We start from the raw sequence: 46,857 nt of genomic DNA, 5'->3' as shown, positions 1-46,857 counted from the left end.
GTCTACTGGAGTAGACATCGTATCGCCCGAATCGACTTGAACTTGCAGATCGTGACGGCAGGTAAGAAGATCTAAAACCGTCCACCATGTCTCCGGTACATACAGGGAGAGGGTTAGGGTGAGGGGCTCTGGCAAGCCAGTTCCCACAGTGAGCGGGGTGATCACAAGATCCATGTTCAACACAGTTTTGTGTCTGACTTAAATCTGGTGAGTAGGCGCTTCAATCCCGAACATCTTCCGCGCCTCGGCGAAACACTTCTCGGCAATCGCCGAGCGCGGTTCGGTCTTGCGCATCACCAGCCCCAACGGCGCAAGCACGCTGGCATCCGGCAAGTTCATGAACGACAGATGCTCGATCGGCTCTTCCAGGCCACTGTCCAGCGGCATGATCGAGCAGCAGAAACCCTGGTGAATCGCCTGCAACAGCTGATAGGTCGAATCGCTTTCCAGGATCGGCTGCGGATTGAGGCCGCGACTGCGGAAGCTCATGTCGATGGATTTGCGGTAATGCATGCCGGTGGTGATCATCCCCAGCGGCAATTCGGCGGCGTCTTCCCAGCTCATTTCCGAGCCTTCGAAATGGAAGTGGCGGTTGTCGTAGAGCAGGCCGACGCGGGTTTCGCCGATTTCGAAAAACTCGAAATAGCCAGGATTGATGTGGTCGAGGTAGCACACACCGAGGTCGAGCTGATTGTTGCTCAGGCCCGCAATGATTTCGTCGGAACTGAGCGACGACAGATTGAATTTCAGTTCCGGGTATGTGCCCGATAACCCCTGAATGTAATTGACCGGATTGAAGTTGCTCAGCGGCACCAGACCCAGACGCAGACTGCCGACCAATTGCCCGCGACAGGCCGCTGCCTCGGCAAACAAACCGTCGTGTGCCGCCAGCAGCGTGCGGGCCCAGGCCAGCACGCGCTCGCCGGCCTGAGTGAAACCTTCAAAGCGCTGACCGCGATTGACCAGCACCAGATCCAGCTCGTCTTCGAGATTGCGCAGGCGCATCGACAGGGTCGGCTGAGTGATGTGGCAGCGCGCGGCGGCCTGGCCGAAGTGACGGGTTTCGTCCAGCGCGATCAGGAACTTGAGTTGTTTGATGTCCACGACAGCACCTGCTCGATGGGAAGTTTTTGATTGAGTGTTGACGCAGATGCGCATCGCGCACGAAAAGCGCGAGGTGCGACGATCTCACTTGAGTGTTCATTCGTCCAATCGGAAGGCTCTAAAACCTTAACGATCCGCTCTATCGCCGTCGTTTTCATGGGCTTCAGCCAAGGTCGAAGGGACCGATAGAGCTGCTCGATAGAGTGGTCGGCCAGAGTGATTAGACAGTCCTCATAAGTGCCACTTAGGCTGCTCGGCAATCTGATTGATCACTGCCGGAGAGCCCCATGAGCGCCAAAGCGGATGCCCTGTTTGTCCCCCTGAACATTGCCGTGCTGACGGTCAGCGATACCCGCGATTATGCCAGCGATACGTCGGGCCAGTTATTGATCAGCCGTCTGCTGGAGGCTGGCCACACCTTGAGCGAGCGCAACCTGCTCAAGGATGACCTGTACAAGATCCGCGCCCAGGTCGCGAACTGGATTGCCGACGAGGGTATTCAGGTGGTGCTGATCACCGGCGGCACGGGTTTCACTGGCCGCGACAGCACGCCGGAGGCGGTGGCCTGTCTGCTCGACAAGCAGATTGATGGCTTTGGCGAGCTGTTCCGCGCAATTTCAATTCTCGACATCGGCACTTCCACCGTGCAGAGCCGTGCTCTGGCCGGGCTGTCCAACGGTACGCTGGTGTGCTGCCTGCCGGGCTCGACCGGTGCTTGCCGCACCGCGTGGGAAGGCATCCTCGCCGAGCAACTCGACAACCGTCACCGCCCGTGCAATTTCGTCCCGCACCTGAAACCGCTGCAAGCCTGTGGACCCCGCGGATGAGCCGCACACCTTTGATGCCGGTCGAGGAGGCGCTCGATCAATTGCTGGCCATGGCCAATGAACAGCTTCTGGCGGACAGCGCAGTGCTGGCGCTGGATGACGCGTGTGGGCGTGTGCTGGCCAGTGATCTGGTGGCGACACTGGATCTGCCGCCGTGGCCGAACAGCGCCATGGACGGTTATGCGCTGAACCTCGCGGATCTGCACCGGCAGCCGCTAAAGGTGTCGCAAAAGGTCTATGCCGGACTTGCACCGGATGCTCTGTTGCCGGGGACTTGCGCACGAATCTTTACCGGCGCGCCGCTGCCGCTCGGCGCCAATTGCGTGGAGATGCAGGAAAACACCGAAGTGCTGGAGGACGGCAGCGTGCGGTTTTTGCAGCCGCTGAAGGTGGGGCAGAACATTCGTGCCCAGGGTCAGGAGAATCGCGTCGGCGATATTCTGTTGCGCGCAGGCAAACGCCTGGGGCCGTTCGAACTGGCGGTGGCGGCGGGGCAGGGCTTGGCGCAGCTGCATGTTGTGCGTCGGCCTCGGGTGGCGCTGCTGTCCACCGGGGACGAACTGGTGGAACCGGGTCAGCCGCTGCGTCCCGGCAGCATCTACAACAGTAATCGCGTATTGCTCAAGCATTGGCTCGGTGAGTTGGGCTGCGAGGTGATCGACGCCGGGATTCTGCCGGATCGTCCGGCGCAGACGCGGCTCAAGCTTGAGCAACTGCAAGTCAGCGCAGACCTGATTCTGACCACGGGCGGCGTGTCGGCCGGCGATGCCGATTGCCTGGGCCAGGTGCTGCGGGACAATGGCAAACCACTGCTGTGGAAACTCGCGATCAAACCCGGCAAGCCGTTGACCGTCGGCCATTTCGGCGCGGTGCCGGTGATTGGTTTGCCGGGTAATCCGACCTCGGCACTGGTGACGTTCGGGTTGCTGGCGCGACCGTATCTGTTGCGTATTCAAGGCGTGGAAGACGTCATGCCGCTGAGTTTTTCGGTGAATGCCGGGTTCGATTGGCCCAAACCGGGCAGCCGTCGTGAATACCTGCGGATGCGATTGGAAGCGGGCCGTGCGGCGCTGTATCCGAACCAGAGCTCCGGCGTCTTGCTGGGGGCGACCTGGGCCGATGGCCTGGTGGAAATCCCCGAGAACAGCACCCACAGCGTTGGCGATCCGCTGCGCTTCATTCCTTTCAGCGAACTCTTCTGACTCCAACACAAATCAAACTTGTGGGAGCGAGCCTGCTCGCGAAGGCGGCCTGTCATACGACATCGATGTTGACTGACAGGCACTCTTCGCGAGCAGGCTCGCTCCCACAGTTGGATCTCCAATTCTGCAGGTGTACCTCAAACCTGTGGGAGCTGGCTTGCCAGCGATGGCGGTGAGTCAGTCAACACCATTTCTGGATGTGCCGGCCTCATCGCTGGCAAGCCAGCTCCCACAGGGGGTTATGGTGTTTGGGGGATTGAGCTCAGCTCAGGACGTAGTCCACCGGCAGCAGCATCGGTGGCAGTTCTTTCTCGCCCAGTTCGCTGAGGATGTCGCGCTCGATGGTGCGCACCAGCGAATCGGTTGCCAGGTCGTTTTCATCGCGGCCGAACGGATCTTCCAGCTCATCGGCAATCGCGTCCAGGCCAAAAAAGGTGTAGCTGACAATCGCCGTGAACAGCGGCGTCAGCCAGCCCAAGGGTTCGGCCATGGCGAATGGCAGCAGGATGCAAAACAGGTAAATCGTGCGGTGCAGCAGCAAGGTGTAAGGGAAGGGCAGCGGCGTATTCTTGATGCGCTCGCACACGGCTTGCGCCTGGGTCAGGCTGGTCAGGTGATTGGCCAGCAGCATGTAACGCCACTCGCTCAGTTCACCGCTTTCATGCAAGTCGGAGCATTGCTGGCCGACCTGCTGCAGGATCCGCCCGCTGTAGTCCGGCACCTGTGCATCGTGTTGCGGGGTGATCCACGCGCTGCTCGCGGCCGCTTCGTTTTCCCGGCGTAACCGCGCATTCAGCGAATGCGCAAACCCACACAGATTGAGCAGCAACGGTTTGCGCTGCACTGAGTTACGGATGACGTGGGTCTCGCGAATCACCGAACGAATGTGCACGATCACTTCGCCCCACGCCTTGCGCGCCTCATACCAGCGGTCATAGCAGGCGTTGTTGCGAAAACTCATGAAGATCGACAGCGACAATCCGAGCAAGGTGAACGGCGTGGCGTTGACCTTGGTGAAGTTGCTTGGATGGAGGATTTCCACCAGCACAATGGCCGAGGCCAGCAGCGTGACCATCAACGTGCGCATGGCGATGCGTTTGGCGATCGAACCCTTGAGGGTGAAGAGAATGGTGAACTGGTTGACCTTGGGTCTGACGATCATGCTGTGCGATCCCGGTTAAGCATGGAGGGCGGATCAGCCGCCGGTCATGTTCATGAAGCGCACGACCTGGACATCGTCGTTCACCTCGAAATTGTGCCGATACGGCTTGAGTTTCATCGCTTCAATGATGGCGTTCTCCAGCCTTTGCGGTTGTCCCGGATGGGCGCGAAGTACCGCTTTCAAGTCCACCGAGTGTTCGTTCCCCAGACACAGTAGCAAACGCCCCTCGACGGTCAGCCGCACCCGATTGCAGGTGCCGCAAAAGTTGTGGCTGTGCGGCGAGATAAAGCCCAGCCGAATCTGCGGCGCTTCGGCCAGCCGCCAGTAGCGCGACGGACCTTGCGTCGACTCCGCCGAGTCGATCAGCGTATAGCGTTCGGCAATCTTCTCGCGCACCTGGGTGCTGGAGAAAAACGACTCTGCGCGGCTGTGCTCGCTGATGATGCCCAGCGGCATTTCCTCGATGAAGGAGATGTCGAGCTGACGGTCGATGGCGAAACGCACCAGATCATTGATCTCGTGATCGTTGCGGCCCTGCATCACCACGCAGTTGAGTTTAGTGCGGGTAAAACCGGCCTCGCGTGCGGCATCGATGCCGTTGATCACTTGCGCCAGATCACCGGTGCGGGTCAGTTGTTTGAAGCGCTCGGGGTCGAGGCTGTCGAGGCTGATGTTCAGCCGCTTGACCCCGGCGTCGAACAACGGCGCGGCGAGTTTGCCGAGCTGCGAGCCATTCGTGGTCAGGCACAGTTCGCGCAGGCCGGGCAGGGCGGCGATCTGCTCGCAGAGCTTGACCACGCCAGGACGAATCAACGGCTCGCCACCAGTCAGACGGATCTTGCGCGTGCCAAGAGCGACGAAGCTCTGCGCCAGTTGATAGAGCTCTTCCAGCGTCAGCACCTGTTGGCGCGGCAGAAACTGCATGTCTTCCGCCATGCAATACACGCAACGGAAGTCGCAGCGGTCGGTCACCGACAGGCGCAGATAGTCGACGCGGCGGTTGTAACCATCGATCAAGACGCGCTCTGACATGACAGCCTCGCAGGAGTGAAAACCACTGTGAAGGGTTTGGGTCAGCGCAGGTTATGGGCGACTTTTACTCGAGTCCAATCACTGTTAGTGAACGGCTGATTGATGCCGTCGATGACCAACTGTTTTTCCCTGAAAATTGCCGCGTTTGTTGCGTAAGGCTCAGTAAATAAAGGGTTTTTGTGCTTCGATTTCGAAAGCCCCAGAGAACCCTGTGGGAGCTGGCTTGCCAGCGATTAGGCCGGCACATCCAATATTGATGTGCCTGACCCACCGCCATCGCTGGCAAGCCAGCTCCCACAGGTCGCGTGTTTTCTTGAGATTTATTGGGCACCAAACATCGCGGTCCAATAGATCCCCGCACTGCTTTTCGGGTCAGTCGCGTAAGCGGCGCCGAATTCCTTGTACTGCGGGTTCATCAGGTTGGCGCAATGGCCGGGGCTGGCGAGCCAGCCTTCGACGACTTTGTGTACGGTGTCTTGCCCGGCGGCGATGTTTTCGCCCACCAGTTGGCCGCTGTAGCCGGCGAGTTCAGCGCGATCGCCGGGGGTGCGGCCGTCGCGGTCCTTGTGGTCGAAGTAATTGTTGTTGGCCATGTCGCGGCTGTGATCCTGGGAGATGGTGCCCAGACTCGCGTTCCAGGCCAGCGGTGCAGCGGCGGCGAAGGCCTGGCTGCCACATTGACGCGGTTGGCTGCGGGCGACATTGAGTTCACTCAGCAGCTTCTGTCCTTCACTTTGCGCATCGCCAAGTTTCGCCGACAGCAACGGCCGCGCCAGTACAATGCGCCAGTCACGGTCGTCACGGCTGACACCGACATCGACGAACTGCGGATCAAGCACCACCTGACAGAAACTTTCCTGAATCGCTTTCATGGCCGACGTCGCATCACGCGGGCCGTTGAGGGTGATCGCCTGGACATTGACCATCGGGTAACTGGCGCTGGCCATGGCTTGTTGCAGATCGACAGCGCCAGTGGCAGGCAATCGCAGCCGTGGATCGGCCGACAGCGGCGGCAGTTCATTCGACGCCTGAGTGCCGCAGCGCTGCGGTTGGCTGCGGTAGCTGTTAATCGACTCGATCAGTTGCGACTCATCGCCGGCCATGGCCGACGCCGCAAACATGACGCCTGCGGACAACGCGGCAAATCGCAAAACAGATGGCATGAAGCGCATGGAAATCTCCCTTGAGCTGAGTGCGCCCATGATGCGCGAAAGGCCCCCCGTGGGTGCAATGTCTTTTTCTTCATTCGGCGGTTTTTTCCGCGGAACGTTGCCAGCGAAATTGCCGTCTACACTCTGCGAAGACCCCGGGAGCCGGGCGTCTCAACCACGAAACACGTTGCCCGTCTCGGGCGCTGCCGGAAGAATCGACGATGCGATTGAACGGGTTGCTTTGCTGTCTTGTGTTAACCCTGCTGACCGGCGTGGCATCGGCCACCGATCAAGCTCCGATCAAGGAAAAGGCTGAAGAAAAAGCCCAGGTGCTGGAAGAAAAAGCCGCCGATAAACCCAACGCGCCGCCAGCGCCTAAATCCGAAGCGATTACCCCGACCGAAGCTCAAGCGGTGGACCCGGCCGGTGCCGCGCCGCTGGACGATCCGATTACCTGTCTGGCGCGCAGTATCTACTGGGAAGCCAAGGGCAAGGACACGGCGGACATGGAAGGTGTGGCCAGCGTGGTGATGAACCGGCTCGGGCATGACGGCTTTCCCGGCACCGTCTGCGAAGTGGTCAAGCAGGGTTCGGAAACCAAGAGTTGCCAGTTTTCCTGGTGGTGCGATGGCAAGCCGGACCAGGTCAAGGAAGATGCCGAATATGCCTTGGCCAAGGAAATCGCCGGCAAGGCGCTCAACCGTCAACTCACCGATCGCACCCACGGTGCCTTGTATTTCCACGACCGCAATGTTCATCCGAGTTGGGCCAAGGAGTACCGCAAAACCGCTGAGACGAAAAAATTCCTCTTCTATAAACCTGCCGGCGGCGACGCGCGCTAGGCGCAGACTTCCCGCACGCAATTACGTAACCAGCGATGCGCGGGATCGGCGTCCATGCGCGGATGCCAGAGCATCGACACGCTGATCTCCGGCATCTCAAAAGGCAGGGCGAAACTGTGCAAGCCCGTGCGCAGCTTGCTCGTATGACGTTGCGGAACGGTCGCGATCAGGTCGGATTCACGCACCAGCGTCAGCGCCGCCGAAAACCCGCCGAATGAAGTGACGATGTCCCGCGTCAGCCCCGCGGCGAGTAATGCGTCGTCGACCGGGCCGCTGCTGCGCCCGCGCCTTGAGATGAGAATGTGCTGGCCGCCGGCAAAGCGTTTGGCGCTGATCTTGCCCATGCTCAATGGATGCCCCTCACGCACCACGCCAATCCACTGATCCTGAAACAGGATGCGGCTGTGCAGCGTCGGGTCAGTGCTGTCGTCGACCACCCCGGTCTCCAGATCCACGCGGCCTTCGCGCAGTGGTGTGCTGTCCTTGTCGGCTTTTTGCACGAAGCGCAGGCGCACATCGGGCGCCTCTTCAGCGATCCGCGCGAGCAGGGCGGCGGCGAAGGTTTCGACAAAACCGTCGGTGTTACGCAGGGTGAACGTGCGCTGCAACTGGCCAGGATCGAGCACGTCGGCGGGACGCAAAACCGCCTCGGCTTCCTGCACCAGATGAGCGACCCGATCGCGCAGTTCCAGCGCTCGCGGCGTCGGCACCAGACCACGACCGGCCCGAACCAGCAACGGATCCCCGGTGGTTTCGCGCAGACGGGCCAGAGCACGACTCATGGCCGAAGGGCTCAAGCGCAGAGATTTGGCGGCGCGGGCAACGCTGCCCTCGCGCAGCAACACGTCGAGGGTGATCAGCAGGTTCAGATCCGGTACAGACATGACATGGCGTTCCGTGCAGGTATCGAGTGCAAAGCATGCGTCTTGCGCCTGGTGTTGTCGAGACTCAAGCTATGGCGCATGACCTTGCACCGTGAGCGCCCCATGTCCGGAGATTCCTTGAGCACCACCGCCCGCTGGGCGTTGACCAGTCTGGCGCTGTCGATGTTGATGCCGTCGCTGGACACCAGTATTGCCAACGCCGGGTTGCCCGTTCTGGCGGCAGCGTTTGAGGCGACGTTTCAGCAGGCACAGTGGATTGTGCTGGCCTATCTGCTGGCAATCACCACGCTGATTGTCAGCGTCGGGCGTTTGGGGGACGGCTTCGGTCGGCGTCGCCTGCTGTTGATCGGGATCGGCATTTTCACCGCAGCTTCATTGGCCTGCGCGCTGGCACCTGGACTGGCCTGGCTGATCGGTGCACGGGCGGTGCAAGGCGTGGGAGCGGCAATCATGTTCGCGTTGACCGTCGCGCTGGTGGCCGATGCGGTACCCAAGACACGAGCGGGCAGTGCGATGGGGTTGCTGGCAACGATGTCAGCCACCGGCACGACCCTCGGGCCGTCGCTGGGTGGGCTGCTGCTGACGCATGCCGGCTGGCAGTCGATATTTCTGCTCAACGTGCCATTGGGCTTGCTCAATGCGTGGCTGGTTTATCGCTTTCTGCCGGTAGATCGAACGGCGCGCACGGGGGTTGCGTTTGATTATCTCGGTTCCGGGGTGCTGGTGTTGACGCTGGCTGCCTACGCGCTGGCGATGACGCTTGAAGGTTTCACGCTGGCGTTGCTGCTGTTGAGTCTGTGCGGTGTGAGCGTGTTCGTGATCGTCGAGATGAGGGCCAAGTCGCCGCTGATTCGCCTGTCCTTGTTCGCCGATTTGCGCCTGAGCGGCAGTCTGCTGCTGACGTTGCTGGTGACGACCGTGATGATGACCACGTTGGTGGTCGGGCCGTTTTATCTGAGTCGCGGATTGGGTCTGAGCAGCGCCATGGTCGGGGTGGCGTTGTCGGTGGGACCTCTGTTGTCGGCGTTCAGCGGAGTGCCCGCGGGTCGTCTGGTGGATCGCTTTGGCGCGCGGCGGGTGGTGCCTGGTGCCTTGCTCGGGTTGGTATGCGGCTGCGGATTGCTGGCGTTATTGCCGATGAGTCTCGGACTGCCTGCTTATTTATTGCCAGTGGCGGTGGTCGCCGTCAGTTACGCGCTGTTCCAGGCCGCCAACAACACCGGGTTGATGGCCGGTGTCAGTCAGGATCAGCGCGGCGTGGTGTCGGCGCTGCTCGGGCTGGCGCGTAATCTGGGCCTGATCACCGGCGCTGCGGCGATGGGCGCGGTATTTGCTGTGGCCACCGGGGATCCGACTCAGGCACCTGCTGCAGTTGTCGCCAGCGGATTGCACATCACATTCGGCGTCGCGGCAGCATTGATGGGCATGGCCCTGATCATCAGCCAAATACAGATTAAATGTAGGAGTGAGCCTGCTCGCGATAGCGTCGGCACCGCCAAAACCTCAATTGACTGACCCATTCCCTGTAGGCGCTGCGGCACGCTGCAATCTTTTGATTCTGTTTTCAAAGCCAGGATCAAAAGATCGCAGCCTCGTTTCACTCGACAGCTCCTACAGGGTATTGCGCTGGATATCAGTTCCGGGCGGGGAAGAACAATTCGAAGCAGGTTTGGCCGTTGTCGCTGCTGACGCGGTAGCGGCCGTGGTGCAGTTGCATGATGGTCGCGACAATCGACAGCCCCAAACCGTTGGATTGTGCCGAGCGTTCGCGGGACTGATCGACCCGATAGAAGCGCTCGAACAATCGCGACAAGTGTTCTGCCGGGATCGTCGCGCCCTGATTACGCACCCGCAAATAACTGCCGTCCGCTTCGGCAAACGCTTCAACCTGCACCGTCGAGTCCGCCGCGCCGTACTTGATCGCGTTGGCACACAGGTTGGCCAGTGCCCGGCGCAGCAGCATCGGTTCGGCCCAGATCACCCCGCGACCACGGGCCTCGATGCACATGCCGACGTCTGCCGCCAAACCTTCGAAATAGTCGGCGATCCGTTGCATCTCATCGGCGGCATCCAGTTCCTGGCGTTGACTCAAGGCACTGGCCGGGTCGGTGCGCGCGAGAAACAGCATGTTGTCGAGCATCCGCGTCAGCCGCTCCAGCTCCTCGACATTGGAGGCGAGTAGCTGTTGATAGGCGTCGATGCTGCGCGGCTGTTGCAGGGCGACCTGGGTTTCGCCGAGCAGGTTGTTGATCGGCGTGCGCAATTCGTGAGCCATGTCGGTGGAGACCTGACTCAACTGCGCAAAACCCCTGGCAAGGCGATCGAGCATGGCGTTGAACGCTTCGATCATCGGCTGCAATTCTCGTGGTGCACCTGCACTGGCGAGGCGCTCATTGAGGTTGCCGACGCCGATCCCGTGGGCGTGTTTCGCCAACCGGCGCAACGGCAGCAAACCGCGATAGACCAGCAGGCAACCGACCAGCGCAAGGACAATCGCTGCCAGTGATGCGAGGCCGTACACGCTGAGCCGATAGTTGGCGAGCATCGCCGTGCGTTCGCTCATCAGCTTGCCGATGAGCACTTGCAGGTTGCCCAGATCGCCGGAGTCGATGCTCGCCGCCACGGCCGAAAACGGCACGCCGTTGATGCTTGGCAGATGCTGCACGTCGTTGAGGGCCATCACATGCTCGACCGGCACCGCGGGCACGCTCGGCAGGGCCAGATTACCGGGGTTGACCACCAGCAGCGGCGGCTGGCCCGGCGCGCCAATGGTCAGCAGCGCTTCGCGGGTACCGAGCATGTTCTGGAACAGCGCCGGTTTGTTCTTGATCAACTCCAGCGTGTTGCTGTCGTTGAGGATGGTGCGCAACTGATCGATGCGGCTGACCAGTTGAATGTCGTCACGACGGGTCAGTTGTTCTTCCAGTTCTTGGTAAAGCGCCACGCCAAGGCCAGCCAGCGAAACGAAGGCGAGCACGGCGAAGACCAGCGCCAGGCGCAATGTCAGCGAATAACTGCCGGCGATTTTCATGATTGCGTATCGAAGCGGTAGCCGATGCCGCGCACGCTGTGGATCAGCTTGAGCTGGAACGGATCATCGACTTTCGCCCGCAAGCGCCGTACGGCGACATCGACGACGTTGGTGTCGCTGTCGAAATTCATGTCCCAGACCCGTGAGGCGATCAATGAGCGCGACAGCACTTGCCCGGTGTGGCTGGCGAACAGTTGCAGCAAGGCGAATTCCTTGTTGGTCAGGGTGATTCGCACACCGGCACGGGTCACGCGGCGCTTGAGCACGTCGATCTGCAGGTCGGCGACTTGCAGTTGTTCGTCTTCGTGGATCGGCCCGCGCCGGGTCAGGGTTCGCAGGCGCGCCACCAGTTCGGCGAAAGAGAACGGCTTGATCAGGTAATCGTCGGCGCCCAGTTCGAGGCCTTTGACGCGGTCGGCGATGTCATCGCGCGCGGTCAGGAACAGCACCGGCGTGTCGGCCTCCTTGCGCAGCCGGCGCAGGACTTCCCAGCCATCCATTTTCGGCATCATCACATCCAGCACGATCACGTCGAAGCTGTGCTCCAGCGCCAGGTGCAGACCATCGGCGCCGTCGCGGGCCAGACTCACGCTGTAGCCCAGTTCCTGCAGGCCGTTGAGCAAGTAGTTGCCTGCCTTGGGTTCGTCTTCGACAACCAGAATATTCATCGGCGATCATTCTCAATGGTCATTGATGCAGCCGCTGCCCTGTACCTGATAGTCCAGCACATGTTCACGGCCCTGATGGTCGAGGTAGTTGAGTTTCGCCGGGACCACACCGCACGCCTGGGAAATATCAGTGCTGGACAGCACTTTGTCGACATCCAGATTGACGTAGAAGCCGTTTTTGTCATGGATCACTGCGGTGTCGGGCATCGAAGCGGCGAACAGCGAACCGCTGGCGAGGAGGGCGGAGAAGGCGAGGATCAGGGTTTTCATGATGAGTCACTCAGTGGTTGAAGCAGGTCGGCAGTGCGCCGGAACAACTTCAGGCTACCGAGCGATCCGCACGGCAAACCGACAACTGAATGACAAAGTTGTAATGAAACGGTGGACGAAGATTCAGAACTGAACGCAACTCTTGTGGGAGCTGGCTTGCCAGCGATGGCGGTGGATCAGTCAATCACGCGGCTGGCTGTGCCGTCCTCATCGCTGGCAAGCCAGCTCCCACAATTTTCAGCTGGCGTGGGTACTCAGGATGCTCGCCACTTGCTGCGGCTGGCAGTTCAGGTAGGGCGAGGATTTCAGCCAGCGCTGATCCGGATACCACGAGAACATGAACTGACCGTCCTTGAGTTTATCGATCACCTGCTTGGCAATCTGTGGTCGAACGGCCGGGCAGCCCTGGCTGCGACCGATGCGGCCCTGGCGTTTGCTCCACAACGGGTTCACATAGCTGGCGGCGTGAATGACGATGGCGCGATCGCGGGCCATGTCATTGAAGCCCGGTTCCAGACCGTCCATGCGCAACGAATAGCCGTGGGTGCCGCTGTAGCTTTCCTGGGTGCGGAAGAGGCCGAGGCTGGACTGATAACTGCCTTCGACATTGGAAAACTGCGTGGCGAAGTTTTCCCCGGAGGCGGAGCCGTGGGCGACCAGGTCGCGCAGCACCAGTTTTTTCCGGTTGAGGTCGAAGATCCACAGTCGGCGTTCGGTGGACGGTTGCGAGTAATCGATGATTGCCAGGTGACGGGACGGCTTCGCGCCGTTGTTGACCGCACATTGCATGGCATTCAGCGCACCTTTCAGCGCCTGGGGATTGAGTTCTGGCGCGGCGTGCGCGAGGCTGGTGTAGAGAACCGGCGATGGTTTGCCGGCGGCGAAAGCTGGACTGGTCACCGCGACAAGGGTCGCGGTGGTCAGCAGAAGTCGGCGCAAAAACGTCAACATTTATAAAGTGTCCTCACTTGCTGCTTACTTAATTGGCACTTTGGCTCCTGACGTCCAGTCATAACCCGCAAGCCCGTAGAACGAGCCTGACTGTTCGGCGCACCTGATGTAAGGTTGGCCATCATCAAGATGGCCATGGATTGGAGTAAAGCAGTTGTTCAAAAAGTACGCATGCTACTTGAGCATTTGTTTGCTCGCTGCGCCGTTTGTCGCTTGTGCCGATGAGCCGCTGCCGCCCTTGCAGACGCTGCCGACGCCACCGGCCGAAATGCCCGTTGAACCACAAAGTCCGTTGCAGGCTGTGCTGATCAGTCTGCCTCAGGCCTGTCCGGCGATTGCCGCGCACCTCGCTGGCCCGGCGCTGGAACAGTTGCAAGCGTTCTACCAACAGCAGGACTGGATGCCGGTGTGGGCCCGCGAGTCCGGACGCTTGCAGGCGTTGCAGGGGCAGTTGCAGCTGTTGGCCGATGATGGCCTCAGTCCGAAACGCTACCCGGTCGCGCCGAACCCTCCGCAGGACGGCGAGTTGTGCGCCGATATCGACATCAGCCGCTATTACCTGCAAGCCCTGCAGGATCTGCATTACGGACGCCTGTTGCAGTCGCACTTCGAGCCGCTGTGGCACGCCGACGAGGCACCTCGCGACCGTCAGGCCGAATTGCTCGCCATCGCTGTGCCCGGCATGCAGAACATCCCCGCTGCGTTCGATCTGGCCCGTCCGCGCCTGGCGCAGTATCAGAACCTGCGTCAGCTCTACGCCGCGCAACGGCTCAAGGCCTTGCCGCAATGGCAGTCGGTGGGCAACGGGCCGCTGCTGCGCCCGTCGATGGAAGACAAACGGGTGCCGGAACTGGCCCAGCGTCTGTACAGCGAAGGCTATCTGACCCACGCCCTCGGCGCGCCCGGCAATGCCTACGAAGGCGTGCTGGTAGATGCGGTGAAAAGCTTTCAGGCCAACCATTCGTTGCAAGCGGATGGCGTGGTCGGGCCGGGGACGATTGCCGAACTCAACATCAGCCCGTTGACCCGCCGCGAACAACTGCGGATAAATCTTGAACGCTTCCGCTGGTTGGCTCAGGACATGGAACCTGATGGTTTGCTGGTCAACGTCGCCGCCGCCGAGTTGACCCTGTATCAGCGCGGCCAGCCGGTGTGGCAGACCCGCACCCAGGTTGGCCGTGCCGAACGCCAGACACCGTTGCTCAAATCGCGCGTCACGCGATTGACCCTGAACCCGACCTGGACCGTGCCGCCGACCATCTGGAAGGAAGACAAGCTGCCGGCGATCCGCAAGGATCAGACCTTCCTCAGCCGACAGAACCTGCAAGTGCTCGATGCCAACGGGCAACCGCTGGCGGCGGCGGACATCGACTGGGACAACCCCGGCAATATCCTCCTGCGCCAGGACGCCGGGCCGCGCAACCCGCTGGGGCAAATGGTCATCCGCTTCCCCAACCCGTTTTCGGTGTACCTGCATGACACGCCGAGCAAGGCGCTATTCGAAAAGGGCCCACGGGCGTTCAGTTCGGGCTGTGTGCGGGTCGAGCATCCGATGCAACTGCGCGACCTGCTGCTCAGTCCGGCGGAGAAGGCTCGCACCGAGACCTTGCTCGCCACTGGCACCACCCATGAATTCCGCTTGTCGGCGCCGGTGCCGATCCTGATGACTTACTGGACCGTGCAAGTCGACAACGCCGGCCACGTGCGTTACTCGCCAGACATCTACAGCCGTGACAGCGCGTTGCTGGCCGGGCTTGATCGGGCACATTGAGCCTCAGTGGGCGCGGCGGTTCCAGAACTGCCGCGCCAGCCACGCATCGACGCTCAATTTGCCGGCCCCGGCGAACACCAGCGGCAACAGAGCGGCCAGGTAAATCGCCGGCAGCTTGAAGTTGCCGAAGCCCTTGTTGGTGATGGCGTAACCCTGGGCCAGTTCGCTCACCGACGACCAGTCGGCAGGCCAGTGCACGGCAGCGGTAGCGACCACGGTCACCACGATCAGCGACACCGCCGAGATCCGCGTGCCGAGGCCAACCAGAATCGCCAGCGCGCCGATCAGCTCGGCCCACATCGACAGTTCCCAGTTCAACGTTGCTGGCAGGTGATCGAAGGGAAACGGAAACCGGCTCTGAATGTCTTCGAACCAGTTCTGGCCGTTGAACTTCTCCAGCCCTGACTCGAAAAACTCCCAGGCGATAAACAGGCGCAAGGTCAGCGGTGCGAGCCAGGTGCCGGCGCGGTCGAGGTTCAGGTGCACGGCTTGGGTGGCGGTCGAAAGGTTGCTGGTCATGATGAGTCTCCGGACGATGGGGGTAAGTGAATCGACCGGGTTATTTGAGCTTTGCGGTGTATCGGCGATGTGTCGCCGGGGCAGGGATTTGTGCGGTTGGTGTGTCTGTGGCGGGGGGATATACAGTGCGATACAGACGACCATGCTGGACGCACGCTCTCGGCACCGTCAGCATGGCCAAAAAAAACGGATCACCCCCCATGCGAAAACTCCCTTCACTGCCCGCCCTGCGCACCTTCGAATGCGCCGCCCGTCACGCGCATTTCGGCCGGGCGGCGGCGGAGTTGTGTGTCACCGACAGCGCGGTCAGCCATCAGATTCGCCAGCTCGAAGAGCAATTGGGCGTGTCGTTGTTCATCCGCGAAGGCCGGCAGATTCGCCCGACCATCGCCGCCGGACGCCTGATGCAGAGCCTGCAACAGGCTTTCGAACTGATCGGCGAGGCTTGCGATGAACTGCGCGACCCGTCTTCGCTCGCCGTGTTGCGTCTGGCCGTCACCGCGGAACTTGCGCAGAAGTGGTTGATGAGTCGCCTCAGCGATTTTTATGCGCGTTATCCGCACATCACCTTGCACCTCTACGAACAACCCATCGACGCCAGTGCGCCGGGCGAAGACATCGATCTGGCCATCACCTACGGCACCGGCCCGGCGGACAGCAGTGCCTACTTCGTCCGCCCGTTGCCAGCCCTACAGTTTTTTCCGGTGTGCAGCCCCGGCCTGTTCAACCAAGGCACGTTGAAAACGCCGAAGGATCTCGCCCGACATTGTCTGCTGCACGACGATCAGGACGGCAAGACCTGGACCGCATGGCTGACCAGCCACGCTGGTGATCAGCGCCCGCAACGTCAGTTGTATTTCGCCCACGCCGGGTTGGCGCTGGAAGCGGCGGCGCAAGGGCAGGGCGTGGCGATGGGCGACAACCTCACCGCGCAGGAAGACTTGCAGAACGGCCGACTGCTGCGGCCGTTCAGTGCCAGCATGACTGCGTTGGGGCAGTACGCGCTGGTTTGCGAGCGTGTGCGCCTGGAGCGTCCGGCGGTGGCGCAAATGTTGGAATGGTTCAACGATCAGCTGGCCGATTGATGAGTTGAATTCAACTGTTCCGCAATAATCATCGTTGGCGAACGTGATGCCTGCGCCCGTAGCCTGTGGTCATTCCCATCGCGAAAACGAGGTTTGACCATGGCACGTTTGCTCGACTCCACCCCGAAGCACGACGGCTTCCGTCTGCCCGGCGAATTCGAAGCCAAGTCCGGCTGCTGGCTCGGCTGGCCGGAGCGCACCGATGTCTGGCGCAACGGCGCCAAGCCTGCGCAGAAAGTCTGGGTGCAGATCGTCACCGCCATCTCCCACAGTGAACCGGTCACCGTCTGCGCCTCCGCCGCGCAATTCGCCACCGCCCGCCGCCAGTTGCCGCCGCAAGTGCGCGTGGTGGAAATGACCTGCAACGACACCTGGTTTCGCGACAGCGGCCCGTGCTTTGTGGTCAATGACCAAAGCGGTGAAGTGCGCGGAGTCGATTTTCAATTCAACGCCTATGGCGGCCTCGACGGCGGACTGTATTACCCGTGGGACAAGGACGATCAGATCGCCAGCAAGATCCTTGAGATCGAACGTTTTGACCGTTATCGCGCACCGTTGATTGCCGAACTTGGCGGCATTCAGAGTGATGGTCAGGGCAGCATCCTCACCACCGAACAGTGCCTGCTCAACCGTAATCGCAACCAGCATCTGGGCAAGGAAGAGGTCACGCGCCGACTGACCGATTACCTCGGTGCCGAGCAAGTGATCTGGCTGCCACGGGGCTGCAAGTTCGACGAAACCGATGGCCATGTCGATGATCTGGCGTGCTTTGTCCGCCCCGGCGAAGTGGTGTTGCAGTGGACCGATAACCGCGACGATCCGCAGTGGGAAATCTACCAGGAAGCCTACGACATCCTGCGCAGCACCCGTGACAGCCGTGGTCGCGAGTTGACCGTGCACAAACTGCCGCAACCCGATGTGCTGGAGTGGACGGCCGAGGAAGCCGAAGGCCTTGATCAGCAGGACAGCACTCACACCCGGCAGGCCGGTACGAAAATCTGTGCGTCTTACATCAACTATTACGCCGGTAACCGCTCGATCGTGGTGCCGCTGTTTGGTGATCGCAACGACAAGGTGGCAATGGCGACCCTGGCCGAACTGTTCCCGCAACAGAAAATTGTCGGCATCGAAAACTCCCGGGAAATCCTCCTCGGTGGCGGCAACGTTGCGTGCATCACCATGCCGCAATACGCCGGCAAGGAGGTGTGATGATGGGCCTGCACAAACTGACTCAAGCGTTGCTGCTGGTGCTTGCACCTCTGTGTGTGCAGGCCGCCGACACCGCTCAACCGGTGGTCAATCTGTATATCTGGGGCGAGTATCTCGCCCCGGATACCTTGAAGAATTTCGAGACGAAAACCGGCATTCATGTGGTTGCCGATCACTTTGATTCACTGGAAACGGTGGAGACCAAACTGCTCACCGGGCGCAGCGGTTATGACCTGGTGCTGACCGCCGGCCAGCATCTGTCGCGAGCCATCGAGAGCGGCGCGATTCAGCCGCTGGACAAGGCGCGGGTACCGCACTTTGCTGGCGTCGGTGACGAGTTTCGCCAGCACATGGCGGTGTTCGATCCGGGCAACCGTTATGCCGGAATTTACGCGTGGGGCACTACCGGTGTGGGCTATCAGGACGAGGCGATCAAGCAGCGCCTGCCGAATGCGCCGACGGACAGTTGGGCGATGTTGTTCGATCCGGCGGTGGTGTCGAAATTCGCCGATTGCGGGGTGAGCCTGCTCAACGATCCCAACGAAGTGTTTGCCGCCGTCATGAAGTACATGGGGCTGGACATCAACCGGCAGAACCTCGATGACCTGAAGCTCGCCGAGCAGCAACTGGCGAAGATCCGTCCGTATATTCGTTACTTCGACAACGACCTGAACATCAGCGACCTGGCCAACGGCAACACCTGCGTGGCGATGTCGTGGAACGGCAACGTCGCCATCGCTGCCGGACAGGCACAGGCGGCCAGTAAACCTTTCCGGCTCAGTTACCGGATCCCGAAGGAGGGCACGTTGATCTGGTTCGACGCCATGGTCATTCCCAAGGATGCGCCGCACCCGCAGGCCGGGCTGGCGCTGATGGATTACCTGATGACGCCGGAGGTGATTGCGCCGATCACGGACACCATCCATTACGCCAATGCGATCACAGCGGCGGACGGTTTGGTCGATGCATCGATTCGCAATGATCCGGGGACGTATCCGTCGGAGCCGGTGCGGGCTTCGTTGTATAGCAAGAATGACAATGGCAAGGCGTTCAATCGCGCATTGATCCGTGCGTTCAGCCGATTGAAATCCGGCCTTTGAAAGGGTGTTGAATCGACCGGCGCCTTCGCGAGCAGGCTCGCTCCCACAGGGGTAATCGATTCCAAAGGTGGGAGCGAGCCTGCTCGCGAAGGCGTCGGCACAGCTTGAATCAATGCCATCTGACCCACCGCCATCGCTGGCAAGCCAGCTCCCACAGGATTTGTATTGATTGAGGGCTCTGCATTCACCACCGACCTTGTGGGAGCGAGCTTGCTCGCGAAGGCGTCGGCACAGCTTGAATCAATGCCATCTGACCCACCGCGATCGCTGGCAAGCCAGCGCCCACAGGATTTGTATTGATTGAGGACTCTGCATTCACCACCGACCTTGTGGGAGCTGGCTTGCCAGCGATGAACGATGACGCGGTCTAAACCTTGGGCATCCGCCACAAATACCAGGCCGCCACCGTCCGATACGGGCTCCACGCCAACCCAATCTCAACCATTTGCCTGCGCGTCGGCTGCACTTCCAATCCCTTCAGCCGTCGATAGCCCTCACGCACGCCAAAATCATCCGCCGGCAAGATATCCATCCGTTCCAGGCTGTAGATCAACAACATCTCCACGGTCCAGCGGCCAACCCCGCGCAGGCTGACCAACCGCTCAATCAGCACCTCATCATCCATCGCCAGCGCGGTAGCGTAATCCGGCACCACGCCGTCCAGCGTTGCTTGAGCAATGCCCTGAATCGTTGCAATCTTGCCCCCCGAAAATCCGCAACTGCGCATTCGATCAAAATCCGTCGCGAGGATTTGTTCAGGTCGCGGAAACGATTGCCCGGGAAACAAGCCCACCAGCCGCCCGACAATCGCATCGCCAGCCTTGGCATGCAGCTGCTGATAGGCAATCGCCCGCACCAGCGACTCATACGGATCGCGCGCCGGATGCGGCTGGTGCAGGCAAGGGCCGACAGCGGCGACATGCTGCTGCCAATCGGCATCAAGCGCGGCCAGAAAAGTGCTGGCTGCTTGATAAGCGTCGCTCATGCTATTTCAGCAGGCCGTTGACTTCGCCGTAGCTGAACGCCTTCAAGTCCTGGGTATCAAGCTTGCCTGTGGCGAGAAAGCTTTTCACCAGCCCGCCCATCGCGCCATAAAGGAACTCGGCAATGCCGGAACCGGCGCTCAAGCGGCGTACGCCCAACGCTTGCAACTCAGTCGGCGAGGGCAGGCAGGCGAAGCCCAGCACATTGACCGGCAACGAGGTGCCTTTGCAGATGGCTTCGATCTCGTAGGCGGCGGTGACACCGGCGGCGAACAAGCCATCGGCACCGGCGGCCTGATACAGCGCCGCGCGGCGCAGGGTTTCGGCGACGCGATCTTCGGCCGGCACTAGGCTTTTCAGGTAGACATCGGTGCGGGCATTGATGAACAGCTTGATCTTGCGTTTGTCGGCCACTTGTCGCGCCACGCCGATCTTGCGTGCCAGCAGCTCGGGATCTGCGGAACCGTCCTCGATATTGATCCCGACAGCGCCGGCGGCGATCACCGCATCAAGCACTTCGGCCACACGACCGAGGTCATCGGAATAACCGGCCTCGACGTCCACGGTCAGGGGAATGCTGATCACCCGGGCGATGGATTCCACCGTCGAAACCAGACGTTCGAGGGGCAGGGCGTTGCCGTCCGGGTAGCCGTGAGCCCAGGCCACTGCAGCACTGCTGGTGGCGACGGCTTTGCCCTCCAGATGTTCGACCAGTCGTGCGCCGGTGGCGTCAGCGACGTTAGTCAGAATCAACAGGCCTTGCTGGTGCAATTGGTGGAACCGAGTGTCGAGCGCGTCCATCGAAATCCCTTCTTGTGGTTTGATTCAAATCGTCAGAAAGCCAGTTGCTGCGTGAGCTGCACCGCAGCGTTTTCCAGCCGCAGCAGAAACGCCTTGCGCGGTTGCCCTCCACCATAACCGGTGAGCGAGCCATCCGCGCCGATCACCCGATGGCAAGGCACCACAATCGCCAGACGATTGTGGCCGTTGGCCAGGCCCACCGCGCGACTGGCGCCGGGTTTGCCCAAACCGGCAGCAATGGCGCCGTAGCTGCGGGTCTGACCATAAGGGATTTGCAGCAGTGCCGACCAGACCTGCCGCGCGAATTCGCTGCCGGGCAAGTGCAAAGGCACAGTGAACAGCGTCAAGCGGCCAGCGAAATACTCCGCCAGTTCACGCTCGATCTGCTGCAAGTGTGCGTTGTGCCCCGGCGCGACCACGTAACCGTAGCGGTTGTGTAACTCCTCGACTTCGCGAGTCAATGCGGGCCGATCGAGAAACTCCAGCAACACCAGCCCACGCCGTTCAGCCATGGCGATCATCGGCCCCAGCGGCGTAGTCAAGCGGGTGAACAACAGCGGTTCACTGTTGGCGGCGCGGCCGGGGGTGATGTAGAATGACTTCTGGAACGCATCGCGAAAACCGCTGAGGGATTCGTAGCCGGAGTCGAACGCGGCATGATCGATCGAGGTGCCTTGCTTGATCCCGCCCAGCGCCATGCCGAGCCTGCGGGTGCGTAGCCACGCATGGAAGGTCATGCCGAAATGCTGCTTGAACCAGCGCCGCAGTTTCAGCGGCTCGATGCCTTCGGCGAGCAATTGCGCATCGCTCCAGCGCAGCTCCGGGTCCGCCTCCACAGCTTTCAGCAACCGCTGCACCCAATCCGGCGCAATCGCCGCAGCATCCAGCGGTTTGCAACGCAGACAGGCGCGATAACCGGCAGACATGCACTCGTCGGCATGGGCGAAGAACTCGACATTCTCCGGTTTCGGCTTGCGCGCCGTACAGCTCGGGCGGCAGAAGATTCCGGTGGTTTTCACCGCCGTAAAAAACACGCCTTCATAGGCAGTGTCGCGTTCGAGCATGGCGCGAACCATTTCGGCGTGGGGCGGCAGGACAGCGGTTTGTATGTTCATGGGCTGAGAGTAAATCCGGATTCTCGACGGCTCCACCGAAAAATCGACAATGAATTTCGCAGGCCCTTGAACGTGTAGGAGTTGCCGCAGGCTGCGATCTTTTGATCTTGTTTTTAACAGACAACATCAAAAGATCGCAGCCTGCGGCAGCTCCTACAGGGAGCGACTTTTCACGGCTGCGGCGGCGCGTGAGGGGACGTTCAGTGTGCGTAATAGAGAAGAAACGTGAATCCTCACCGTGAACGGTGAAATATCCAGTTCACGGGCGATCTCCTTGTTGGTCTTGCCTTGCGCGATCAGCCGCAACACCTCTTGCTGACGGGGCGTGAGCGCCGCACCGGTCTCCAGCGGCAGCAAGCCTGACGGCGCAAACTTTACCAACACTTCACCTTCGCGAATCGCCAGGATCGCCTGGCCGATTTCATCCGGTGCGATGTTTTTGCCGATGAAGCCATCAATGCCTGCCGCCATGACGTCACCGATCAACGCCTCATCATCGACCATCGACACCACGATCAGCGTGGTGCGCGGCAAGCGGCGGCGCAGTTCGGCGAGCTGACTGACGCAGGTGAGGCCGGGAAAACGCAGGTCCAGAATCAGGCTGTCCGGCTCGTCGCCACAGGGCAGCAGCGCCATTACGGCGTCGAGGTCGCCAGCCTCTTCAATGGTCGCCTCGGGCAATAAGCGCTGCACGGTGCGCAACATTGCCTCGCGAAACATCGGGTGATCGTCGGCTATGATAATTCGGCATGTCATGGCGTGACCCTCCCTGGGCCGGGTGTTGCTGATGGCATGCACCTTAGCACCGGGCGCGGGCAATGCCTGTCGGTTCGTGCTGATTATGACGATTGCGGCACAAGGACGTTCACCATGAAGTTCGAGAAAAACACCGAACTCGATCAGGCCAATCTGCGCATTATCATTGCCAGCATCGCGTTGGTTTACATCGGCGTGCTCGGCGTTTTACCGGCCCAGCGTTTCGATACGTATCTGCCAGTGGTCACCTATATCTGCCTGTTTTTGCTGGCCTCGATTGTGTTGCGTCAGACGATTGTGCGCTGGCCGGGGCATTATCCGGCACGGCGGATTTTTGCCATGGTCCACGATTACACCGGCACCTGTTTCGGGCTGGTGGTCGGTGGCGAAGCGGCATTGCCGTTGTACGCGGTGATCATCTGGGTCAACCTCGGCAACGGCATGCGTTACGGCTCGCGCTATCTGGCAATTGCCACAGTGTTGGCACTGCTGGCGTTGCTCGCGGTGTATCGGCTGACACCCGTGTGGCAGGCGCAACCGTTCATGGTGTTGATGCTGATGATCACCAGCACGGTGATTCCTTTTTATGCGCACTTGTTGCTTGAGCGCACGCGCAAGGCTTCCGAAGAAGCGGTTGCGGCCAATCTGGAGAAGTCGCGGTTTCTCGCTCAGGCCAGCCATGACTTGCGTCAGCCGATTCACTCCATCGGCCTGTTTACCGCGTGCCTGCGTGAGTCGCGATTGGGTGATGAGGAGCGGCGCCTGGTCGACAACATTGATCGTTCGCTGCTCAACGTATCGCAGTTGTTCCGCTCGATTCTCGATCTGTACACCCTCGATAACGGGCGAATTTTGCCGAAACTGCAAACCGTGAATCTGGGCGAATGGCTCGCGGATCTGTTGCGCCAGAACGCCGAAGCGGCGCGTTGGGCGGGTGTGGAATTGCGTTTGCGACCTTGTGAACACTGGGTGCGCACCGATCCGGCGTTACTGGCAACCATGGTCCAGAACGTGCTTTCCAACTGCTTCAAGTACGGCGCGCATCGACCGGTGCTGATCGGTGTGCGCAGGCGTGCAGCCGGGCTGGCTATCGTCATTTACGATCAGGGCAATGGCATCGCCGAGGAGCATCTGCCGAAGGTGTTCGAGGAGTTTTACCGGGTTCGCCAGGTACGCGACAAAGACGTCGAGGGGGTGGGGCTGGGTTTGTCGATCGTCAAGCGCCTGGGGCAATTGATCGGCGTGGAGGTCGCGTTGCGCTCGCGGCTGGCGCGCGGTACGGCGGTGACTTTGTCCGGGTTGCCCATGGCGGCAGCGCCGCTGCAATCGGTCATCCGCGATGATGCGCGACAGGTCGGTCTGCTGACCGGGTTGAAGGTGTGTCTGGTGGAGGATGATCGCAACGTGCTGATGGCCACGTCGGCGCTGCTTGAGCGTTGGGGCTGTGTGGTGCAGGCCGAGCTGACGGGGCGCGACTTGGTCACCGACTGCGACATCATCGTCGCCGACTACGATCTCGGTAGCCATGCCACGGGCATCGAATGCATTGATGATGTGCGGCGCCAGCGCGGCTGGGCGGTCCCGGCGATGATCATCACCGGTCATGACATCGAAAAAATACAGGCGGTCTTGCACGACCGCCAAATTGCCATCCTGTCCAAACCGGTACGCCCGGCCGAGCTGCGCACGACCTTGCGAACCCTGCGCGACCAACCAACAACGACCGTCGCGGAAATCCTGTAGGAGCTGCGGCACGCTGCGATCTTTTGATCCTGTTCCTCAAAAACATCATCAAAAGATCGCAGCGTGCCGCAGCTCCTACAGAGGTCAAGTGTCAGCGTTTGCAGAGATAGTCTTGAGTGATGGTGGTTTGCAGGCAGTTGTACTGGCCCATGGTGCGGCAGATGTTTTTCTCCGAGCCGGTGACCTCGGCGTTTTTGTAGCCCCAGGTCTTGCAGCGTTGCGCGGCGACGGTCAGGCCTTGTTCGGCGCTGGTCTGGCCGCTTTCGAACTGACCCAGTTCATAGGAGACCTGGACGACGCCATCGTTTTTGCTGCCGCCGGTGGCTTCCCATTGTTTCGGGGTGGCGCAGCCAGTGAGGAACAGGGTGGCGAGGGTGAGTGTTGCGATCAGGGTTTTCATGATGGAACGTAGTCCTTTACCGAGAATGGGGGATTATTGGAGTGGAATCGGTGAGGCGCCTTTGGGCAGGCATGACAGCGGCGGTGTCATGATGCCCATGCTCGCCACCGCGATGATGGCGCCGCTGGGCAATTCGCAGTTGTATTCACCGGCCGGGGTGTAGGCGGTGTAGTAGGTGAGGGTGCTGTCGCTGCGGATGTTGTCGATTTTCGACACTGGTTTGCCGATGACGGTCTGAGCGCGTTCTTTCATGCTGGCTTCGCTGGGCTTGGCGGTCTGGCAACCGGCGACGCCTGTCAGCAGGGCGCCGACAACGGCGACTTTGCAGAGGTGGAGATGCACTTTCATGGTGTTTCTTCCTTGGTGTTGTTCTGATTTCCAGGCACAACGATCCCGCACGCAGCGAAAGGGCAACGTTGGGGAACATCGGGGGTTGCAGGGGAATATAACGTCGGGTGGCGGGATGGTCGATTAGCACAAATGTGCTAGTGCGCTGGCGCAGCGGCGGCCCCGAAGGCGCCGCCCGCCAGAATGCAGAGGTTACTGCGGACTGTTGAACTGGTCGGAATAACTGCCGGTCATCAGGGCCGAAGCGACCCGATCGGAGCCCACGCCGACACGCGAATATGCAACGCGATTGATGCCTGTTCGATCAGCACCGTCAGCCGCGAGTGCTCCGGCGCCGACATGATCGGCCCCGTCGGAAGCTACTGCACCAGCACCGACATGATCGGAACCGTCAGACGCCACCGCACCAGCACCGACATGATCAGATCCGTCAGACGCCACCGCACCAGCACCGACATGATCAGATCCGTCAGACGCCACCGCACCAGCACCGACATGATCAGAACCGTCGGAAGCTACCGCACCTGCACCGACATGGTCAGATCCGTCGGATGCGACTGCACCTGCACCAACATGTTCAGAACCGTCAGACGCCACTGCCCCAGCGCCGACGTGATCAGAACCGTCAGACGCCACCGCACCAACACCGACATGATCAGAACCGTCAGACGCCACCGCCCCAGCGCCGACATGATCAGAACCATCGGAAGCCACTGCACCAGCACCGACATGATCAGCCCCATCCGAAGCCAGCGCTTGCGGCTGCGCAGCCCAGACTCCCGGCATCACGACGGCAGCCGCCACTGCCAGAACCATGCCCGGCAAAAGCTTGTATTTCATGATTTTCTCCACGCCCCGGCAGCCACAAAGCGATAAACCGTCGTGCACTGCACAATCACTGGCGCTACGACGTATTGGCTAGGGGTTGATCTGGTTGGCGAAAAGGCACGGGTGCACCGCCAGGCGCACAGGTGTCGACGTAGTCATTACTTGACTGAACCAGTATAGGTCGCTGCAGGGCGGCGGCGCGGCGAGGGGATCGACGGCTGTTAGGCGATTACTCTCCTTCACCGGATTGGCAAAGTTGAAATCAGTCTAAAAACCACGACGCAGCTCCTTAACCCTTTGCTAGGCTAAAGAATGTAGGCGAAGACGCAGACTGATGCGCAAGCGGATAGCAAGGGGACGTGGGGCGCGTTCCGAAGGGTACACGGTTAGAAAGATCTCCGCGCTGAGATCCAGCCCTTACGCCGTGTGAAGCAGCCGAGGCCGTACTTTTTCAATTTGGCCCGGTACTGTGAGAAGCCTGATAAACCTTGTAAGCCAGAGACCAGCACTGGCCGCCTACTCGAACAACCAAAGCCCGCAGCGTGCGGGCTTTGTCGTTCCTGCGGACTAGATTTTCGTCAGCGCGTGCGCCAGATCGGCGCGCAGGTCTTCGACGTCTTCGACGCCTACCGACAGCCGCACCAGACCATCGCCGATACCCAGTTTGGCGCGGGTTTCAGGTGGAATGGTCGCGTGGGTCATGATCGCCGGATGCTCGATCAGGCTCTCGACACCGCCGAGGCTTTCGGCCAGGGCGAAGATCTTCACGTTCTCGAGAAAACGCCGCGCGCCGGCCAGATCAGTGTTCAGATCCACGGAAATCATCCCGCCGAAACCGCGCATCTGCCGCTTGGCCAACTCATGCTGCGGATGCGATGCGAGGCCCGGGTAGTAGACGCGTTTGACTTGCGGTTGCTGCTCCAGCCACTGCGCCAGATCCAGTGCGTTGCTGCAATGACGCTCCATGCGCAGCGCCAGGGTTTTCACTCCGCGCAAGGTCAGAAACGCATCGAACGGCCCGGAAATCGCGCCGACGGCGTTCTGCAAAAAGCCCAGGCGCTCGGCCAGTTCGGCGTTCTGCCCGACCACGGCAATACCGCCGATGACGTCGGAGTGACCGTTGAGATATTTAGTGGTCGAGTGCAGCACGATGTCGAAACCCAGCTCCAGTGGACGCTGGATGTACGGGCTGGCAAAGGTGTTGTCGGCCACGCTGATGATCCCGCGTGCACGGCAGATGCGCGCAATCGCGGCCAGATCGGAGAGGCTCAGCAGCGGGTTGGTCGGCGATTCGACGATGACCAGGCGCGTGTCGTCCTGCAGTGCCGCTTCGAACGCCGACAGGTCAGTCAGGTCGACGTAGCTGAAACGATGCCCGGCGCTGCGCTGGCGGACCTTGTCGAACAGGCGGAAGGTACCGCCGTACAGGTCATTGCCGGAGATGATGTGCGAACCGGCATCGATCAGTTCAAGGACGGTGGAAATCGTCGCCAGCCCGGACGCGAAAGCAAACGCCTGGGTGCCACCTTCCAGATCGGCCACGCAGCGTTCCAGAGCAAAACGCGTCGGGTTGTGCGAGCGGCCGTAGTCGAAGCCCTTGTGCACGCCGGGGCTGTCTTGCAGGTACGTCGAGTTGGCATAGATCGGCGGCATCAGCGCGCCGGTGGTCGGGTCAGGTTCCTGCCCGGCATGGATCACCCGGGTCGCGAAGCCTTGGGAGTTCTTGTCGTGCTGACTCATGCGAGGGATCTCCGTAATTGGTTGAGCATGTCGGTGCGGGTGATCAGGCCATGGAAACCTGCCGCGTCGGCGATGATGGCGACGAGGCCACGGCTGAGTACCGCTTCCAGTTCGGCAAGGCTGGCGCCGGGCGCTAGCGTCTGTAGTTTGTCGGTCATGACGCTGGACACCGATTGGCTGAAGCGTGCGGCGTCCTCATGTACGGCCAGCAGAATGTCCGATTCATCGATCACGCCGACCAGGGTTTTGCCTTCAACCAGCACCGGCAGTTGCGAGACATCCGCCAGACGCATGCGCTGGAACGCGGTCAGCAAGGTGTCGTCGGGGCCGACGCTGATGACGCGACCGTCCTCGAAACGTCGGGCGATCAGGTCGCGCAAGTCGCCATAACCCTTGCGTTGCAACAGGCCCTGATCGGTCATCCACTGGTCGTTATAGACCTTCGACAAGTAGCGAGTGCCGGTGTCGCAGACGAAGCTGACGACGCGTTTCGGTTCGGTCTGTTCGCGGCAATAACGCAGCGCAGCGGCAAGCAGGGTGCCGGTGGACGAGCCGCCGAGAATGCCTTCGGCCTTGAGCAATTGGCGGGCGTGATCGAAGCTTTCTTCATCGCTGATCGAATAGGCGTGGCGCACGCTGGAGAGGTCGGTGATCGATGGAATGAAATCCTCACCGATGCCTTCCACGGCCCATGAACCGGGTGTCGGCAGTGAGCCGTCGCGGCTGTATTGAGCCATGACCGAACCGACCGGATCGGCCAGAACCATTTCCAGATCCGGCTGCACACGCTTGAAGAAGCGACTCAGGCCGGTCAGCGTACCCGCCGAGCCGACACCGACGACGATGGCGTCGAGGTCATGCTCGGTCTGCGCCCAGATTTCCGGGGCGGTGCTGCATTCATGGGCCAACGGGTTGGCCGGGTTGTTGAACTGGTCGGCGAAGAAGGCGCCGGGAATGTCTTTCGCCAGCCGCGCGGCGACGTCCTGGTAATACTCCGGATGGCCCTTGCCGACATCGGAGCGGGTGATATGCACCTCGGCGCCCATGGCTTTCAAGTGCAGGACTTTTTCCGTGGACATTTTGTCCGGTACCACCAGCACCACGCGATAGCCTTTGGCGCGGCCGACCAATGCCAGGCCCAAGCCGGTATTGCCGGCCGTGGCTTCGACGATGGTGCCGCCGGGTTTGAGGCGACCGTCGCGTTCGGCCGCATCGATCATCGCCAGACCGATACGGTCCTTGATGGAACCGCCGGGGTTTTGCGATTCAAGCTTGAGAAACAGAGTGCACGGGCCGGTATCGAAGCGGGTCACTTGTACCAGCGGTGTATTGCCGATCAGCCCAAGTACGGCAGGGCGTGATTCCTTTGACATTTCTTCACCTCTTTGTGGTGTTGATCGCGTTCCATTCGCGGGGAAAAGCTCGCGTGCAACATAGGCTCAGACAGGGGGCCGTCGCAACCTTTAGTCGGCCGCAAATACTGCCATTTCGATCTAACGATAGAACGAAAACCGCGAGGAGGAGGGAGGCATTTATCGGCTTTTACAGGAAGGCGTCATTGAGGTTTGAAAGGGCGTCCTCGCTATCAGGAAAGCCTTGATTAGCGAGTGATTCTGCTGCAGTGCGCAGAGGTCAGTGATTGCTCATCAGCCCATGCAGTACGCCGAGGCGCAATCCCGGCTCGGAGGGCACCATCTGCGAGATGCCAAACACTTTGAATGCCGCCAGCATCAACACCAACCCGCCGGGCAGGATGCTCTGGCGATGCGGTTGCAGGCCGGCGAGTTTCAACTGCTGGACGTTGCTGACCTTCAGCAACAGCAACGAAAGACGCAACAGGCCAGCGTAGGTAATACCGTCCTGAGCGAAGTCGTTGAGCCGATTGGCCTTGAGTACTTTGGCGAGCATGCGCGCAGTGCCGGAAGAGCCAATGGTCTGCTGCCAGCCCTGAGCGCGATAGCGTCGGGCGACTTTCTCGAATTGCAGAATGGCCACGCGCTCGGCTTCTTGCAGGGCGCCGGGAGAGATACGACCGTCCGGGAAATAACGCGCACCGAGTGTCCCGCTGCCGATGGCAATGCTTTCGGTGAGCAACGGTTGTGAACCCTGGCCGAGGATCAGTTCGGTGGAGCCGCCGCCGATGTCGACCACCAGGCGCATGTCTTCGGCACTCGGCAGGGCATGAGCGACACCGGCATACACCAGGCGTGCTTCTTCATGACCGGAAATGACGTCGATGCGAAAGCCCAGATGCCGTTCGGCACTGGCCAGAAACAATTTCGAGTTATCCGCCTCACGCACCGCGCTGGTGGCCACCGCCCGCACCCGGCCGGCCTCAAAGCCGCGCAGTTTCTTGCCGAACCGCGCCAGCGCCTGCCAGCCACGGTCCAGCGCCATTTCATCCAGCGCGCCACCGTCAAAGCCCTCGGCCAGACGAACCGGCTCGCGCAAGGTTTTGACTTCCTGAATCATGAAGCCCTTTCGACTGCGTACCGACTGGCCGATCATCATCCGGAACGCATTGGAGCCCAGGTCGATGGCGGCGAACAGCGAGGCGTCTTCTTTCATCGGGAATCCTTGCAGAATCTTCGCCTCAAGGCTCAAGACGGTTTGCGAGGATTCTGCCGTGACCTTGATGACATCCTGATGACGGCACGGGGGCGGTTCAATGAATTTGCCGGTGTCATGACATTGTCATTTTCCGGCGTCTACACTTCAGTCAATACATCGCGTGTTCTTAAAGTTTTTGCTGCCATTTCTGGCAGCTTTTTTTTGCCCGAAATTTAGCCCCCCGACTCACAATCCGACTAAACCCCTGTAGGAGCTGCCGCAGGCTGCGATCTTTTGACCTTCAAAATCAAAAGATCGCAGCCTTCGGCAGCTCAGCGGTAGTTAACTCAGCTGGCTTGCGGGGTTTCGCCGCGGGCGAGGCGGGCGTTGATGTCGTCGATCACTTCAGGCAACTGAGCAATGGTGTCGATCAGGTAGTGCGGACGTGAAGGGGCGAACATCTTGCCGATCCGTGCGCGCTCTTCGGCCAGTCGATCCGACGGCAACGCCTGATATTGCTCGTAGGTCAGGCCCAAGGCGTTACCGGAACAGGTCAGTGCCACCGTCCACATGCCTGCGCTGCGACCTTCGAGAATCCCGGGCCAGGTGTCGTCCACCTTGACGCACGCGGCGACGTCACTGATGCCCAGGGCAATCACGTTGGCCAGCGACTGCGCCGGATAAGGGCGACCATTGGGCACTTCGTCGGTGGCCACGACATGATCGGCGACATAACCATTTTCCCGCGCCAGCTCGACAACCTTGGCCATCACCACCGCCGGATATCCGGAGCACGAACCGATCTTCAAACCCTTCTCGCGCAATGCGTCAATGGCATTGAGCGCACCGGGGATCAACGCGGAATGCAGGGCGATTTTCTCAATTTGCAGCGGCATGAAGCGCTCGTAAATAGCGCTGACGTCCAGGTCAGTCGGCAAGCGGTCGAACGCGGCGCGGTAACGTTCGGCAATCTGCGGCAGGTTGCACAAGGTGCGGATGTGATCCCACTTGCCCATGCCCATCGGCCCGCGTGCTTCTTCGAGCGAAACGGCCACGCCGAACTCGGCAAAGGCTTCGACAAAAATCTGCGTCGGCGCAAACGAGCCGAAATCGACAACGGTGCCAGCCCAGTCGAGGATGGCGGCTTGCAGGTGAGTCGGTTGCTGATATTGCATGGTCAATCTCCGTTTTCGGGTAAGCGGGGGCCGTCCCTCGGCAATGAGGCAGGCCGTTTCAAGGGGCAGTGCTGATCAGGTCAGCGCTGGATTGGAATCAAACAGTTCGGCAATCACTGGGCGGTTCCGCCGAATGCCGAGGCAGCACAAGTGGTATTCGATGAAAAACGGGTGATCGACAAAGGTGATCGGCACGGTGCCCGGGGTTTCGGCGTACTCGACGGCCGAGACAAATCCGATACCGATGCCTTTGACGATCGCGTGCACGATGGCCTCGCGGCTGTTCAGTTGCATGACGCAGTTGAGTGCCAGGTCGAGGCGTTTGCAGCTTTCTTCCACCAGTTGCCGGGTGCGCGCACTGGTTTCACGCAGTACCCATTTTTCGCCACTGATTTCGTTGATGTGGACCTGCGACTGAGCGGCCCATGGATGGTCGTCGCGCACCACCGCGATGATCGGGTAACGGTGATACAGCCGCGTGTGGAAGCGCTCGTCGAATTCCGACAGCGCCAGAATCGCCACGTCGATGTCGAAATTGAACAGTCGCGCCAGGGTCTCCTTTTCTGAGGAAAACGATGTTTCCAGTTCGATGTCGGGGTGGCGCTGCATCAGCTCGTAAGTCAGGTTCATCGCAATCGGCGGCGACACCGCGCCGAGGCGCAACATGCCGTTCTTGCGCTGCTTGAAACTTTGCAGCAGTTGCACCGCTTCATCTTCCTGACCGAACAGGCCCTGAGTGATTGCGAACAGCTTGTGCCCGGCGGCACTCATCTCGATATAGCGACCACGGCGATGGAACAGCTCGACCGAGAAGGTTTTCTCCAGCGCGTTGACCTGCTCGCTGACCGTCGGCTGACCGACGCTGAGAAACTCGGCGGCGAGGGTGAAACTGCCGGTCTTGGCCACGGCATGAAACGAACGCAACCACTTGTGGTACTGATACATGCAAGCCCCGTCAGCGTCGGATGAACAATGCCACCGCCGCACTGCACACGCAGGCACTGGTGACCACTATGAAGATGAGAGACGTATTTGCCGTGGAGTCAAGCAAGCGACCAATCATTGGCTCGGCCAGTCCGGCGAACAGATAGGACGAGAAGTTCATGATCCCGGTCGCGGTGCCGGCACGTTTGGCGCCGACCAGATCCGGGCACAGCGCCCAGAAACTCGAGGCCGGGCCGTAGACGAAGAAGCCGCAAAGGAACAATGCCACCAGGCCGATTGCACTGTGCGGCGGCAGGCTCCACATCCACAGACTGGTCGCAGCGCCGAGGAGCATGTAGAGCATGATTGCCAGATAGCGCTTGGAACCGAACAGTTTGTCCGATACCCAGCCATTGCTCAGCGCGCCGACGGCCATGCCGACGGGGAGGGCAACGGTGATCCACTTCGGATCGACCATGCTGTCGCCGCTTTTCCAGTTGGCGCCGAGAAAATGCACCGGCACCCAGACGATCAAACCGTAGCGGGCGGCGTTCTGAAAGCCCAGTGACAGCGCGGCGATCAGCAGGCGAGGATTCTTCAGCACCGCTTTGTAGCGTTGTGCCGACGACTCGACCTGGCCATGGCCGGCCTCCTGATGTTTGTCATCAGCGTTGGCCACGCCGGTATCGGTCAATGGCTCGAAACCCAGATCCTGCGGCCGTTCGCGGGCCACCAGATAGAAGATGATCCCGCCAGCGAGCATCAGCAGCACCGGCAAACGGAAGATCCAGCGCCATTCCAGTTGCAGCACCTCCAGCACGACGATGGAGGTGACGTACGACAGAACCGAAGCGCAGCCGGCGGCGAAGGTGTAGAAACCATAGACCTTGCCGCGCTCGCCGGCCGCCCACCAGTTGGAAATCAGCCGACTGCCCGGGGCCCAGCCCAACGCCTGAAAGTAGCCATTGACGCCCCACGGCAGAATCAGACTGGTAAAACCGCCGGCAAAACTGGTCACCCAGTTGGCACCGCAGGACAACACCGCGCCGAGGGTCATGATGCGCCGGCCACCGAATTTGTCGGCGAGGTTGCCGTTGATCGCCTGGCCAATGGCGTAGGCCCAGAGCATCGCGGCAGACGCCCAGCCGAGGGTTTCCTTGCTCAGGCCGAACTCGGCCTGAATCCCCGGAATGGCAAAACCGAAAGTCTGTCGCCCGGTGTAGAAAAACAGGTAACAGAACATCGCCGCCAGCAGCATGCGCCATTGGGCGACCCGGAACGAGGCAGAGCGTACGGCTAGACCAGGCATGGTTTGGGCACGATTCATGATCTTTTCCTTATTGTTGTGGATTCCCGCCGGTTGTCGTCGGCGGGTGCACTCTTTTTCGGTGCGGCAGGAAATCACCGCAGCTTGACGCCGCAGGTGGTGCTTGGGTTGATCGGGTGTCGCCAGGCGTCAGGCGGCTTTGGAACCGATGAAGTTCTTGCCGCGTGCGCCCTGCATCGCGAGGTGAATGATGTCTTCGGCATCCTTGGCGCAGACGCCGTAGTCGGCAAACTCGGTCTTCACCCCGAGCTGGTGGAGAAACTCGCGCAACTGCTGCTGGGCCTTGGCCAGGTCTGTGCCGAAGACGCGTTGCAACGTGCGATCACGGGTGGCGTCATGTCCCCAGGCCAGACCCAGCACCAACGGCAGGGTGAAGGAGCAGGCGATGCCGTGGGGTAAACCGTGGCGCAAGGTCATCTCGTAGGAAATCGAATGCGCCAGCGCGGTTTTGGTGTTGGAAAACGCCAGCCCGGCCTTGAGCGCAGCCAGCGCCATGCGCGTGCGCAGTTCCTGGCTGGACAAGTCCTGCTGCAGTGGCGGCAAGCATTCGAGAATGTCTTCGATCGCCGAGATCGCGAAGGTGTCGGAGACCGGGTTGGCGTTGACGTTCCAGATCGCTTCCAGGGCGTGCGACAGTGCATCGAGCCCGGTGGAAACGGTGACGCTGGCCGGTACGGTGAGCATCAGTTGCGGGTCGATGATCGCCACGCGCGGCCAGGTGCAATCCAGGTGCAGCGAGTATTTCTTCTGGCTTGCGCTGTCCCAGATGGTCGCCCATGGCGTGACTTCGCTGCCAGTGCCGGCGGTGGTTGGCGCGGCGATCAGTTGCTTGCAGCGCGCGGGGGTAAACGACTTTCCGCTCGCCAGCAGAGCCAGCAGCTCATCGAAGTGCCCGGACTCGGTGCCGACGATCAACGCCTTGGCGGTGTCGATGGCGCTGCCACCACCGACGGCAAGCACCACGTCGCATTCGCCGGCGTGTTGCCAGAAGTGCTCGTAAGTGCTGCGCAGATGGGCGACATCAGGGTTCGGTTGAACCTCTTCGAAGATGTAGACCAGGCGATCACCGAGCAAGGCTTGCAGGCGATCCACCAGGCCCAGCCCACGGGCTTCGGGGAAGGTGACGAGGGCGACGGTCTGCTGCTCGGTAATGGCGGCGAGTTCATGCAGGCTGCCCCAGCCGAAACGGGTATCGACGGGGTTCTGGAAGCGGGCAGTCATGGTCATTCCTTCTTGTTGTTGTCGTTGGTGGCGCCATACTCGGCGCCCGTCGACAACGGCTCAAATCGATAATTCGCAGGTTTGAATCGGCTCAGCCGATAACGGCTCGGCCTCAGTGCGCCGAACCGCTCTGGATCGCCGCGCGCAGGCGGCTGGAGATCGCGTCGGCGACGATCACCATGAAGGTGATGACGATGATGCAGGTTGCGGTTTCCTGATATTTGAACAGCTTGAGACTGCTCACCAGCTCGAATCCCAAGCCGCCGGCACCGACCATCCCAAGTACGGTGGCCGAGCGCAGGTTGACCTCGAAGCGGTACAGAATCACCGCAATCCACGCCGTGATCACCTGCGGCAGAACGCCAAATACGATCACTTGCAACGGTCGCGCCCCGGTCGCTTGCAGCGCTTCAATCGGGCCTTGATCGATCTCTTCGATGCTCTCGGCGAAGAACTTGCCGAGCATGCCCAGACCATGCAGCGCCAGCGCCAGCACACCGGGAAACGGACCGAGGCCGACGGCCGAGACGAAGATCAGGGCGAGGATCAGTTCGTTGATGCTGCGGGTGAAGTTCAGCGCCTGACGCGTGGTGTGAAACACCCAGCGATTGCGGCTCAAGTTGCGCGCCGCGAGAAACGACAGCGGGATTGCCAGCAACACGCCGAGCAGGGTGCCCCAAATGGCGATCTGCAGGGTTTCGATGGCCGGTGCCACCAGACGCGGCAGGATGCTCAGATCGGGTGGAAAGGTGCGCGAGAGGAAATCACCAATCTGCGGCAAACCCGCCGCCAGCTCACCCAGGCTCAGTTGCGCGCCCTGGGCACTCCAGTTCAGCGTCCACAGCACGATCAGGACGATGCCGGCGGTGGTCAGCCAACTGCGCGGGCCCCGGGGACGGTCGCCGACCCACTGATAGTTTTGCGCTTGCATGCTCAGGCCCTCGAGGCGGTGCGATAGGTCAGGGTGGGCGTCGGCACGTCTGCGCAGGCTGGCGCTGATTGTCCCGGGTAGATTCGCGCCAGATCGGCTTCGGTCATGCTTGAGGCTTTGCCATCGAACACCAGACTGCCATGAGCGAGGCCGACCACGCGGTCGCCAAACTCGCGGGCGTATTCGACCTGATGCAGATTGCACAGCACGGTGATGCCCAGCTCGCGAGTGGCATCGCGCAGGTACTGCAAGACCAGTCGCGCGGTTTTCGGGTCGAGGCTGGCGATCGGTTCATCGGCCAGAATCACCTGCGGTCGTTGCGCCAAGGCGCGGGCAATGCCGACGCGCTGCTTCTGTCCGCCAGACAATGAATCGGTGCGCTCGCCGGCCTTGTGCGCCAGTTCGACGCGTTCCAGGCACTGCATTGCCAGCGCCACATCGTCACGCCGGAACAGTTGCAAAATCGAAGTGAGCGTACCGACGGAGCCGAGGCGACCGGTCAGCACATTCTTCAGCACGCTCAGGCGCGGCACGACGTTGTGGTGCTGAAAGATCATCGCCACTTCGCGACGCAAAACCGTGGTGTCCGGGCAGGCGAGGGCATCGATGCCCGCCACGTTGAGCGTGCCACTGTCGGCCCGGGCCAGACGATTGATGCAACGCAGCAAGGTCGATTTACCGGCGCCCGACTGCCCGAGCACGACGACGAATTCGCCGGCAGCGACCTCAAGGTCAATGCCACGTAATACCGGGTTGCTGCCGTAGTGTTTGGTCAGTTGGCGGATGCTGATCATTTCATGCTCCGCAAATCCAGATCGAGGACCTTGGCGGTTTCGCGCACCACGTCATAAGACGCGTCGGTGGTCGGCTGGAAGCCATTGAGCACGCCCTGATCGCCCCACGGCACATCCTTGATCGAGGCGAGGGCCGCTGCGACTTTCTGCTTCAGTTCAGGGTCGAGCGCCTTGCGCCAGACCATTGGCGACTCGGGAATCGGCTTCGAACTCCAGACCACCTCGAAGTCATCCTGCTTCACCACGTTCTTGGCCACGGCGCTGGCAAAGATGCGGTCGGCCACTGCGGCGGCATCGACCTTTTTATTCTCGACCGCGAGGATGCTGGCGTCGTGGGATCCGGAGAAAATCACCCGTTTGAACAGCGTGTCCGGGCTAAAACCGGCCTGCTCAAGACCGGCCTTGGGGAACAGATGTCCAGACGCCGAGCTTGGATCGACGAAGGCGAACGTGCGGCCCTTGAGGTCGGCAAGGGTGTGAATGCCGCTGTCCTTGCGCGCCAGAATCACGCTTTTGTAAGCACTCTGTCCGGTCTTCTTGGTGACTGCCACGGAGAACGCTTCGACATCCGCCACCGAGGTTGCCAACACATAGGAGAACGGCCCGAGGTAAGCGACGTCGAGTTTGCCCGAGCGCAGCGCTTCGATGATGCCGTTGTAGTCGGTGGCCACGAACGGCACCACCGGCATGCCGATCTGGCTTTGCAGGGCGTCGAGCACTTGCTTGCTCGATTCGATCATCGCCTGGGAGTCTTCGGACGGGATCAGGCCAATGGTCAGTTTGTCTTTGGCCCAGACCTGGCTGGCACTCAGGGCAAGAACGGTGAGGCTGGCGGCACGCAGAAACTGTTTGATTGTTTTCATGGCATTCCACGGTGTGGTTGGGAGTTGCCACAGGCTAGGGCTGTCACGTGACAGTCATTCAATCAATTCAATATGCGAAACAGCAGCTGACTATTGATGGAGTCTATGGATGTCCAGCGCCAAACTTCGCGCCTTTCTCGCCGTCGCTCGTCATGGCAGTTTCAGCGCCGGTGCCAGAGCCACGGGCTTGAGCCAGCCGACCTTGACCACCCAGGTGCAAAGCCTGGAGCGCCAACACAATGTCGAACTGTTCCATCGGCGCGGGCGGCGCATTGAACTGTCCGACGTCGGACGGCAGTTGCTGCCGATCGCCCAGCGCATCGCCTTGCTGGAGCTGGAGGCGCACAACCTGCTGCGCGATTCCGGACGACTCGACAGCGGCCAGCTCAAGGTCGGCGCGGTGGGGCCGTTTCATGTAATCGAGATGGTCGACAGTTACCTGCAACAGCATCCGAACATCGACGTGTCGATTCGCGTCGGCAACTCGGCGCAGGTGTTGTCGGATCTGGAAAACTACGTGACCGACATCGCCGTGCTGGCCGGGCGTCAGGATGATCCGGCGCTGTGTGCAGTGCGTTATGCGCGGCACGCGATCATTCTGTTCGCCCATCATGAGCATCCGCTGGCCAATCGTGGCAGCGTGCGAATCGAGGAACTGGAAGGGCAACGGCTGCTGCAACGCGAGCCCGGTTCGACCACGCGGCTGGTGCTGGAGCAGGCGCTGAATGCGGCGCAGGTCAAACCGCGCATCGCCATGGAGATTGGCAGCCGCGAGGCGTTGCGTGAGGCGGTGGTGCGCGGGCTGGGATTGGGCGTGGTGTCGGAAGCGGAGTTCATTGCCGACCCGAACATCCGCACGATTCGCATCAAGGGCGAAGAACTTTTTACCGAGACCTATTTGTACTGTCTGGCCGAGCGGCGCTCCAGTCGTCTCATCTCGTCGTTTTTCGATGCCGCGCTTGCTTGAGGATTTGCAATTTTCCACGGGGCTTGGCTAATATACGAACCATATACACATCGTATCGGATTCATATATGGGCATCGTAAAGATTTCAGAGGACATGCACGAGAACCTGCGCATCTCCAGCAATGCGCTCAGCCGCTCGATCAACGCGCAGGCCGAGCACTGGATGCGCATCGGCATGCTCGCCGAGCTGCACCCGAACCTCGACCACAGTGCCATTTGCCGCTTGCTGATCCGCACCGAACAGAACGGCGGGCTGGATCTGCAACAACTGACTCAGGAAGCCGTCAGCGCATGAGAAACCAGATCAAGATCAACACCCCGGCCGACATCGCACAATCGCGCGCTGCCGGCAAACTCGCTGCCGAAGTGCTGGCGATGCTGGTGCCGCACGTCAAGGCTGGCGTGACCACCGATGAACTGGATCGGTTGTGCAACGACTACATCGTCAATGTGCAAAAAGCCGTGCCGGCCAACGTCGGTTATCACGGCTTTCCGAAAACGGTCTGTGCGTCGGTCAACGATGCGGTGTGCCACGGCATTCCATCGGGCACGCCGTTGAAGGATGGCGACATCGTCAACCTCGACATCGCGGTGATCAAGGACGGCTGGTTCGGCGACACCAGCCGCATGTACGTGGTCGGTGAGGCAACGCCTGAGGCGCAGCATCTGATCAAGACCACCTACGAGGCGATGTGCGCGGGTATTCGCGTGGTCAAGCCGGGCGCGACGTTGGGCGATATCGGTCACGCGATCCAGACGCTGGCGGAGAAGGAAGGCTTCAGCGTGGTGCGTGAGTATTGCGGCCACGGCATCGGCAAGGTCTATCACGATGAGCCGCAGATTCTGCATTACGGCTTTCCCAACCAGGGCATGAAGCTCAAGGCCGGGATGATTTTTACCGTGGAGCCGATGCTCAATGCCGGCAAGCGTCATGTGAAGAACATGCCCGATGGCTGGACCGTGCTGACCAAGGATGGCTCGTTGTCGGCGCAGTGGGAGCATATGGTCGCGGTGACTGAAACAGGCTTCGAAATCCTCACGGCGTGGCCGGATGAAATTGAAGGCTATTTCCCAATTACCTGAACACCACTAAACCCTTGTGGGAGCGAGCCTGCTCGCGAAGAGGCCGCATCAGTCAACATCAACATTGAATGACACACCGCATTCGCGAGCAGGCTCGCTCCCACATTTGGAATGCATTCCTGTAGGAGCTGTCGAGTGAAACGAGGCTGCGATCTTTTGATCTTGTTTTTTTCACAGCAAGATCAAAAGATCGCAGCCTGCGGCAGCTCCTACAGGGGGCTCAGTGAGAACCGGCGGCTTTGTTGAGGTCGCTTTCGGTCCATTCGGTGTAGACACAGGCGTCGGTTGTAGCCCAGCGTACTCGCACCGGATCGCCGGCCTTCTGCGGCATGCCGGCGGCGGACAACGCTTTCACCGTCATTGATGTTCCACCGGAAGTGACCACGCTGCAGGTCTGGCTTTCGCCGAGAAACAACACTTCCACGACCTTCGCTGAAACTTCGTTCCAACCCGACGGCAACGGTTCGCTGATCGCTTGCGCCACGCTCAACGCCAAGGCCTTTTCCGGCCGCACCATCAGCAACACATCCTGCTCGGTGTGCAAGCCCGCCGTCAGTCGAATCGACAACGACTGTCCCTCGAAACTCGCCGCTGCATTGCCCTGCGCCTTGAGCTTGAGGAAGTTCGAATTCCCCAGAAACGACGCAACAAACGCATTCAGCGGATTCTGATAAAGGTCGTAACCGCTGCCCAAACCGACAATCTTGCCGTGACTGAAAATCGCGATGCGTTGCGACAAACGCATGGCTTCTTCCTGGTCGTGGGTCACGTAGACAATGGTGATGCCCAAGCGGCGATGCAGTTGGCGCAATTCATCCTGCAAATCCTCACGCAGCTTTTTATCCAGCGCGCCCAGCGGCTCATCCATCAACAGAATGCGTGGCTCGTAAACCAGTGCCCGAGCGATGGCGACCCGTTGTTGCTGACCACCAGACAGTTGCGAAGGGCGGCGATGGGCGAATTGTTCGAGTTGCACCAGTTTCAGCATCGCGTCGACACGCTTGTCGCGTTCGGCTGCGGCGAGTTTGCGGATCGCCAAAGGGAAAGCGATGTTGTCGCGCACCGACAGATGCGGGAACAGTGAATAACGCTGGAACACCATGCCGATGTCGCGCTTGTGCGGCGGCACGTTCACCAGCGATTCACCGTTGACGAGAATTTCGCCGCTGCTCGGTGTTTCAAACCCGGCAAGCATCGACAGCGTGGTACTTTTGCCCGAGCCGCTGGAGCCAAGAAAGGTCAGGAATTCGCCGTCCTTGATGTCCAGCGAGATGTTGTCGACGGCGGCAAAGTCACCGTAGTGCTTGTTCAGGTTGCGCAGGCTGACCAGGGGTTTGTCGTTCTGCTGGGATGCGTCTTTGATCACGGCACTCATGTCGTACTCCTGGGCGCTCAGGCGCTGATTTCGTTGCGCCGGCGCAGCGCGGCGGCGATGACCATGACTAAAACAGACAAGCCGATCAGCAGCGTCGAGGCGACGGCGATCACTGGCGTCAGGTCCTGGCGCAGGGTGGTCCACATTTTCACGGGAAGGGTTTGCAGGGTCGGGCTGGCCATCATCACGCTGAGCACCACTTCGTCCCACGAAACCAGAAAGGCGAAGAGGGCGCCGGCGACCATGCCCGGACGAATTGCCGGGAACGTCACCTTGAACACCGCTTGCAGGCGCGACGCACCGCAGATCACCGCGGCGTCTTCAATCGACTGATCGAACAGCTTCAGCGAATTGATGATCGAGATGATGGTGAACGGCAGCGCGACGATCACATGGCTGACGACGAAGGCGAACATCGTCCCGGTGTAACCGAGCTTGAGAAACAGCGCGTACACCGCCACGGCGATGATCACCAGCGGCACGATCATCGGCAGGGTGAACAGGCCGTAGAGCATTTCCCGCCCGGGAAAGCGTCCGCGCACCAGCGCAAATGCAGTCGGCAAACCGAGGGCCACGGCGAAAATCGTGGTCAGCACGGCGACCTTGAGGCTGGCCGCAGCCGCGTTCATCCAGTCGGGGTTGGAGAAGAACTGGCCGTACCATTTCAGCGTCCAGCCCGGTGGCGGAAACACCAGCCACTGCGAGGAGCCGAACGACAGCAGCACGATGAACACGATCGGCAACAGCAGGAACAAACCGATCAGCCCGGTGGTGGCGTAGAGGCCGAAACGCATGCGCCGGCTCATGGCATTGGGAGTCAGGAGCATGTCGGCTTACCTCGCGTTACTGGCGCCAACCGGGGATTCCGGCTGAAGCTTCAGGTAGAAGTAGAACAGCACCAAAGTGATCGCGATCAGCAACGCGGCGCCGGCACTGGCCAGGCCCCAGTTGAGGAACGATTGCACCTGCTGAATGATGAACTCCGGCAGCATCATGTTCTGCGCGCCGCCGAGCAGCGCCGGAGTGACGTAGTACCCGAGCGACATCACGAACACCATCAAACCACCGGAGGCCAGACCCGGCCGGCACAGCGGCAGAAACACCCGGAAGAAGTTGGTCCACGGACTGGCGCCGCAGATCGAACCGGCCTGCAGAATCATTGGATCGATGGCCTGCATCGTCGCCTGCAACGGCAGCACGATGAACGGGATCATGATGTAGCTCATGCCGATCACCACACCGGTCAGGTTATGCACCATTTCCAGCGGCTGATCGATGATGCCCAGCGCCATCAAGGCCTTGTTGATCACGCCCGACGCTTGCAGCAGCACCAGCCATGAATAGGTGCGGGCGAGCAGGCTGGTCCACATCGACAGCAGCACGATGTTGAGGATCCAGCGTCCCCAGCCGCGCGGCACCAGGGTGATCGCCCAGGCCAGCGGAAAGCCCAGCAGCAGGCTGAACAGCGTCACCAGCCCGGCCACCGAAAAGGTGTTGAGCAACACCCGGGCATAGGCCGAGTTGGCGAACAGTTGTTCGTAGTTGCCAAGGCCCGGCACCGGTTCGAGCACGCCGCGCAACAGCAGACCAATCAACGGCGCGAGAAAAAACAGGCCGATGAACAGCAGCGCCGGGACGAGGTTGCCGGCGCCGCGCCAGCGTTGTCTGAGGGACGGGGCTTGCTGCATCGCAACCGCCTGTGTTCCGTGGGCCGAACCGGCAGCGCTTGGGGCGCTCCCGGTGGCAGTGGAGGGACGGGACGCGGTGGCCGCCATTTTCATTTGACCAGCCATTCGTTCCACCGTGTCGCGATGGCCTGGCCGTTTTTGGCCCAGTACGCGAAATCAAGAGTGATCTGATCCTTAGCGTAGGCAGTCGGCAGGTTGGGGGCCAGCGTCGAATCCAGACGCTCCACACTGTCGAGGTTGACCGGGGCGTAGGCGGTCAGGTTGGAGAAGTCGGCCTGGCCTTTGGCACTGCTGGCGCTGGCCAGGAACTTCATCGCCGCGTCCTTGTTTTTCGAACCTTTGGGGATGACCAGAATATCGGCCATGACCAGGTTCTGCTTCCAGCTCACGCCAACCGGCGCGCCGTCTTCTTGCAGGGCGTGAATGCGGCCGTTCCAGAACTGGCCCATGCTCGCTTCGCCAGACGCCAGCAGTTGCTGCGACTGCGCGCCGCCGCCCCACCAGACGATGTCTTTCTTGATGGTGTCGAGTTTCTTGAAGGCGCGGTCGAGGTCGAGTGGATAGAGCTTGTCGGCCGGTACGCCGTCGGCCAGCAGCGCCAGTTCGAGCACGCCGGGGCTTGGCCATTTATAGAGGGCGCGTTTGCCTGGGTAGGTCTTGGTGTCGAACAGGGCGCTCCAGTCCTGTGGCTTGTTGGCGCCGAGTTTGCCCTCGTTGTAGCCGAGGACGAAGGAGAAGAAGAACGAGCCGACGCCGTAATCGCTGACGAAGCGCGGGTCGATCTTGTCGCGCTGGATGGTCTTGAAATCGAGGGGTTCGAGCAGCCCTTCAGCCGCGGCGCGCAGGGCGAAATCGGCTTCGACATCGACCACGTCCCACTGCACGTTGCCGCTCTCGACCATGGCTTTGAGTTTGCCGTAGTCAGTCGGGCCGTCCTGCACGACGGTGATGCCGCTGGCCTTGCTGAATGGATCGGCCCAGGCCTGTTTCTGCGCATCCTGGGTGCTTCCGCCCCAGCTGACAAAATTCACGCTTTCGGCGGCCATTGCAGCCTGGCCGGTGACGCTGAGCAGTCCCGCAAGAAAGATCGCGGTTGCAGCTTTGTTCAACACCATTTTTACGCCCTCATTGTTGTGTTTTTGAGCGGGCTTGCGTTGTTGCCCGCCTGACGGGAGCAGTAGATGGACGTCCGTTGGAGTGTCCGGTCTATGGAATATCATATTATGGTATTCCAAACTTTGTGCAAGCACTTTGCCTTACCGGTTATCTGGCGAACGCGTTTTTTGGCTTTCACCGAAAATGTGCAGTGGATGAAACTGTGGCGAGGGGATTTATCCCCGTTGGGCTGCGGAGCAGCCCTGAAAGCAGAAAATGCGATATTCGTGGCGGATCGCTTTCGCAGGATTAGGGGCCGCTACGCTGCCCAACGGGGATAAATCCCCTCGCCACAGGGGATCACTGGTAACGGTTATTCGGTGTACGGAATGCTCTCGACCACCTCAAGATCGTAGCCAGTCAACCCGGCGTATTTCAGCGGCGGGCCTAGGTGACGGAGTTTGCCAACACCAAGGTTCTGCAGAATCTGCGCCCCTGTCCCCACTTCAGAATAAATCCGCGATTGCGAGCGGCTGAACTGCCGTGGCGGCTGGGTCAGTTGCGGTACCCGCTCCAGCAACGCCTGCGACGACTCATGATTGGCCAACACCACCACAACCCCATGACCTTCCGCCGCGACCCGTTGCAGCGCCGCCCACAGCGTCCAGTTCGTCGGCCCGCTGTACTCGGCGCCGACCAGATCACGCAGCGGATCAATTACATGCACGCGCACCAGCGTCGGTTCCTCGCGGCGCAGATCGCCCATGACCATGGCCATGTGCACACCGCCCTCGATACGGTCTTCAAAAGTGATCAAGCGGAACGTGCCATGCACCGTCGGCAGTTCGCGCTCGCCGATCCGTTCGATGGTGTGTTCAGTGCTCAATCGGTAGTGGATCAGGTCGGCAATGGTGCCGATCTTGATCCCATGCTGGCGGGCAAACACTTCCAGATCCGGACGACGGGCCATAGTGCCGTCGTCGTTCATCACCTCGACAATGACCGAGGCAGGAGTGAAACCGGCTAGACGCGCCAAATCGCAACCCGCTTCGGTATGTCCGGCGCGGGTCAGCACGCCACCTTCCTTGGCGCGCAACGGGAAGATATGGCCGGGCTGAACCAGGTCTTCAGCGCGGGCATCTTTGGCTACGGCGGCGGCAACCGTGCAGGCGCGGTCGGCAGCGGAAATTCCGGTGGTCACGCCAACCGCGGCTTCAATCGACACGGTGAACGCGGTGCTGAACACGCTGCCATTGGCCGGCACCATCTGCTCCAGGCCCAAACGCTGGCAATGTTCGTCGGTCAGCGTCAGACAGATCAGCCCGCGTGCTTCACGGGCCATGAAGCTGATCGCCTCGGCCGTACAACAATCAGCGGCCAGCAGCAGGTCACCCTCGTTTTCGCGATCTTCGTCATCGACCAGCAGAACCATTTTGCCGAGGCGATAATCTTCGATGATTTCTTCGATGCTATTGAAGGCCATGCTGGACTCTCAGGGTTTGTTGGAAATATATTGGTATACCATAATACAAAATCAACAAAGAGGTCACTATGAAGGCGTACTGGATTGCTCATGTGGATATAGCCGATGCCGATCACTACAGCCAATACACCCAGCGTGCGCCGGCGGCATTCGCTGCGTTCGGTGCAAAGTTTCTTGTGAGAGGCGGGCGCAGCGAGGCGATGGAAGGGCGCGAGACGCCGCAACGCAGTGTGGTGATCGAGTTCGAGAGCTACGAAAAAGCCGTGGCGTGCTACCACTCGGCGGCGTATCAGGAGGCGAAAAGTTATCGCGAGGAATGGGCGCGGGCAGAAATCGTCATCGTCGAAGGCATCGCCCCTATCTAAGCAACACCACTACAACCCTGTGGGAGCGAGCCTGCTCGCGAAAGCGGTCGTTCATTCAACATTTGTATCGACTGACCCGACGTCTTCGCGAGCAGGCTCGCTCCCACAGGGGGATAGGCAGTTTTCAGCGGATGAAGTGGATCTTGCCGCTGTCATCGTTGCCCATGTAGATCCCGTAAACCCCAGCCTGGCGTTCCTCGATATAGCGCTCGAGAATCTGCCGGATCGCCGGGTAGTAGATCTGCTCCCACGGGATGTCATCAGGGGCGAAGAACTTGTAGTCCAGCGTTTCCGGCCCATACTGCCCGGTGATCTCCAGCGCGATGGCGCGGAAGATGATGTACACCTCGCTGATCTTCGGCACGCTGAAAATCGAATACGGCGAGACGATTTCCGCACGCACGCCGCTTTCTTCCCAGACTTCCCGCAGCGCCGCCTGCTCGGTGGTCTCGCCGCTTTCCATGAAACCGGCCGGCAGCGTCCAGGTGCCCGGGCGCGGGGGAATGGCCCGTTGGCACAAGAGGTATTTGCCATCCTGCTCGATGATGCAGCCGGCAATGATCTTCGGATTGACGTAGTGGATGTAGCCGCAGCCGCGACACATCAGGCGCTCGTGCGTATCGCCCGCCGGTATCTGCTGACCGAGGTCAGGGCCACCGCATTTCGGGCAATAGCTCGGGCTGAACATCTCAGTGACCTATACGGGGTTCTTTCAAGGCGATCGGCAGGGTGATCGGCGGGGTAGCTCCGGTCTCTTCCTGCTTGCGCTTGAGATAATCGAGGGCCACCGCAGCGGCCGCACGAACGTGATCAACACAGGCCTGATGCGCCGCCAGCGGATCACCGCTCTTGATCGCCGCGACCATTTTTTCCATTTCCTGATTACTCGCACCGCGACGGTTTTCCTGGGAAACCGACGTCGCGCGCAAGTAGCTGATACGCGCCTGCAACTGCCGCAACTGAGTCGCCGCGACATGGTTGCCCGAACCTTCCAGCAGCACGTCGTAGAAGCCCTGCACCGAATCGATCACCTGTTGCAGTTCGCCGTCCTTGAGTGCCTTGCGGTTCTCGTCGAGGGCTTTTTCCAGGGCTTTGATGTCCTTGGCCTTGGCGCGCAGGGTAAACAGCTGAACGATCAGGCCTTCCAATACGCAACGCAGCTCATAGATATCGACGGCATCGGCGAGGGTGATGATCGCCACGCGCGGACCTTTGGCATCGGCGAATTCCACCAGACCTTCGGATTCAAGGTGACGCAAGGCTTCACGCACCGACGTGCGGCTGACGCCCAGGCGATCACACAGATCGCGCTCGACCAGACGATCGCCCGGCATGAGCTGGAAATTCATGATCGCGCTACGCAGTTTATCCAGCACGATTTCGCGCAGGGTAACGGGGTTGCGATTGACCTTGAAGCTGTCGTCGAGTGGCTGGCGTTTCATGGGGTCCGCTCTTTACTGTGGCTGTCCATGCCAGACGGGCATCAAATCAGCC

General features: G+C 60.7%; 48 protein-coding genes. 13 read left to right on the top strand and 35 right to left on the bottom strand.

Features of this window, described 5'->3' with window-relative positions; all coding sequences use genetic code 11:
- Positions 1 to 198: 198 nt before the first annotated feature.
- Positions 199 to 1,104, bottom strand: a complete 906-nt coding sequence (locus ACIOWE_RS18355; protein WP_401394158.1) for a LysR family transcriptional regulator — start codon at positions 1,102 to 1,104, stop codon at positions 199 to 201.
- A gap of 287 nt (positions 1,105 to 1,391) precedes the next feature.
- Here ACIOWE_RS18355 and moaB point away from each other — a divergent pair, with 287 nt between their 5' ends.
- Positions 1,392 to 1,931 carry a molybdenum cofactor biosynthesis protein B gene (gene moaB / locus ACIOWE_RS18350; protein ID WP_401394156.1) on the top strand — a complete coding sequence of 180 codons (540 nt, stop codon included), beginning with the start codon at positions 1,392 to 1,394 and terminating at the stop codon, positions 1,929 to 1,931.
- Entirely contained in the window at positions 1,928 to 3,133 is a 1,206-nt protein-coding gene (gene glp / locus ACIOWE_RS18345; protein WP_401394153.1) for a gephyrin-like molybdotransferase Glp, read from the top strand. Before moaB ends, glp begins: the two co-directional genes overlap by 4 nt.
- 262 nt (positions 3,134 to 3,395) lie before the next feature.
- On the opposite strand, the gene ACIOWE_RS18340 is transcribed toward glp, so the two are convergent.
- The 3 genes from ACIOWE_RS18340 to ACIOWE_RS18330 all read right to left on the bottom strand — a co-directional run bounded on the left by ACIOWE_RS18340 (position 3,396) and on the right by ACIOWE_RS18330 (position 6,499).
- A complete protein-coding gene (locus tag ACIOWE_RS18340) occupies positions 3,396 to 4,295 on the bottom strand; it encodes a bestrophin family protein (RefSeq protein WP_401394150.1) in 900 nt (299 codons plus the stop codon).
- A 33-nt stretch (positions 4,296 to 4,328) separates the two neighbouring features.
- Positions 4,329 to 5,327, bottom strand: coding sequence for a GTP 3',8-cyclase MoaA (moaA, locus tag ACIOWE_RS18335; protein ID WP_401394147.1), 999 nt, complete (start codon positions 5,325 to 5,327; stop codon positions 4,329 to 4,331).
- Between the two features lie 320 nt (positions 5,328 to 5,647).
- Positions 5,648 to 6,499, bottom strand: coding sequence for a CAP domain-containing protein (locus ACIOWE_RS18330; protein WP_401394144.1), 852 nt, complete (start codon positions 6,497 to 6,499; stop codon positions 5,648 to 5,650).
- Positions 6,500 to 6,699: 200 nt separating this feature from the next.
- Here ACIOWE_RS18330 and ACIOWE_RS18325 point away from each other — a divergent pair, with 200 nt between their 5' ends.
- Entirely contained in the window at positions 6,700 to 7,320 is a 621-nt protein-coding gene (locus ACIOWE_RS18325; RefSeq protein ID WP_401394142.1) for a cell wall hydrolase, read from the top strand.
- Here ACIOWE_RS18325 and ACIOWE_RS18320 read toward each other — a convergent pair.
- Positions 7,317 to 8,204 (bottom strand): LysR family transcriptional regulator, encoded by an 888-nt coding sequence (locus ACIOWE_RS18320; RefSeq protein ID WP_401394139.1) that lies wholly within the window; start codon positions 8,202 to 8,204, stop codon positions 7,317 to 7,319. The genes ACIOWE_RS18325 and ACIOWE_RS18320 overlap by 4 nt on opposite strands.
- 102 nt (positions 8,205 to 8,306) lie before the next feature.
- On the opposite strand from ACIOWE_RS18320, the gene ACIOWE_RS18315 reads away from it, so the two are divergent.
- Positions 8,307 to 9,719: an MFS transporter gene (locus ACIOWE_RS18315; RefSeq protein ID WP_401394137.1), complete on the top strand. Its 1,413-nt coding sequence runs from the start codon at positions 8,307 to 8,309 to the stop codon at positions 9,717 to 9,719.
- A gap of 118 nt (positions 9,720 to 9,837) precedes the next feature.
- Here ACIOWE_RS18315 and ACIOWE_RS18310 read toward each other — a convergent pair whose 3' ends face one another.
- The 4 genes from ACIOWE_RS18310 to ACIOWE_RS18295 form a co-directional block, all read right to left on the bottom strand.
- Positions 9,838 to 11,235 carry a heavy metal sensor histidine kinase gene (locus tag ACIOWE_RS18310; RefSeq protein ID WP_401394134.1) on the bottom strand — a complete coding sequence of 466 codons (1,398 nt, stop codon included), beginning with the start codon at positions 11,233 to 11,235 and terminating at the stop codon, positions 9,838 to 9,840.
- The gene (locus ACIOWE_RS18305) at positions 11,232 to 11,903 is read right to left on the bottom strand and encodes a heavy metal response regulator transcription factor (protein WP_166217152.1); all 672 of its coding nucleotides are present in this window, start codon (positions 11,901 to 11,903) and stop codon (positions 11,232 to 11,234) included. Before ACIOWE_RS18305 ends, ACIOWE_RS18310 begins: the two co-directional genes overlap by 4 nt.
- A 12-nt stretch (positions 11,904 to 11,915) precedes the next feature.
- Positions 11,916 to 12,173 (bottom strand): DUF2790 domain-containing protein, encoded by a 258-nt coding sequence (locus ACIOWE_RS18300; RefSeq protein ID WP_166217154.1) that lies wholly within the window; start codon positions 12,171 to 12,173, stop codon positions 11,916 to 11,918.
- Positions 12,174 to 12,410: 237 nt separating this feature from the next.
- On the bottom strand, positions 12,411 to 13,124 hold the full coding sequence (locus tag ACIOWE_RS18295) for a murein L,D-transpeptidase catalytic domain family protein (RefSeq protein ID WP_201237816.1): 714 nt from the start codon (positions 13,122 to 13,124) through the stop codon (positions 12,411 to 12,413).
- Between the two features lie 154 nt (positions 13,125 to 13,278).
- Here ACIOWE_RS18295 and ACIOWE_RS18290 point away from each other — a divergent pair, with 154 nt between their 5' ends.
- Positions 13,279 to 14,895 (top strand): murein L,D-transpeptidase, encoded by a 1,617-nt coding sequence (locus tag ACIOWE_RS18290; RefSeq protein ID WP_401394129.1) that lies wholly within the window; start codon positions 13,279 to 13,281, stop codon positions 14,893 to 14,895.
- 3 nt (positions 14,896 to 14,898) lie between these two features.
- Here the strand turns inward: ACIOWE_RS18290 and ACIOWE_RS18285 are convergent, their stop codons facing one another.
- Positions 14,899 to 15,414 (bottom strand): DoxX family protein, encoded by a 516-nt coding sequence (locus tag ACIOWE_RS18285; protein WP_401394125.1) that lies wholly within the window; start codon positions 15,412 to 15,414, stop codon positions 14,899 to 14,901.
- Positions 15,415 to 15,614: 200 nt separating this feature from the next.
- On the opposite strand from ACIOWE_RS18285, the gene ACIOWE_RS18280 reads away from it, so the two are divergent.
- The 3 genes from ACIOWE_RS18280 (at position 15,615) to ACIOWE_RS18270 (ending at position 18,808) form a co-directional block, all read left to right on the top strand.
- A complete protein-coding gene (locus ACIOWE_RS18280) occupies positions 15,615 to 16,499 on the top strand; it encodes a LysR substrate-binding domain-containing protein (RefSeq protein ID WP_401394122.1) in 885 nt (294 codons plus the stop codon).
- A 99-nt stretch (positions 16,500 to 16,598) separates the two neighbouring features.
- A complete protein-coding gene (aguA, locus tag ACIOWE_RS18275) occupies positions 16,599 to 17,708 on the top strand; it encodes an agmatine deiminase (RefSeq protein WP_401394119.1) in 1,110 nt (369 codons plus the stop codon).
- 2 nt (positions 17,709 to 17,710) lie between these two features.
- Positions 17,711 to 18,808 (top strand): extracellular solute-binding protein, encoded by a 1,098-nt coding sequence (locus tag ACIOWE_RS18270; protein ID WP_401394116.1) that lies wholly within the window; start codon positions 17,711 to 17,713, stop codon positions 18,806 to 18,808.
- Positions 18,809 to 19,175: 367 nt separating this feature from the next.
- Here ACIOWE_RS18270 and ACIOWE_RS18265 read toward each other — a convergent pair whose 3' ends face one another.
- From ACIOWE_RS18265 to ACIOWE_RS18250, 4 genes are all read right to left on the bottom strand, one after another.
- Positions 19,176 to 19,793 carry a DNA-3-methyladenine glycosylase family protein gene (locus ACIOWE_RS18265; protein ID WP_401394113.1) on the bottom strand — a complete coding sequence of 206 codons (618 nt, stop codon included), beginning with the start codon at positions 19,791 to 19,793 and terminating at the stop codon, positions 19,176 to 19,178.
- 1 nt (position 19,794) lies between these two features.
- Entirely contained in the window at positions 19,795 to 20,592 is a 798-nt protein-coding gene (locus ACIOWE_RS18260) for an isocitrate lyase/phosphoenolpyruvate mutase family protein (RefSeq protein WP_401394111.1), read from the bottom strand.
- 32 nt (positions 20,593 to 20,624) lie between these two features.
- Complete coding sequence (locus ACIOWE_RS18255; RefSeq protein WP_401394108.1) at positions 20,625 to 21,707, bottom strand: bifunctional transcriptional activator/DNA repair enzyme AdaA; 1,083 nt, start codon at positions 21,705 to 21,707, stop codon at positions 20,625 to 20,627.
- 153 nt (positions 21,708 to 21,860) lie between these two features.
- Entirely contained in the window at positions 21,861 to 22,463 is a 603-nt protein-coding gene (locus ACIOWE_RS18250; RefSeq protein WP_401394105.1) for a LuxR C-terminal-related transcriptional regulator, read from the bottom strand.
- Positions 22,464 to 22,577: 114 nt separating this feature from the next.
- On the opposite strand from ACIOWE_RS18250, the gene ACIOWE_RS18245 reads away from it, so the two are divergent.
- Complete coding sequence (locus ACIOWE_RS18245) at positions 22,578 to 24,206, top strand: hybrid sensor histidine kinase/response regulator (protein ID WP_401394102.1); 1,629 nt, start codon at positions 22,578 to 22,580, stop codon at positions 24,204 to 24,206.
- Between the two features lie 91 nt (positions 24,207 to 24,297).
- Here ACIOWE_RS18245 and yecR read toward each other — a convergent pair whose 3' ends face one another.
- The 14 genes from yecR to phnD form a co-directional block, all read right to left on the bottom strand.
- On the bottom strand, positions 24,298 to 24,606 hold the full coding sequence (gene yecR / locus ACIOWE_RS18240; RefSeq protein WP_103305737.1) for a YecR family lipoprotein: 309 nt from the start codon (positions 24,604 to 24,606) through the stop codon (positions 24,298 to 24,300).
- Positions 24,607 to 24,639: 33 nt separating this feature from the next.
- Positions 24,640 to 24,954 (bottom strand): hypothetical protein, encoded by a 315-nt coding sequence (locus tag ACIOWE_RS18235; protein ID WP_401394099.1) that lies wholly within the window; start codon positions 24,952 to 24,954, stop codon positions 24,640 to 24,642.
- 359 nt (positions 24,955 to 25,313) lie between these two features.
- The gene (locus ACIOWE_RS18230; RefSeq protein WP_401394097.1) at positions 25,314 to 25,451 is read right to left on the bottom strand and encodes a hypothetical protein; all 138 of its coding nucleotides are present in this window, start codon (positions 25,449 to 25,451) and stop codon (positions 25,314 to 25,316) included.
- An 18-nt stretch (positions 25,452 to 25,469) separates the two neighbouring features.
- Positions 25,470 to 25,685, bottom strand: a complete 216-nt coding sequence (locus tag ACIOWE_RS18225) for a hypothetical protein (protein WP_401394094.1) — start codon at positions 25,683 to 25,685, stop codon at positions 25,470 to 25,472.
- A 664-nt stretch (positions 25,686 to 26,349) separates the two neighbouring features.
- Positions 26,350 to 27,522: a cystathionine gamma-synthase gene (locus tag ACIOWE_RS18220; protein WP_201237824.1), complete on the bottom strand. Its 1,173-nt coding sequence runs from the start codon at positions 27,520 to 27,522 to the stop codon at positions 26,350 to 26,352.
- Positions 27,519 to 28,895 (bottom strand): pyridoxal-phosphate dependent enzyme, encoded by a 1,377-nt coding sequence (locus ACIOWE_RS18215; protein ID WP_401394090.1) that lies wholly within the window; start codon positions 28,893 to 28,895, stop codon positions 27,519 to 27,521. Before ACIOWE_RS18215 ends, ACIOWE_RS18220 begins: the two co-directional genes overlap by 4 nt.
- Before the next feature lie 259 nt (positions 28,896 to 29,154).
- On the bottom strand, positions 29,155 to 30,090 hold the full coding sequence (locus ACIOWE_RS18210) for a Ppx/GppA family phosphatase (RefSeq protein WP_201237826.1): 936 nt from the start codon (positions 30,088 to 30,090) through the stop codon (positions 29,155 to 29,157).
- A gap of 329 nt (positions 30,091 to 30,419) precedes the next feature.
- Positions 30,420 to 31,247: a phosphonoacetaldehyde hydrolase gene (phnX, locus tag ACIOWE_RS18205; protein WP_201232820.1), complete on the bottom strand. Its 828-nt coding sequence runs from the start codon at positions 31,245 to 31,247 to the stop codon at positions 30,420 to 30,422.
- 75 nt (positions 31,248 to 31,322) lie between these two features.
- Positions 31,323 to 32,192, bottom strand: coding sequence for a LysR substrate-binding domain-containing protein (locus tag ACIOWE_RS18200; RefSeq protein WP_401394086.1), 870 nt, complete (start codon positions 32,190 to 32,192; stop codon positions 31,323 to 31,325).
- Between the two features lie 10 nt (positions 32,193 to 32,202).
- Positions 32,203 to 33,498 carry an MFS transporter gene (locus ACIOWE_RS18195; RefSeq protein WP_401394083.1) on the bottom strand — a complete coding sequence of 432 codons (1,296 nt, stop codon included), beginning with the start codon at positions 33,496 to 33,498 and terminating at the stop codon, positions 32,203 to 32,205.
- A 129-nt stretch (positions 33,499 to 33,627) separates the two neighbouring features.
- On the bottom strand, positions 33,628 to 34,719 hold the full coding sequence (gene psrA / locus ACIOWE_RS18190; protein WP_401394080.1) for an iron-containing alcohol dehydrogenase PsrA: 1,092 nt from the start codon (positions 34,717 to 34,719) through the stop codon (positions 33,628 to 33,630).
- A 112-nt stretch (positions 34,720 to 34,831) separates the two neighbouring features.
- A complete protein-coding gene (phnE, locus tag ACIOWE_RS18185) occupies positions 34,832 to 35,650 on the bottom strand; it encodes a phosphonate ABC transporter, permease protein PhnE (RefSeq protein WP_201232816.1) in 819 nt (272 codons plus the stop codon).
- Positions 35,651 to 35,652: 2 nt separating this feature from the next.
- Complete coding sequence (gene phnC, locus ACIOWE_RS18180; RefSeq protein ID WP_401394078.1) at positions 35,653 to 36,444, bottom strand: phosphonate ABC transporter ATP-binding protein; 792 nt, start codon at positions 36,442 to 36,444, stop codon at positions 35,653 to 35,655.
- Positions 36,441 to 37,307: a phosphonate ABC transporter substrate-binding protein gene (gene phnD / locus ACIOWE_RS18175; protein WP_401394075.1), complete on the bottom strand. Its 867-nt coding sequence runs from the start codon at positions 37,305 to 37,307 to the stop codon at positions 36,441 to 36,443. The genes phnC and phnD overlap by 4 nt, the downstream gene beginning before the upstream one ends.
- A 109-nt stretch (positions 37,308 to 37,416) precedes the next feature.
- Here phnD and ACIOWE_RS18170 point away from each other — a divergent pair, with 109 nt between their 5' ends.
- From ACIOWE_RS18170 to map, 3 genes are all read left to right on the top strand, one after another.
- Positions 37,417 to 38,274 (top strand): LysR substrate-binding domain-containing protein, encoded by an 858-nt coding sequence (locus ACIOWE_RS18170; protein WP_401394072.1) that lies wholly within the window; start codon positions 37,417 to 37,419, stop codon positions 38,272 to 38,274.
- A 67-nt stretch (positions 38,275 to 38,341) separates the two neighbouring features.
- Positions 38,342 to 38,569 carry a ParD-like family protein gene (locus ACIOWE_RS18165; protein ID WP_401394070.1) on the top strand — a complete coding sequence of 76 codons (228 nt, stop codon included), beginning with the start codon at positions 38,342 to 38,344 and terminating at the stop codon, positions 38,567 to 38,569.
- The gene (map, locus tag ACIOWE_RS18160) at positions 38,566 to 39,357 is read left to right on the top strand and encodes a type I methionyl aminopeptidase (RefSeq protein ID WP_401394068.1); all 792 of its coding nucleotides are present in this window, start codon (positions 38,566 to 38,568) and stop codon (positions 39,355 to 39,357) included. The genes ACIOWE_RS18165 and map overlap by 4 nt, the downstream gene beginning before the upstream one ends.
- A 220-nt stretch (positions 39,358 to 39,577) precedes the next feature.
- On the opposite strand, the gene ACIOWE_RS18155 is transcribed toward map, so the two are convergent.
- From ACIOWE_RS18155 to ribBA, 5 genes are all read right to left on the bottom strand, one after another.
- Entirely contained in the window at positions 39,578 to 40,732 is a 1,155-nt protein-coding gene (locus ACIOWE_RS18155) for an ABC transporter ATP-binding protein (RefSeq protein ID WP_401394065.1), read from the bottom strand.
- A gap of 17 nt (positions 40,733 to 40,749) precedes the next feature.
- Positions 40,750 to 41,559 (bottom strand): ABC transporter permease, encoded by an 810-nt coding sequence (locus tag ACIOWE_RS18150; RefSeq protein ID WP_122594265.1) that lies wholly within the window; start codon positions 41,557 to 41,559, stop codon positions 40,750 to 40,752.
- A 6-nt stretch (positions 41,560 to 41,565) separates the two neighbouring features.
- Positions 41,566 to 42,513 carry an ABC transporter permease gene (locus tag ACIOWE_RS18145; protein WP_401394160.1) on the bottom strand — a complete coding sequence of 316 codons (948 nt, stop codon included), beginning with the start codon at positions 42,511 to 42,513 and terminating at the stop codon, positions 41,566 to 41,568.
- Positions 42,510 to 43,535, bottom strand: a complete 1,026-nt coding sequence (locus ACIOWE_RS18140; protein WP_401394061.1) for an ABC transporter substrate-binding protein — start codon at positions 43,533 to 43,535, stop codon at positions 42,510 to 42,512. Before ACIOWE_RS18140 ends, ACIOWE_RS18145 begins: the two co-directional genes overlap by 4 nt.
- Before the next feature lie 353 nt (positions 43,536 to 43,888).
- Positions 43,889 to 44,998 (bottom strand): bifunctional 3,4-dihydroxy-2-butanone-4-phosphate synthase/GTP cyclohydrolase II, encoded by a 1,110-nt coding sequence (gene ribBA, locus ACIOWE_RS18135; RefSeq protein ID WP_401394058.1) that lies wholly within the window; start codon positions 44,996 to 44,998, stop codon positions 43,889 to 43,891.
- Between the two features lie 68 nt (positions 44,999 to 45,066).
- On the opposite strand from ribBA, the gene ACIOWE_RS18130 reads away from it, so the two are divergent.
- Positions 45,067 to 45,363: a DUF1330 domain-containing protein gene (locus tag ACIOWE_RS18130; RefSeq protein ID WP_401394055.1), complete on the top strand. Its 297-nt coding sequence runs from the start codon at positions 45,067 to 45,069 to the stop codon at positions 45,361 to 45,363.
- A gap of 124 nt (positions 45,364 to 45,487) precedes the next feature.
- On the opposite strand, the gene ACIOWE_RS18125 is transcribed toward ACIOWE_RS18130, so the two are convergent.
- Positions 45,488 to 46,051, bottom strand: a complete 564-nt coding sequence (locus ACIOWE_RS18125; RefSeq protein ID WP_401394052.1) for an NUDIX hydrolase — start codon at positions 46,049 to 46,051, stop codon at positions 45,488 to 45,490.
- 1 nt (position 46,052) lies between these two features.
- A complete protein-coding gene (locus ACIOWE_RS18120; protein WP_103305749.1) occupies positions 46,053 to 46,805 on the bottom strand; it encodes a GntR family transcriptional regulator in 753 nt (250 codons plus the stop codon).
- Positions 46,806 to 46,857 lie beyond the last annotated feature (52 nt).

Source organism: Pseudomonas sp. NPDC087598 (genome assembly GCF_044743525.1).
Lineage (GTDB): Bacteria > Pseudomonadota > Gammaproteobacteria > Pseudomonadales > Pseudomonadaceae > Aquipseudomonas.
This window is presented reverse-complemented; position numbering and strand designations above follow the sequence as displayed.

Excerpts from the sequence above, each read along its gene's own strand:
- moaB (WP_401394156.1), top strand. The coding sequence starts at position 1,392 with ATGAGCGCCAAAGCGGATGCCCTGTTTGTCCCCCTGAACATTGCCGTG.
- glp (WP_401394153.1), top strand. The coding sequence starts at position 1,928 with ATGAGCCGCACACCTTTGATGCCGGTCGAGGAGGCGCTCGATCAATTG.
- ACIOWE_RS18340 (WP_401394150.1), bottom strand. The coding sequence starts at position 4,295 with ATGATCGTCAGACCCAAGGTCAACCAGTTCACCATTCTCTTCACCCTC.
- moaA (WP_401394147.1), bottom strand. The coding sequence starts at position 5,327 with ATGTCAGAGCGCGTCTTGATCGATGGTTACAACCGCCGCGTCGACTAT.
- ACIOWE_RS18330 (WP_401394144.1), bottom strand. The coding sequence starts at position 6,499 with ATGCGCTTCATGCCATCTGTTTTGCGATTTGCCGCGTTGTCCGCAGGC.
- ACIOWE_RS18325 (WP_401394142.1), top strand. The coding sequence starts at position 6,700 with ATGCGATTGAACGGGTTGCTTTGCTGTCTTGTGTTAACCCTGCTGACC.
- ACIOWE_RS18320 (WP_401394139.1), bottom strand. The coding sequence starts at position 8,204 with ATGTCTGTACCGGATCTGAACCTGCTGATCACCCTCGACGTGTTGCTG.
- ACIOWE_RS18315 (WP_401394137.1), top strand. The coding sequence starts at position 8,307 with ATGTCCGGAGATTCCTTGAGCACCACCGCCCGCTGGGCGTTGACCAGT.
- ACIOWE_RS18310 (WP_401394134.1), bottom strand. The coding sequence starts at position 11,235 with ATGAAAATCGCCGGCAGTTATTCGCTGACATTGCGCCTGGCGCTGGTC.
- ACIOWE_RS18305 (WP_166217152.1), bottom strand. The coding sequence starts at position 11,903 with ATGAATATTCTGGTTGTCGAAGACGAACCCAAGGCAGGCAACTACTTG.
- ACIOWE_RS18300 (WP_166217154.1), bottom strand. The coding sequence starts at position 12,173 with ATGAAAACCCTGATCCTCGCCTTCTCCGCCCTCCTCGCCAGCGGTTCG.
- ACIOWE_RS18295 (WP_201237816.1), bottom strand. The coding sequence starts at position 13,124 with ATGTTGACGTTTTTGCGCCGACTTCTGCTGACCACCGCGACCCTTGTC.
- ACIOWE_RS18285 (WP_401394125.1), bottom strand. The coding sequence starts at position 15,414 with ATGACCAGCAACCTTTCGACCGCCACCCAAGCCGTGCACCTGAACCTC.
- ACIOWE_RS18280 (WP_401394122.1), top strand. The coding sequence starts at position 15,615 with ATGCGAAAACTCCCTTCACTGCCCGCCCTGCGCACCTTCGAATGCGCC.
- aguA (WP_401394119.1), top strand. The coding sequence starts at position 16,599 with ATGGCACGTTTGCTCGACTCCACCCCGAAGCACGACGGCTTCCGTCTG.
- ACIOWE_RS18270 (WP_401394116.1), top strand. The coding sequence starts at position 17,711 with ATGGGCCTGCACAAACTGACTCAAGCGTTGCTGCTGGTGCTTGCACCT.
- ACIOWE_RS18265 (WP_401394113.1), bottom strand. The coding sequence starts at position 19,793 with ATGAGCGACGCTTATCAAGCAGCCAGCACTTTTCTGGCCGCGCTTGAT.
- ACIOWE_RS18260 (WP_401394111.1), bottom strand. The coding sequence starts at position 20,592 with ATGGACGCGCTCGACACTCGGTTCCACCAATTGCACCAGCAAGGCCTG.
- ACIOWE_RS18255 (WP_401394108.1), bottom strand. The coding sequence starts at position 21,707 with ATGAACATACAAACCGCTGTCCTGCCGCCCCACGCCGAAATGGTTCGC.
- ACIOWE_RS18250 (WP_401394105.1), bottom strand. The coding sequence starts at position 22,463 with ATGACATGCCGAATTATCATAGCCGACGATCACCCGATGTTTCGCGAG.
- ACIOWE_RS18245 (WP_401394102.1), top strand. The coding sequence starts at position 22,578 with ATGAAGTTCGAGAAAAACACCGAACTCGATCAGGCCAATCTGCGCATT.
- yecR (WP_103305737.1), bottom strand. The coding sequence starts at position 24,606 with ATGAAAACCCTGATCGCAACACTCACCCTCGCCACCCTGTTCCTCACT.
- ACIOWE_RS18235 (WP_401394099.1), bottom strand. The coding sequence starts at position 24,954 with ATGAAAGTGCATCTCCACCTCTGCAAAGTCGCCGTTGTCGGCGCCCTG.
- ACIOWE_RS18230 (WP_401394097.1), bottom strand. The coding sequence starts at position 25,451 with ATGTCGGTGCTGGTGCGGTGGCGTCTGACGGATCTGATCATGTCGGTG.
- ACIOWE_RS18225 (WP_401394094.1), bottom strand. The coding sequence starts at position 25,685 with ATGTCGGTGCTGGTGCAGTGGCTTCCGATGGTTCTGATCATGTCGGCG.
- ACIOWE_RS18220 (WP_201237824.1), bottom strand. The coding sequence starts at position 27,522 with ATGAGTCAGCACGACAAGAACTCCCAAGGCTTCGCGACCCGGGTGATC.
- ACIOWE_RS18215 (WP_401394090.1), bottom strand. The coding sequence starts at position 28,895 with ATGTCAAAGGAATCACGCCCTGCCGTACTTGGGCTGATCGGCAATACA.
- ACIOWE_RS18210 (WP_201237826.1), bottom strand. The coding sequence starts at position 30,090 with ATGAAAGAAGACGCCTCGCTGTTCGCCGCCATCGACCTGGGCTCCAAT.
- phnX (WP_201232820.1), bottom strand. The coding sequence starts at position 31,247 with ATGCAATATCAGCAACCGACTCACCTGCAAGCCGCCATCCTCGACTGG.
- ACIOWE_RS18200 (WP_401394086.1), bottom strand. The coding sequence starts at position 32,192 with ATGTATCAGTACCACAAGTGGTTGCGTTCGTTTCATGCCGTGGCCAAG.
- ACIOWE_RS18195 (WP_401394083.1), bottom strand. The coding sequence starts at position 33,498 with ATGAATCGTGCCCAAACCATGCCTGGTCTAGCCGTACGCTCTGCCTCG.
- psrA (WP_401394080.1), bottom strand. The coding sequence starts at position 34,719 with ATGACTGCCCGCTTCCAGAACCCCGTCGATACCCGTTTCGGCTGGGGC.
- phnE (WP_201232816.1), bottom strand. The coding sequence starts at position 35,650 with ATGCAAGCGCAAAACTATCAGTGGGTCGGCGACCGTCCCCGGGGCCCG.
- phnC (WP_401394078.1), bottom strand. The coding sequence starts at position 36,444 with ATGATCAGCATCCGCCAACTGACCAAACACTACGGCAGCAACCCGGTA.
- phnD (WP_401394075.1), bottom strand. The coding sequence starts at position 37,307 with ATGAAAACAATCAAACAGTTTCTGCGTGCCGCCAGCCTCACCGTTCTT.
- ACIOWE_RS18170 (WP_401394072.1), top strand. The coding sequence starts at position 37,417 with ATGTCCAGCGCCAAACTTCGCGCCTTTCTCGCCGTCGCTCGTCATGGC.
- ACIOWE_RS18165 (WP_401394070.1), top strand. The coding sequence starts at position 38,342 with ATGGGCATCGTAAAGATTTCAGAGGACATGCACGAGAACCTGCGCATC.
- map (WP_401394068.1), top strand. The coding sequence starts at position 38,566 with ATGAGAAACCAGATCAAGATCAACACCCCGGCCGACATCGCACAATCG.
- ACIOWE_RS18155 (WP_401394065.1), bottom strand. The coding sequence starts at position 40,732 with ATGAGTGCCGTGATCAAAGACGCATCCCAGCAGAACGACAAACCCCTG.
- ACIOWE_RS18150 (WP_122594265.1), bottom strand. The coding sequence starts at position 41,559 with ATGCTCCTGACTCCCAATGCCATGAGCCGGCGCATGCGTTTCGGCCTC.
- ACIOWE_RS18145 (WP_401394160.1), bottom strand. The coding sequence starts at position 42,513 with ATGAAAATGGCGGCCACCGCGTCCCGTCCCTCCACTGCCACCGGGAGC.
- ACIOWE_RS18140 (WP_401394061.1), bottom strand. The coding sequence starts at position 43,535 with ATGGTGTTGAACAAAGCTGCAACCGCGATCTTTCTTGCGGGACTGCTC.
- ribBA (WP_401394058.1), bottom strand. The coding sequence starts at position 44,998 with ATGGCCTTCAATAGCATCGAAGAAATCATCGAAGATTATCGCCTCGGC.
- ACIOWE_RS18130 (WP_401394055.1), top strand. The coding sequence starts at position 45,067 with ATGAAGGCGTACTGGATTGCTCATGTGGATATAGCCGATGCCGATCAC.
- ACIOWE_RS18125 (WP_401394052.1), bottom strand. The coding sequence starts at position 46,051 with ATGTTCAGCCCGAGCTATTGCCCGAAATGCGGTGGCCCTGACCTCGGT.
- ACIOWE_RS18120 (WP_103305749.1), bottom strand. The coding sequence starts at position 46,805 with ATGAAACGCCAGCCACTCGACGACAGCTTCAAGGTCAATCGCAACCCC.